This is a genomic window from Mycoplasmoides alvi ATCC 29626 (genome assembly GCF_000701785.1).
GTDB classification, from domain to species: Bacteria; Bacillota_I; Bacilli_A; order Mycoplasmatales; family Mycoplasmoidaceae; genus Mycoplasmoides; species Mycoplasmoides alvi.
In genome coordinates this window covers 1-57,671 of record NZ_JNJU01000001.1, presented here as the reverse complement: position 1 = coordinate 57,671, position 57,671 = coordinate 1, and the positions used below count along the sequence as shown (strand labels likewise).

The following is a 57,671-nucleotide window of genomic DNA, read 5'->3' as shown; positions in this document are numbered from 1 at the left end:
GTAAATCAGTAGTTTGTATTCATTGATCATTAATGTTATCAAAAACTACAAGTGAGCTTTCAAAAGCATATTTAAAAATAATAATACCTAAAAACATTATAATTACTTCAGCAACACTTGAAAGTAATACATTTTGAATTACTAACTTAATTGTTTGATATACTCTACGACCATTACTTATTGAAGCAACAATTGTTTTAAAATTATCATCCATAATGATCATATCAGCAGCTTCTTTTGCGACATCTGTGCCTGTAATTCCCATTGCGCAACCAATATCAGCGGCTTTTAATGATGGAGCATCATTTACTCCGTCACCTGTCATAGCAACTACTTGGTCATTTGCTTGTCAAGCTTTAACAATTCGCAATTTATCAGCTGGTGTAACACGGGCATAAACACTATAATTTAAAACATTTGTTTCTAATTCTTGATCACTTAGTTTGTTTAATTCCTCTCCAGAAATCGCTTCACTATCTGAATTTAAAATACCAATTTCTTTGCCAATAGATTTAGCTGCATCTAAATTATCCCCTGTAATCATTACTGTTTTAATTCCGGCCCTAATACATTCTTGAATTGTAGATTTAACCTCTAGTCTTGGAGGATCATACATTGCGAATAATCCTAAAAAAATAAGTTTATTCTCTATATTAGATTCATTATATGGTTCTTTCAAATTTGTAACATCTTTAAAAGCTAATCCTAAAACACGATAAGAATTAGATGTAAAAATCTTTAATTGTTCTTTAATATCATCTAAATTAGCATTAGAACATTTTTGAATTAAAATGTCTGGTGCGCCTTTAATGATTGCATATTTTTTATTTCCAATAAGATTAATTGAGGTCATTAATTTTCTATCAGAATCAAATGCGATTGAAAAAATTTGAGGATATTTTTTATCTAACTCTAATTTTTCTAAATTAAATTGTTTAGCATATCTAATGATAGCTAATTCTGTTGGATCACCAACTTCAATTTCTTTTCCATCTTTAATTGATAAATAACTATTTGAACACAAAATAAAAGTTTCTAATAACTTTAAATAATTTTTATTAGTATCAACATTTTTATCAACTTCAAAAATAAATTTAGATTGATAATCTCAAATAGTTTTTAATGTCATTTTATTTAAAGTTAAAGTTCCAGTTTTATCAGTACAAATAACTGAAGTACTACCTAAAGTTTCAACTGAAGATACTTTTTTTATTAAAGCATTCTGTGATGCCATTTTTTTAATGCCAATAGATAAAATAATTGTAGTAAATGCGCCTAAACCTTCAGGAATCGCTGCGATTGCTAATGAAATAGAAGTTGTTAAAGCAGTATTTCATGTACTACTAATGTTATTAATTCCTAAAATAAAAATTTGAATTAAAAATACTAAAAGAAATAATACCAATCCTGAATAACCAAAAATATGACCTAATCGATTTAACTTTAATTGTAAAGGAGTCATAAAAATTTTTTGATTATCAATTAAATTAGCAATTTTGCCAATTTGAGTTTGAGTTCCAGTTGCAATTACTTTACAACGTGCTTGTCCATTTATAACTGTACAACTAGAAAATACTTTATTTAGTTGTTCTCCTAAATATGCATTATCCTTAATGATTGCTTGTGCTTTCTTACTAACTGGTAATGATTCACCTGTAAGAACTGATTCATTACAAACTAAATTAAAAGACTCTAACAAAATAGCATCAGCACTAATCCGGTCGCCTGCTTCAATCAACATTAAGTCTCCAGGAACCAATTGTTCTGAATTAATTTTAAAAACTTTCTTATCACGAATAACCGTTGCATATGTTGTTGACATCTTTTTTAAAGCATTGACTGCTTTTAAAGATTGTAGTTCTTGCACACCACCTAAGATAACATACATGGAAATGACTGCTAAAATAATAAAAGGTTCAATTAATGCAATAACTAAATTTTTATCATTAAAATTTCAGTTAAATCTAACACCAGTAACAATAAAAATTATAAATGAAGCAATTGTGGCAATTAATAGTAAAAAAATCATAACATCTTTTAATTGTTTTATAAAAATGAAAAAGATGCTTTTTTTCTTCTTTTCAGCTAATTTGTTTGGTCCATATTTTTTTAAAGCAACTTCTGCTTCTGCACTTGTTAAACCTTCATATTTAGAATTAAAATCTGAAGTTATCAAACTAGTTTTATCTTTAGTCTTTTTTAAAGCACTTGTATATCAACATCATCATTAACAACAATTTGATTTAAAATGTCATCTGATTTAGCTTTTTCTAACAATTCTTCATTAACATGAATTAATGAAAATTTATTATCAGTTGTATCTTCTTCATTAGTTATAGATTTTATGTCTATTTTCACTTCTTTCTTTTTAAAGTTTTCCAAAATAAAAACTCCTTGATTCTCATGGATTATAACAAACCATTAAAAATCAAGAAGTTATGTGCTATTTTATTTTTAATTAGTTTTATTTTTTAGGTTTAGTTACTCAAGTATCAGTTAAAGCATCATAAATACGTTTGTCACCAACAGTATAGCGACTAAAGTCTGAACCTGCAGGTTTTTTATTGTTATTAATTAAATCATTTGTTGCTAAATTCTGAACAATAGTATTAGATGCTTGTAAACCAACAATAGCTAAGAATGTATCTAAATCTAAACCCAAGCGTTTAGCACTTGCTGAAGTTGGATTATCAGTAACTCATCCTTGCCCACCTAAATTATTAACATCTTCATAATTAATCTGCATAGCATAAGCTGCTACCCGAGTAGACTTACCATTTTCAACAACCGGATCTGACTCTTGGATTTTAGTTTTTCAATCATTACCATTAGAACCATATAAATCAACTGCAACTTTTTTATTACCAATAAAGCCACTAAATTTCTTGTAATAATTTTCACCTGTTTTAGTTCCGGTAGTAGCTGATCCTGGTGGAATTTTAGATTTTACTAATTCTTTCTTTTGATCGAAAGTTAAAATGAAATTACCATTTTGATCTTTTTGATGGTAAGCAGATAAATCAATTTTTGCTCTTGTTTCAAGCATTGTTACAAGTTTATCTAATTCAGTTAATGATTGAATTCTTTCTAAATAAGCTAATAAGTTAGTTTGTGAACCAAATGAACTAAGTGATCCTTCAACTCCAGTACTACCAAAATTGCCAAATAATTGATTAGTTACATTACTATCAATTGAAGAATCATTTTCTAAAACAATACCATTGAATCCATAAAGTTTGTTTGGCGTTGTCCCATTAGCCACTGTTGTAACTGCTGAACTAGAACCACTAGAAGTACTACCATTAGCGATTGTTGTGTATGTATTTGTGTAGTAATAAGGGTTAGCAGTGTCATTAAATGGATCTGGTTTTGGTGGAGTAGAAGTTGTTGTATCTGCAGCAGCTGCTTGTTTTTGTGTGCCACTTGCTTGTGTATTTGAAGATACAGCATTGTATCAGTTGCTAGATGAACCCTGTAAAAAATTAGGATTTGCTGCAAATTGAGTAAATGGATTCTCTGTACCTAATTTTGATGGATCCATATTCATAGTTCAAGTAATTGCAGCATTTGTGCCTTCAAAAATTGATTGATTTAATATAAATTTTAAGTTAACTAAATCATCACGTAATAACCAATCTAATGTGTACAAGAAAGTGTAATAGCTGATTGCTGAATCAGATGTTGGATTAACAGTTATTGATTGTAAATTTTTAACTGTACTAATAATCTTATCTAATCCTGTTTGATCTTGATAACCACCATAACTATAACGGCTACTAGAACCATATCAGAATGGCATCCAATAGTATGTGTTAACAATTTGTTCTAATTTTTCTTTAGCAATTCCATATACTTGTTTTATAGAACCATCATCAAAATTGTACAAATTATTTAAATTAGAATTATTTTTAAAATATGAATACTTAATAGTGTTAGTAACTGCTGTTGTATTGGCAGTTGTTTGCAAAACACTATTGAATGCTAAATCATATAAACCACTACTTGTTTTAACAAACAAAACTTGGGCATATGGTGTGTCAGAACTATTAGCAATTGATAAACCCATTTTATCAACCATTGATTCTGTAGAAGTTTTTAATGCTTTATAAGTGTTATCAATATTAGTGCGCATTGCATCAGCTATACTTTTATATGGATCGGTTGCTTGTGCATTTGCATCTTTTTGAGTAGAACTAGTTGAATCAATACTTAAAGCACCATTTGTGTAGTAACGACTTAAACCTGCATAGACACCATCGTTTTGTCTAACATAAGGTAAACGAGCAGCCATTCCAATTTTTTCAGGTGTTGATGCTGATTCAAAATCAGAATATGTTTTGGCACGTGCATTTAATTTTTCTGATATTGTGTTTACATTGCTTTGTAATTTAGAAGCTTTTGCATAAGCATCATATTTAGTTACATAATCACTAATATCAGTTTTAAGTTGAGTAAATTCATTTTTAAATGCTTGATTGGCATTTAAATCAAAAAAGTTTTTAGTAGGAGTTTTTGCTTGGTTATTAGTTGCTTGTGTGTCAGCAAAAGCATTTTTATGATCAATTGCATCACTTAAAACACTAAATATTAATCGAGTTTTATTGTCATTAAATCATTTAGATAATAAATCTTTAAGATTAAAATCATAAGATTGATCTGAAGGTAAATTACCTCAAGTTAATAATGCAGATCGATACTTTAAAAAATTTTCTTGCTTAACTAAATCACGTCCTTGAGTAACTGTTTTTGATTGACCATTTGTTCCATTATTCATACTAGACAAATAATAAGAACCACCATCAATTCCCATTAAATGAACACCATCATTAGAACGAATTAAAATAAAATTTTTATTTTTATCTGTTGCATTAGTGTCTGTTGCTGCAACACTAGATGTACCAGTGCTAGTAGTAGACTTAGGTTTAATTACATTAAAAATACCATGAGTTGTTGTATTTTTAGGGTTATCTTTAGTAGTTGCATCTCCATTAGTAGTAGCTAATTTTTTATAAGCATCATAAAAAGTGTTAGTAAAACTATTTTTAGCATTTGTAAACTTAGGATCAACTTTAGTATAAGCAGTTTCAGGAGTAGTTGTTTCTTGAGTTGTGCTTGCTGTTGCATCTGCTTTAGCAACTGTTTTACTAGTAGATGATGTAATATCACGGATAAAATTACCCATGACATTGTATTTATCCTCTGTGTCAGCTTGTGCCACTGCACTATTAGATGTACCACTAGTATTTGTTCCTAACAAATCAACTTCTGGACCGATATTATCTTTATTTGGGTCATTAATCATTGATAAATATTGTTGAATAAAACCAGCTGGAATTGTTACATCATCACCACTAAACATGTTGTTAGCAGTCATAATTACTTTTGTACTTGTGCCTTGAGTTAAATTCAAAGAAAAATCAATTTTACCATTATCACCAACATATTTACTTAAGCCTTCAGTAACAATTTTTTTATAAGCTGAAGCGCCTTTAGTAGTAGTTAAATCACTTAAATTATTTTCCATTACTTGGAAAGCATAAGAAGCAGTTAAAGTTTCAGCACCAATTACATCTTTATTAAATAACAAATCTAAACCATTATTTCTTGGTGTTCCATTAGTAAATAAAACACTAGATAACAAATTAGGATTTTCTTCATTAACTCAAGTTTTAAAAAGATCACCTTGGATTTGGGCAAAGGTTTCATTAACATTGTTTATATTTGATTCATCATTAAAATCATAAGCGCCTGTTACAGGATTAGTAAACTTTAACTTACTTCAATTACTTTCATTATCTAAATCAGTTCTAGATGGGGTAACTGGTTTATTGTTAGTATCAAGATATGATAAATACAAAGTTGAAAATAAACTATTTGAAAAATCTTCTAAAACTTTTTCATTAATTTTAGTTTGTTTATAAGTTGCTTCTGTGCCACCATTTTGATCTAAATAAGTTTTTTGCAATTCAACTAAATAATCATTACCATGACTTTTCTTTAAATCATTAATTAAATTTTTTCAATCATTATCAACAACAGCAACAAAATTTTGGTATTTTGTGCGCATTGATGAATTAGCATTATTTTTATATCAAGTTCCTAAAACGTCTGATAACTTAACTTTTAAAAATGAATCAAAACCAGTTGAGGTCATTAATGATTTTGTAACAAGGTCTTTTGTTGAAACATCAGGAGCATTAACAAATCCATTAGAACTAGAGGTTGGAAATAAATTATTAATTACTTGAGCACTTGGTCCACAGCTAGTAACAGCAATGCTAGTAGCTAATAAAACAGCTAGACCTGAAGTTAATGTAATTAGTTTAATTTTTTTAGACTTGTTAAGTTTCATAAGTAAAATTCCTTGTTAAAATCATCATTATTTTTTAGGTTGATTGATTGCTGCAGCTCATCTTGACGTTAATGCATCGAGCAAGCGTTTATCACCAACTAAGGTTGGCCCTGAATCAGTATCAGTGCGCATATTTGAATTAATTAAATTTGTTAATGCACTAGATTGAGTTCCTGAATCTAAGGCTTGAATAGCAACAATAGATAAAAATTCATCTAAATTTAATCCTAAGCGATGATCATTACTTGCATTTTGCTGATTAGCTATACTTGTAGTAGAAGGAGCTGCTAACCAACCTTTACCTAATTTTTGAATATCACTATTATTAACTTGTTTAATGTATGTTGGTAATAATTGACTGCCATCAGCAGAAATAATTGGTTTGGATTCAGATAATTTATCTGCTTTAGAAGTACCAATATAACCCATATAACAACTAAAAGCATTGTCAGGAATTTCTGTTGTAGTTGTTTTATTTCCAGAAGTTGTTGGAGTTTTTTGAACTAAACTAATTAAAGCAGCTTTTTTTGTATCCACATTTAAATTACTTGTGCTTAAATTTGGATCAGTAATACTAATCCCTACATTTTGAATTAAAAAGTTAATAAAATTATTTAAATCTTGATTAGTTGATAAATTCATTTGAATGTAATTGACCACTTCATCACGACTTGAACCAAATGCATACAAAGCACCAGTTGAAACATTTTCATTAGTTTTCTTTGAATGTCCAAAATTAGCAAACAATGCTTGGTTTAAAGCAGTATCGATCTTAGTACTACCTTCAGTAATCAAACTAGTAAAACCATAACCAATATTTGAATATGTAATTGTTGAATTTTTTGAAGCACCACTAGCAATTTCAAAAGTTGCTCGATAAGGTAACTCTAATTTATTTGATTTATCAGCTTTTCCAGGGGCATTAACTGAATTCATTCAATTAGAATTTGAACCCCAATAATAATTTGGATTAGTTGGGAAAGTAGTAAGTGGATTTTTGCTATCTAATTCTGTTGTTGGTGTGTCAGCAGCAATCGGAACAGTTCATGCTACCATTGAACTAGTTCCTGCTGGAATTGATGCATTCAAAATAGTTTTTAAATTTTGTAAATCATTCCGAATTAATCATTCAAATGTATAAAGATAAGTGAAATAATTAATTGCATCTTCGCTAGAAGAATCTTTAATAAAATTCTTACTATCTAAAACATTTTGCAAAACACCCTTGTAACTTACAAAACCTGAATCATTAGTTTTTAAATCTTTTGATGATCCTTGATTGGCGGCAATACTATCAGTTTTTGGAACGCCATATGAAAATTTAGATACTGATGAAGTGTTTAAAATTTTTTCAGCATAATAATAATTTGCTATTTCTTTAATTCTAGTGGCGATTAAAGGATCTGCATTGGTATCAGTTGATTTAAAAATAATATTTCCTGTTGTAAAATCATAAAAATTTTTAAATGATGAATTATTTTTAAAGTAATTTGCTTTTACAGCATTTGTTACATTTGGATTTGCAATCCCTTTGCTTAAAGCTAAATTAATTGCTAATGTATAAAAATCATTACCATTAGCTTTTAAAAAAATTACTTGGGAATAAGTTGGACTAGGTTCAATTGTTAAGTTTAATGATGCAACAAAAGCATTAACAACAGTGTTTACATCATCATTAACTTTGTTATGTAAATCAACAAAAAACTTTTTGACACCTTCAGTTGTAATGTTAGAAACATCTGTTGTTGAATTAACAATACCATTTTCAGCAGCTAGTTTTTGATAATAATATTCTAAAGTGGGAATAGATCCATCTATTGCTTGTTGATTAGGAATTGATCCAGCAATTCCATTTTTAGCACTTGCATTATCAAGATCATTTTTAACATATGTGTCTGCTTTAGATAAAAATTTATCTTGAACTGTTTTTATGGCAGTTTCAATTTTATTTAACAAACTTTTTTTAAATAATGCTTGAACACATGCATCAATAGTGTCATGGGCTTTTTGAAAACTATCTTTTAATTTGGCATTTGAAGATAAGTACAAGAAACTAGATTTATCATTTAAAGCAGTACTAAAAGCTTGGTATAAATATAGAGAAGGACTTTTATTGAATAAATTTTGAATTTGAGTAGTTGCATCAAAAGTATAATCATAATCAGTTTTTGCATACCCTAATTGTTTGTATAAAGTTCTAAACAATAAAAATGCTTTTTGTTTGTTAATATCACGTGTTTTAGTACCATTAGTACCACTAATGTAATAACTACCACCATCAATTCCTATAACATGGATTCCATCAGCACCACGAGACAACATAAATTGATTATTTGTTGTTCCATTAGCTGCATTAACTACATCACCATCTTTAGAGCTAGTTGTTGGCATTTTTTGAAAACCAATATCAAAAATACTTGTTCGATTTGATGTATTATTTTCAGTTTGTTGTGTTGCCTTTATGCTAGGAGTAGTAGTTTGAGTTGAATTATCTGCTTCTAAATCAACATAATTTTTATAAGCGCCATTAGCAATTGTTGCAGCATTAGTAGCAAAAAGCTTACGTGAATCACCAGATTCTTTTTGATTAACATAATCTAAAGTACGTGCACCTTTTTCACCGCTAGGGTCAGTTTTGCGAATAAACACATTCATAATGTTATCAGTTGGCTTAATCTCATGTGCATTTGGTAAATAATTAGTTGCATAAGAACTATCTAGTAAATTAAGATATTGATTAACATATGCTGCTGAAAATAAAGCATCATAAGTATTAAACATGTCATAAGCTGACATTAAAAGTTTACCACCAGCATCTGATGATAAATGGCTTGGAATGTCAATTGTACCATTATCATTTAAATACTTATTTAATCCTTTAGTACCTTCAACTAATTCCTTTCATGAATTAGCAGGTGTTTTACTGATATCTAATTCATTGTAAGGATTAAATACTTGAAATTCATATGATGCTGAAATAGAAGAATTTAAATCACTATTAAAAATTGAGTTAAAACCAACTTTAGGAGTTTCATTAGTTAAAACAACGCGTGACAATAAGTTAGGATTTTCTTCTTTCACTCATTGAGTTGCCATGAAATCTTGAATGTCAGCATACATTTGTTCATTATTATTTGTGTTAGTTAAAGTATCAGTTGAATTATCAACATATTTAACTTTGTTATGTTGATTAGTGTACTTGATCTTAGTTCAATTTGCTTGCGTAGTTAAAACAGTCTCATCAGGTTTAGTAATTACATCACCATTTTCATCTGTATAATTTAAATAAGTTTTTGCAAAAACTGAACTCTTAAATTCTTCTAAAGCTTTTTTATTAAATTCATTTTGTTTTCAAGCAGCTTCAGTACCACCATTAGAGTCCAATGGACCAATTTGTAAGTTTAACAAATAATTATTACGATATTGATCTTTCATGGTTTGAATTTGATCATTCCACATTTTATCAACATCATTTTTTCAACTATCATATTTGTCTTTTAAAGATTTAATAGGATTATTTTCGTAAAAAGATAATAAAACATTTCCCATTACAGTATCTAAAAAAGTATTAAATGCATCAGTTTGACTTAAAACATTGGTTACTAATGAGTTGACTGACAAACCCATTTTGTCATCACCAAATCGATTACTAGGTTTAAACAAATTATCAACACTTGAAGTTGCGGGTTGAGCCGCACAACTAGAAGCTAAAACAGCAGCACCAGAAATTGCTGTTAAACCAAGAATAAGTAATGATTTCTTATGTTTTAAAAATTTATAAGTTTTCAATTTAAAGTCCTTATTTATTTACATAGAATTATACAACATTTTACACTAAACTTAAAACAAAAATGGCATCTTCTAAGCATGCCATTTTTGTTCGTGATTTTTATTGTTAAAACTTAAAATTAAAACTTAGTGTCATATTCTTCATCAAAGAAGTTAGTCAAGTCAGATGTTCTATCAGGTTTTAAAGATTCAAAATCATTATCAAATCACTTGTTAGAACTACTAAATCTAGATGATGAAGGTGATCTTAAGAAATCATCATTCATTAATGAAGAATTATTAGAGCCATAAATACTATCAAATTCATTAAAACTATTTAGATCAGAAATGTTATTTTTTGAATAACTTGATTGAGTTGGTATTAAACCATTTGATCTATTTTTTAATGGATCATATTCAAATGAATCAAATTCATTAAACATATTTTGGTATTTATAATGATCTTCACGCATTGAATTAAAACTTGATTCTAATAAACCAACATTAGATTGTGTACTTGCACTTAAACTAGATACTAAACGTTGCATCTTAGAAAAATCATTACTAATACGAGCAATACCTTTTTCATAATGACGTCTAACATTAGATAAATTAGTTTGTAAAACTTGTAAACGTTTTTCATTATCACGAATTAATAATAACAATTGCTTGTTGTAATCTTCAAGATTTTGCAACTTATCAAAATCTCTACCATTTGCTTGTTGACGGTATTCATTAGCAAAATTTGATGTTACAACTGATAAAGCTCTAATTAACTCATTACGCTTCATTGAAATTTGTTTTTCATTGTCACGGTATTCAACTTTAGATCTTTCTAATAGACGAATAACATTAACAATTTCTTGTTTTAATTCTTGAGATATGCGCTTATAAGTGGCACTTGATTTTTGACGTGATTTAGTTAAGAAATCAAAAATTTTGGACAATGATAACTTAATAGTTTCATCATAATTTTGTAAACCAAATAAATCTTCTTCACTTAAATCAATTGGGTTGATTCCAGACAAAATATTGCTTGCTGTAATATCAAATTTTTCATGATCATTATTTGACAATAAAGTTTTCTTAGGAACTTCTTCTTGTTCTAACTTCATAGACTCATAATTAAAGTCATTCATTCTACATGAAGAAGCATCATCGCAATTATTTTCAAGATCTAAGTTAGAAAATGGTAATTCTACATTCATATTGTTTATCATAATTTTCTCCTCTGATGGAATAGCAAAATCTTGTCTATTGACATTATCATTTATAGATTTCTTATTGTGGTTAAATCCTTGTGCATAATCTTTGCTTGACATAACTGGTGGTTTTACTTTCTTAGCAGCTTGACTTCGGCATTCACTGCAACAAGAATCAAATGAAGAAGGTTTTGGTTTCATATTGCTCTTAGTGTTAAAAATACCTTTGTTTTTGTTACTATCTTCTTCAAGAATAACCTTTGTATCAACTACATTATCTTTCTCTTCTGAATCAACAACAAGATCAACTTTAGGAATAACATTATCTTGATGCATTAAAGGTTTAAAAGTATTATTATCCATCATAGGTTTTACATCAAATTTAGGAGTAACAATTGCTTCTTCAACTTGTTTAACTTCTGGAGTGACATATTCAATTGGAATTGTAATTAATTCAGGTTCATCTTGAACTTGAATTGCTTCTTTAATATGTATCTTTTCTTCAATAGGACTTTCTTTAACTCCAATAGATGATTCTTTAATAACAACTACTTCTTCATTTTTGTAGGTGTTAACTTTTGGTTCATCTTTTGGAATAGATAAAAATACATCAGATGGATATTGAATGCCAAGTTCTAAGTTTTGTTCTATTGTAATAGGTTCTGGTTTTTCTTCTTTTACTAAAGGAACATTTTGAACTATTGGCATTTGTTGTTGATTAACTTCAGAAAATACTAAGTTTAATTTTGGTTCTGAGAATGTTTCTGGAACATTTTCTTGTTGAACTAAACTTGGTTGTTGATATGTTGAATTTTCTGAAACATTATCATTTGCCAACGACAAAGTATTAGAAAGTTCATCAAAATCACCAATAATAGCAGTAGTCGCATCATTAGGCATAATTTCAAATTTTTGATTTTGGAGAACAACTGGTTGAACTTCAATCATTTGTTCATCATCAATTTTTTGAATAGGTTGTTCTGCCACAATATTATCAACCACTTCTTCTTGGATTGGTTCTTCTAGTTGTGCTTCAATTGGTTGTTCAACCATATCTTCAGCAACTAATTCTTCTTGTGAAGCATCATCAAAATTAACTTCTTCTTCAGATGGTTGTTCTACTACTTCATCAATGATTGGTTCATCTGATGTCACTTCTTCTTGAACTGGTTCTTCTAGTTGTGCTTCAATTGGTTGTTCAGTTAATTCTTCAACAATTGACTCTGCTTCAATTTCTGGTTCAACTATTGGTTCTTGCGCTACAACTTCTTCTTGAACTGGTTCTTCTAGTTGTGCTTCAGTTGGTTGTTCAACTATATCTTCAACAACTAATTCTTCTTGTGAAGCATCATCAAAATGAACTTCTTCTTCAGATGGTTGTTCTACTACTTCATCAATGACTGGTTCATCTGATGTCACTTCTTCTTGAACTGGTTCTTCTAGTTGTGCTTCAATTGGTTGTTCAGTTAATTCTTCAGCAACTAATTCTTCTTGTGAAGCATCATCAAAATTAACTTCTTCTTCAGATGGTTGTTCTAATACTTCTTCAACAATTGGTTCATCTGATGTCACTTCTTCTTGAACTGGTTCTTCCAAAGATTCTTCATCACTTTTTTCATCATATGAATGTCATTGTTTGTCATCATCAAAATAACCTGATCATTGCCACTCATTATTATCATCATAGTGACCATAACCATCTACACCAACAAATTGTTCTCAATATTCGCCACTAGAAGAGTTATTATCAACAAATGAAAATGGATTACCATCTGCATCATACAAATTGGAAATATCAATTGGCTCATTACTATATGGGTCAAAATAACTATCATCCTCATTGTTATGTGAGACATAATAACCATTACCATCTGCATCATATGCAATTTTTATTGAACCATCACTTGGTAATTCTTGATCATCATTGCTAATGTTACTAGCACTAGAAGTTGAATCTAAACCAATATCACCAAAAATATCTTCGGGCGCTGCTGATGCATTAGTATCTTCAAAGATCTCATCATCTTTGTTTTTTTTAGGTTTATCTTTGCTTTTCTTCTTAAATCATGTCACTTTACAAAACCAACCTATTTCAAAAAATTAAATTAAGCATGGATTAATGGATTATAACCTTAAAACTTTACTAATTATACACTAATTTACTAGAAATTAAGGAACAATTTGATGAACTTATCCCACTGAACCTGTCATATCCATTGCAATTAATTTGTTTAATTCAATTGCATATTCCATTGGTAGTTCTTTGGCAAATGGTTCTAAAAATCCCATAACAATTAAGTTCTCAGCAATATCTTTTGGAATACCTCTAGACATCATATAAAATAATTGTTCTTCACTTATGTTAGAAACTTTTGCTTCATGTTCTAATCGAGAACTATTGTTCATAATAATTTCTGTCGGTAAAGTGTCAGTTCTTGATATTTTATCCATTAATAGAGTGTCACATTCAACTTTACTTGATGAATGCAATGCATGAGCACCAATTTCTACAATTCCACGATAACAAGTATTACCACCATTTAGTGACAATGACTTAGAAATAATTTTAGATCTAGTATGAGGAGCAAGGTGAATCATTTTTGCGCCAGCATCCTGAATAATACCTTTGTTATTAGCAACTGCAATAGAAATACATTCAGAAGTTGCATATTTACCTCTTAAAATAGATGAAGGGTATTTCATGTTAATTTTAGAACCAATGTTGCCATCAATTCAAGACATCTTGGCATTTTCATCAACAACAGCTCTTTTTGTAACTAAATTTAAAACATTATTTGATCAATTTTGAATTGTTGTATAACGGACAATTGAATTTTTATGAGCATAAACCTCAACCACAGCACAATGAAGATTATCTTCCATGTATACTGGAGCAGTACATCCTTCCACATAATGACATTTAGCTCCTTCTTCAACAATAATCATTGTTCGTTCAAATTGACCAACCCTTCTACCATTAATACGAAAATAAGCTTGCAAGGGTTTTTGAATAACAACATTTTTAGGAACATAAACAAATGAACCACCAGATCAAAAAGCAGTATTTAAAGCAGCAAACTTGTTATCATTCATTGGCACTAATTTACAAAAATATTTTCTAAATAGATCTGGGTATTTTTGTAAAGCAGTATCAGTATCTGTAAAAATAACACCTAAATCACTTAATTCTCTTTGAATTTGATGATAAACAGTTTCAGAATCATATTGAGTTGAAACTCCATTTAAAAATTTAGCTTCAGCTTCAGGAATCCCTAATTTCTTGAACGTTTGTTTAATTTTTAAAGGGACTTTTTTTCATGAATTATTGTTTCGATCAACACTAGGTTTTGAATACATAATAGCTTCATGATATTTGATAAATGATAAATCTGGTCCAAAAGATGGATTAGGTTTTTCATTAAAAATTTTTAAAGCTTTTAAACGTAAATCTAACATTCATTCAGGTTCATTTTTTATTTTGGATATTTCTCTAACAATTTTTTCAGAAATTCCTTTTTTAACTTTAAAAATAGAAATATCGCCATCATTGAATCCATATTGATATTTCTTTTTCAAAGTTTTTTTATTAATTGACATTTTTATTTCAATCCTTCAAGATGATTTAAAATTTTTTGAGCTACATTTGATGCGCAAATAATTCGATTAGATTGCTTATAAATTTGATCAAAAATCATTAGATTTTCTGGAAAATCTTTTTCACTAATTTTTCCATTAAAAACTAAATCTAAATATTTTTTGAGTAATTTAACAATATAAGGAACTGATTTATTAATAATCTCTTCTAATATTAAATCACTGCTTGTTAGTGAAATAACACAACCCTCGCCAACAAAACAAGCATCTATTACTTTATTATTTTCAATTTTTAAATAAACATCAAAATTATCAGTACATGTAGAAGAACTAGCTTGCAACATAACATAATTTTGTTGAAATTTTATAACCTGAGCTTCATTAACTAGAAATTGAGGATTTTTGAAACGATCCACCAAAATCATTCTTCGGTAATTTTCATCCTTATATCAAACCGACAAGAGCATCACCTATATCAAATTTTTTTAACACCATAATTAACTGATCAATTTCATTAATATTATTATAAATTGATAAAGTTACTCTTACATAACCACTAGCATTTTTTTTACGATGCTTTAACATATTCACACAAGAAACACCTGAACGTACAATAATATTGTTTAATGATAAATAGTGAGCAACATCTTGAGGATTAGTGTTTTTAATGTTAAAAGAAACAACATTTGAATCAACTTTTTTATTAGCTAATTCAATATTAGATATTTTTTTAAGATGCTTAAGTAAATAATCAGTTAATTCAGATTCATATTTATGAATATTTTCAATTCCTATTTGATTAACAAAATCAATTGCAGCTTTAGTTCCTAAAATTCCTGCTACATTAGGTGTGCCCGCTTCATATTTAGTAGGGCAAGATAATAAATCAACACTTAAATTTTTAGGATCATAGTCCAAATACATTCCGCCACCATACTTTAATGGCTGTAAAATATTTTGCATTTTTTTAGAAACATATGCAATTCCAACCCCTGTTGGACCAAAAATTTTATGAATAGAAAATGCTAATAAATCAATTTCTAAATTTTGAAGATCAATTTTTTTATGTTGAACTTCTTGTGTTGCATCAATAATAACAATAACATTTGGGTTAATTTTTTTTATTTTTTTAATCAATATTTTTGTATCAATACTAAAACCAAATAAATTTGAAATACTAGATAAACTAACAATTTTAGTTTGATAATTAATTTTATTTAATAAATTTTTAACTCAATTATTATTGTTATCTTCATGAATATGAACAAGTTTAGCACCAGTTTTTTTTGCCACAATAATCCATGGTAACAAATTAGAAGCATGCTCTAAATCAGGAACAACAATTTCATCATTTGCTGTTAATAAATGCATTAAACCAAAAGCAAATAAGTTTAAGGATTCAGTTGCACCAGATGTAAAAACAATACTATCTTTGTGACAGTTTAAAAAATTGGCAATTGTTTGTCTTGAAGTTTCAATTTTTTCATGTAAACCTTGAGCAAATGACGTATCTGTATTATGAGGATTAACAGAATAAATTTCATAATATTCTTTAATTGAGTCAATTACGATATTTGGTTTTAATGCAGTTGCTCCACTATCAAAATAAATTAAATTGGGATTATTCTTAAACCAAATAAATTCGTTACGAATTTTTTTTCAATCAATCAAATTATCTTTCCTTAAATAAATTTTGTATTTTTTTTAAATAATTAAGCATTAACTTTTCATCATTAATAATTTTTAAAGTAGTTTTAAAAAAACCCATTAAGATCAATTGAATTGCTTGGCTTTTTTTAATTCCACGTGACATTAAGTAAAAAATTTGTTTTGGATCAATTTGACCAACAGCCATTGCATGTTTAGCTTTTACATTATTGTCATCAATAATAAGTTGTGGTTCGCCATGAATAGTTGAACTATTAGATAATAATACACCTTTAATTTTTTGTGAAGTTTTATTATTAGTAGTTTTGGGTTTAATAATACTTACAATTTTTACATTAATACTAGCTAAGTGAGTTGCAACTAAATAACTATCAAAAGAACTTTCCGCATCATCTTCTAAATGTTCAAAATTAAAATTAAAAAATTTATTTAATTTAGGTTTTGCAAATGATGATAACAAAACATTTACTTGCGCACCTTTTTTTAACTTAATATTAATTTCATTTTTAGTGTTTGCATTAAAAATATCTAATACATGCAAAATTAATCTATTATTTGAATTAACAGTATAATTTATTAAATTTTTAGTTTTGGTTAAATCCAAAAAAATTTCTTTATTTTCCATATTTTTTGCCTAATGGATCTTCAAGAATAAAATCTTTCTCACTGGCAGTAATTTCATGTTTGAAATTAATTTTTAAATCTTTCTTAATTCAATCATAACCTTCACGATCAATTTTGTTAACAAGATCATAACCACCTTCTTTAACAATGGTTCCATTAATGATAAGGAAAACCTTGTTTGGTTTTAAATATTTAAATAAACGTTCATAATGTGAGACGATCACTAGTGTTCGCTTGGAATCTTCTTTTATTCAAGTTGATAATTCTTTAGTGATAATTTTTAAAGCATCAATATCTAACCCTGAATCAATTTCATCTAATAATGCACATTTAGGATTGATAACACGTAGTTGTAAAATTTCATTTTTCTTTTTCTCGCCGCCAGAAAAACCTTCGTTTACTGAACGCTTTAAAAGTTCAGGTGACATTTTTAAGTTATTTAAGTTACTTTGAATTTTTTTAAACATTTCAGCTAAACCAACTGGTTTTTTGCTTCGCGCATTTAAAGCAGCTTTTAAAAAATCTAAATTACTTACACCAGGAATTTCTTCAGGACTTTGAGTAGCCAGAAATAAACCTAAACGTGCAATTTCATCTGTTTCTAATTTACTAATTAATTGATTTTTAAATTTAATTGATCCACGAGTAATTTTGATGGAATAATGCTTCATGATTGCTTTTAATAATGTTGACTTTCCATGTCCATTAGGACCCATAATTGCAACAATATCACCTTCATCAATAGAAGCATTAATTTTGGTTAAAATTTTTTTATTACCAATGCTTACACTAAGATTATTAATGTTTAGTAACATAATTAATACTCAGATTCATAAGCCTCTTGACCTAAACTAATAATATCTTCAGAACTTAAAAAACCAGTTCCAGCAGGAATTAAATTACCTAAAATTACATTTTCTTTTAATCCAACTAAGTAATCAATTTGACTACGAACTGCTGCATCAGTTAAAATTTTCTTTGTATCTTGGAAAGATGCAGCTGATAAGAATGAACCTGTTTTGCTTGGAGCATCTTCTAGACCAAAAACTTGACTAATAGCAATTGCTGGTTGTTTACCGCTTGCAATTAACTTCGTATTAGTTTCTCTTAAAACATTAATGTCAATTAGCTCACCAACAAAATATGAAGAATTTCCTGGATCAGTAATTTGCATTTTGCTAGTTAATTGACGAATAATGGTTTCAACATATTTATCTGAAATCTCAATTCCTTGAATTCGATAAACTTTTTGAACTTCACGAATCATATAATTACGAACTGCATCAATTCCTGCAACCCGTAATAAGGTTTTAATATCAATTGATCCCTCAGTTAATTTATCTCCAGGATTCACTTTGTCACCAACTTTTACTCGGATAACTGCATCTAATGGTGCTGAATAAACATGAGAATCATATTTATTTTCAATTGTAATATCTTTATTATTCTGAGATAACACAATTGATTTAACTACACCAAAATTTTCAGCAATAAGACAACGTTCTCATTCTTTTGGAGTAACAACATCAAAAATTTGTTTTAAACGTTCAAATCCTTGTGCTAAATTAGTTTCTGTTGAAACACCACCAGTATGGAAAGTTCTCATTGTCAATTGAGTTCCAGGTTCACCAATTGACTGAGCAGCAATTACACCAATAGCTGTTCCTAAACTAACAACTTCATTTGTAGTTAGGTCATTACCAAAACATTTTTGACATAACCCCCTAACAGTTTCACAATAAATTGGGGAGCGAACATAAGCCTCTTCAATACCTGCTTCTAAAACTTTATTTGCAAGATCAGGTGTAATCATTGTATCTGCAGGAACAATAACTTTTTTAGTTTTAGGATGTAAAATCGGGTCAATTGAAAAACGATGTACAATTCTATCAGCAATTGATTCATATAATCCTTTAGTTTGAGTTTCAATAATTGGACTAACATGAATTCCACGTGAAGTTTTACAATCATTATCATTAATTATTACTTCTTGAGTAGCATCAACTAATTTTCTAGTCATATAACCAGATTTTGAAGTTTTCATAGCTGTATCAGTCATCCCTTTACGGGCACCATAAGATGAATTGAAGTATTCATTAATTGTTAGTCCTTCAATGAAAGAGTGTTTAATTGGAACTTCAATCGTATCACGAGTAATCTTACTTTGTTGTTTTTGGTCATAATTATAAGATTTACTCATTAAACCACGCATCCCAAACAATTGTGTAAAGTTAGAAATATTACCTCGAGCACCAGAATCTGCCATAACAACAATTGAGTTGTCTCGGAAACGTTCTTCTTCAATTAATGTTTTAATATCGCTAGAAACACGGTCTTTAACCTTAGTTCATAAGCTAACAACACGTACATAACGTTCATCATCAGTTAATAAACCTTTTTGATATTGATATTTTAATTCATTAATTTGTTTATCAGCTTCAGTGAAATATTCTCATTTTTTATCATATGAAGGAATATCAAAGACCGAAACAGTAGTTGAGGATAAAGTTGAATATTTAAAACCTAAACTCTTAATTTTATCCAAAGTTGGAGCAACCATTGATAGAGCATAGTCTTTATAAATTAGATCAATAATTTTAGATAATGCTTTTTTATCAAATGCTTTGTACAATTTACGTTCTTTAATCGCTTTTCTTGGGTCTTCACCTGGTAAAATGATATTATTTGAATCAATAGAATTAAAATTCATTGGGTTATCTAAATAAATCATTTCTTCTGGCAAAATGGCATTGAGAATAACTTTACCAACTGTTGTGATTAAAATTCCTTCTGCTGAAAATGATTTTTTAGGAAATGCTTTGGTTGAAATTCCAATAATAGAATGAACATGAACTAAATCATTATCATAAGCATTTAATAACTCACGAATTGAACCAAAAATCATACCTTCATTTTTTTGATTATGATTTTCAGTTGTTAAGTAATAAATACCTAAAACCATGTCTTGTGTTGGAGTTACAACTGGTTTACCATCTTTTGGACCTAAAATATGTCAAGATGCTAACATAATAGAACGTGCTTCAGCCACTGCTTCTTTACTAATTGGAACATGCACAGCCATTTGGTCACCATCAAAGTCAGCGTTGAATGCAGTTGTTACTAATGGATGTAAACGAATAGCTTTCCCTTCAATAATTTTTGGTTCAAAAGCTTGAATTCCTAATCTATGTAAAGTTGGTGCCCGATTTAATAAAACAGGGCGTTCTTTAATAACCCGATTAACAATATCTCAAATATAATCATTTTGGTCTTTAATCATTTGCTCAGCAATTTTAATATTTGAGGCAATTGGTTTAATTTCTATACCATTTTCATCATAACGTTTAATTAATTCACGAATAATGAATGGTTTAAAAAGTTTTAAGATCATGATTGCTGGAATTCCAACTTCATACATCTTTAATTCAGGACCAACAATAATAACTGAACGACCAGAATAATCTACCCGTTTACCCAATAAATTTTGACGGAATAAACCTTGTTTTCCTTTTAAGCGATCTGTTAATGATTTCAAAGGACGTTTATCTTTAGCTGTAATTGGTTTTTTTCTTGATGAATTATCAAATAAAGCATCAACTACTTCTTGTAACATTCGCTTTTCATTATTTAAAATAATTGAAGGAGCTTTTAAAGCAATAACTTTCTTTAAACGTTCATTTCGAATAATAATACGACGATAAAAATTATTGATATCACTAGTTGTAAAACGAGCTCCATCTAATTGAATAATTGGTCGAGTATCAGGTGGGGTTACTGGAATCACTTTTAAAATCATATTTTTTGGATGATTACCAGATTCTTTAAATCATTTAATAGTTTCTAAACGACGTAAAATCTTCTTAACCCGTTGTGGATTATTAGTATTATCTTGTTTCTTAAGTTCATTGTTATTTTTAGTATATTCAGAATTTAAATCAATTTTTTCCAATAATTCTAATATCGCTTCAGCACCAATTCCCAAACGAATACCTGTATATTTATGAATTAATGAACTAACTTCATCAATAGAAAATGGTAGATTAGAATCATATAAACGTTCATAATACATCTTAGCCCGTTTATAATCAAGTGAATCTTTTTTAACTAAACTAAAAATTTCACGCAAAACTTTACGTAATTTACCCCGAGCTGTTTTTGAACCTTTTCCAGATAAGTCAACTACTTCTTTAAATTTAAAAGTTTTGCTTTGACCTGGATCCAAAACAATGTAATTGATAAAATAAATAACTTGTTCTACTTCTTTATACGAAATATCTAAAATCAAAGAAATCTTAGATGGTGAAGGTAACTCTTTAACCATTCAAATATGAGCAATTGGACTAGCAAGTTCAATGTGTCCCATGCGCTCACGGCGAACAATTGACTCAGTTATTTCAACATTACATTTTTCACAAACCTTGCCACGGTGTTTAATTTTCTTGTATTTACCACAAGCACACTCATAATCTTTAACTGGACCAAAAATAGCCTCATCAAATAATCCCTTTGGTTCTGGTTTTAAAGATTTATAATTTATTGTTTCGGGTTTTGTAACTTCTCCATGAGATCATTCTCGAATAACTTCAGGTGATGCTACACAAATTTGTAATCCTTTAATACGTTTTACTTTTGCTTGAGCTTTATTATTGTTGATATTTAAATTTTTAGAATTTTTTGTCATCTTGATTCACTAACCTAATTTATTAATATTTGTCATCTTGATCATCAAGTGTAAAACTATCAGTCATTGAACGATTAAATACTTCATCTTCTTCATCTTCATCTATATCGTTAACAACTGTATATGAATTAATGTCATCTTTAGTGTTATCATCATAAATAATATTAACAGCTAAACCTAACCCTTGTAATTCTTTAGTTAATAATTTAAATGATTCAGGTATTCCTGGTGTAGGAATTTCTTTTCCTTTAATGATAGCATTATATGTTTGATTTCTTCCTCTAACATCATCTGATTTAATTGTCAACAATTCCCGTAAATTGTGGGCAGCCCCATATGCTTGTAAGGCTCAAACTTCCATTTCACCAAAACGTTGACCACCATTTTGAGATTTACCCCCCAATGGTTGTTGAGTAATTTTTGAATATGGACCAACAGCTCGTGAATGAATTTTATCATCTACCATATGATGTAATTTCAACATGTACATTACACCAATAGTAATTGGTTTTTCAAATGGTTCACCAGTACGACCATCAATTAATTTGAACTTGCCAAAATTCTTTGAAGTATCAATATTAGCTTCTTTCATGATTTCTTTTAAATCACCCATATTAACTCCTTCAAATACTGGAGTTGCAATCTTATAAGCTAAATCATCATAACTTAAACCCATTTGTCTCAAAGTGATATCTATATCAATAGTTTTTACTTGTTTTTTTGCATCTTCTAGGTTGGTAATTTTACGTTCTTTCAAATTAGTTTTAAAAGTATTAATTAATGATTTAGCTATTGGTAAATTTAAACCAAATAAATCAGAAATGTACTTATCTCCATTAGGAACAAAAACTGATTCAATTAATTCTTTTTTAGCTAGTTCTCTAGCAGCAAGTCCTAAGTGAATTTCAAAAATTTGACCAATATTCATCCGACTTGGAACACCAAGTGGATTTAACATAATATCAACTGGAGTTCCATCTTCTAAATGTGGCATATCTTCAATTGGGACAATTTTAGAAACAATACCTTTGTTACCATGACGACCTGCAACTTTATCACCAATTTGGATTTTACGTTTTTGAGCAATATAAACTTTTACAAGTTCAATTACATCATCATCTAATTCATCATTTTTAGCAATGTTAAATCTACGAACAGCAGCTACAGTTCCTTCACCACCATTTGGAACTTTCAAAGATGATTCACGAATATTTTTAGTTTTTTCACCAAAAATTGCTTGTAATAATTTTTCTTCTGCACTTAAATCCACTTGACCTTTTGGTGATATTTTACCGACCAAAATATCACCTTCTTTTACTTCGGCACCAACCATGATAATTCCATCTTCATCTAAGTAACGTTTTGCAGATTCGCTAACATTAGGAATATCACGAGTAATTTCTTCATCACCATTACGGGTACGAACACATTGTACAGTGTATTCATTAATCGTTATAGAAGTGTAAACATCCTCACGAAACAAGCGTTCAGATACAATAATTGCATCTTCATAATTGTATCCTCTTCATGTTGTGAAAGCTACTAAAACATTTTGTCCTAATGCTAGTTCACCATTTTTCATTGAAGGACCATCAGCTAAAACTTCTCCTGCTTTAATGTTTTGATTAATAGATACAATAGGTGAATGGTTATAACATGTATTTTGATTAGACTTTTCAAATTTTGTTAAAGCATATGTTTGAAGTTTACCATCATTATTTTGCACAACAACCTTATCATTGGAAACATTAACAATCTTACCATCATTATTTGCAATAATTGCCATTCCAGAATCGTGGGCAATCTTATATTCTACTCCAGTTCCGACAGTTGGTGCATATGGTTTTAATAATGGTGTTGCTTGCCGTTGCATGTTAGCACCCATTAAAGCACGTGCAGAGTCATCATTTTCTAAAAAAGGTATTAAACTTGCAGCAATTGAAACAACTTGACGTGGCGCAACATCAATATAATCAATTCGTTTTGGTTCATACAACTCTTGTGAAGAACGATATCTTGCAATAACTTCTTTTTCATTTATTAATCCGTCAGCATGAATCTTCATTGATGCAGATGATTCTGCAATAATGTACTCATCTTCTCGCAATGCAGTTAGATATTCAACTTCATCAGTAATTTTGCCATTTTTAACTTTTCGGTATGGAGACATTAAAAAACCATTGCTGTCAATAGTTGCATAAAAAGCTAAAGACATAATTAATCCAATATTCATACCTTCTGGAGTTTCAATTGGACAAATTCTTCCATAATGAGAGTAATGAACATCACGAATATCTAAATTAGGGTCTTCTCGGGAAATTCCTCCAGGACCCATAGCAGATATTCTTCTTTTATTAGTTAATTCAGATAATGGATTTTGTTGATCTAAAAATTGTGTTAATTGATGAGTATTAAAAAAATCACGGATAACTATTTGAAAAGGTTTGGAATTAACAACAGATTTAATTGTCAAACGTGTTTTTTGTTTATCAGTTTCAACTAATTCACCTGTTTCTTCATTAATTTCAACATTTTTATTTGAACCATCTGCAATAGCTAACTTTTCTCGGATATAACGTTCCATTCTAGCCATTCCAGTTTGAACACGACCATATAGAAGTTCATTAATTAATTTTAAACGTTTGTTTCCTAAGTGGTCAATATCATCATAATTACCAACATTGTGTGGTAAATTTATGATATAAGAAATTACTGATAGTAAGTCAATTAGTGTCAAAGTTTCAACTGTATTATCTGAACCATCAATACCAATTATTGGGGTAACGTTTTCCCTTAATTCATTATTTGTAAACACAGAAATAATTTCATAATTAGTTTCTTGTTTAATTGAACCTTGATTAATCTCAGGGTTAACAATTGACAAAGTTTTAATTGTTTTTAATTTTTTTTCTTTTGATAAAGTTTTAATTTTGTCAATTTCGGGTTTTAAAATTAATGTTCCTTTTGAGAACACAAGATTATTGTTAATATCAAACAAATCTTCTGAAAGAGTTCTTTGATATAAACGTTCAGAAATTCTCAATTTCCTTACGAATTTATAACGACCAGGTAGGCTTAAATCATAATGTCGTTTTTGAAAAAAATGTTGTCACAATAATAATTGATAACTTGGTTTCCAAGAATTCTTATTAGAAGTATCCAAAGTTTTAACAGAAATTGATAATTCGTGAACAACATTTTTAGCAGCTCTTTCACAAATGATTCTTTCTATTAATGTATCAATATCTTCTTTCTTCTTATTGTATTCAGAAAGATATTCAGCTTTAATCTTACTAACATTGATTCTGTTTGTTTCAATAAATTCTTCTAAATCTTTATTCTTTAAATAATATTCATGTACCAATTCCTTAAGGTATAGATCAATTGGCAATCCTCTAGAAGTTTTAATATCTTCTTTTTCAAGAGAAAATTCTTTTAGAATAGAAAGAATTTCATTATCTCTAAAAATATACTTAGCATTATAATTTTCAGATTCTAAAGTGCGAACAATATATTCATCATTATTAAAAATACGTAAAATTTCTGAATGAGTTAAACCAAATGCTTTTAAAATTGTTGTAATCGAAAATACTTTTGCTGATTCACCAGAAACATCACGAATAACAGCTTGTACAAAATTTTTGTTTTCTGCAATATAAACCAGCATAAAGGTTCCTTTTGCAGGAAGAATTTCACAAACATAACCCTCTTGATTTCGCTTACGACTATTTGATAATTTAACTTGTGATTTACCTAAAATGTAAGCTCCTGGAGAACGAGCAATTTGTGCAATAACAAATTTATCAATTCCATTTACTAAAAAAGTTCCTTTTTCTGTCATTAGAGGTATTTTTGCAAAAAAAACACCTTCTTCAGAAACATCCTTGGATTTAGATTTGGATTTTTTACTACTTTTCTTTTTTACTGTACCTGTTTCACGATCAATCAACATTAGGTCAGCATACAAACTTGCTTCATAACTTTTAGATTCAATTCGTGCTTGCTTCTCTGTTAGTTCTGGACTTGAAAAAGAAATACCACTAAATTCAACTGAAAATTTTCCATTTGGTGAAACAATTGGAAAAAATGAAGAAATAATTTTTTCTAATTCAACTTCTAAAAATTTTTTATAAGCATTAACTTGCAACGATGGTAAATTTGGCGGTACAAAATTGCTTTGAACTTTCGTATAATCACGACGAATAACTTTTGGAGAATATTCATGCATTTTAAAGTTATTTTTTGCCACTTGAAAACTCCGAGAAAACCATAAATAAAGCAAAAATTAACCTGTAATTCACTAAAAATTACAGGAATTTTATACTAATATTTCAAAGTATAATCTAATACATAATGTTACACAATTATATAGCAAATATGCTATAAATTTACACTTACTTTGATTTTTTTTTAAAAATTCAATTTTTTTAAAATTAAAAATTATTTAAATTTCTTTAAAACTTGTTTATATTTTACTCTTATTTGAGATTGTGAAATTATGTGTGAATTCATTTTATCATGTAAGTCACCAATAAAAAAAGGTTGCTTTAAATTTAAATTTTCAATATCTAAAGCATATATAGTAAATGTATAAAAATGATCAGAATTTGGCGGACAAGGCCCAACATATAAACTATTTTTTAAATTAGATATATACTTTTCATCATCTACTAAATCAAAATTCTTATAAATTCCATTAGTACAACTATTGACTCCCTGTAAAATATCTTTATTTTTCAAAGATGCATTTAATTCAAGTTTTGTGGTATGAATATTAGCTACAACTCAATGAACAAAAATTAAACCACATGCAGAAGCTGAATCATAATCAATACATTCAAGAGCATATGATTTTGCACCTTCTACTGGGTCTCAAGATATTTCTGGAGATAAATGTGATAATCCATCTATTAAAATTTCTTTTTTTGCATTTCCTCCATAATCATCAAATAAAAAATTATCATTATCTACATGAGGAATAGTTACTTTAAATTTATTCATAATAAAATTATCCAAATTTTTAAATTTTTCAATTAAAAAATAATATTATAAATTTAATGTAATTAACAAATAAATAAGTTTATGATAAATTTTTGAAATAATTTAGAAACCATTGAAGACATTGTTCCCTCCCCTATAGGTACAATTTTTTATGTTCATAGTTTTATGGGCAATTTTCAAATGAAAAAATCATTGAGGAATTATTATAGACTTTACAATTTTTATGCAATAAATTTACCCGGTCATGGAAAAAGTCCTATTAGAAGCAAAGAAGAAATTAAAGTTCCATATTGTATTAATTTAATTAAAGAATATATTGAGTATAAAAAAATTGATAATTTAATAATGATTGGCCATTCTTTGGGCGGCGGAATTATTGCCGCATTAAACAATATTATTCCAAATAAAATTAAATTAAATATTTTTGAAGCTCCAGCAAATGGAGTAATGTTAGATAATATTAAAATTGTAAAAAAACTTATTTCAGATGAAATAAATGATATTGAATTTATTTTTAGGCAATTGTACTATGATCCTCAAAAAATGTTTGGATGTCGATTAAATTGAATAATTCAACAAGAATATGAAAAAAATAAAAAATTTAAAATTTTTAAAGAAAATTTTGAGTTAGAAACAGTTATTAAAAATACTCAAATTTTTGATCTAGGTTTTAAAAACATTAAAAAACCTAGTTTAATAATTATCGGAGAAAAAGATGGCATTTTGCCAATGGATTTAATGATAAATAATATTAAACAAATAAATAATTCTTATTTACAATTAAAAATTATAAAAAATACAGCTCATGCAATTTATGCTGAACAAAAAAATATATTTTTAAATATGATGGATGATTTTTTACAAGCTCATGACAATAAAAAATAAAAAAATAAAATTTCCTAGTTGATTGATAAGAATTTTTTATGGTTTATTAATGGGTTTAAGTGATATTATTCCAGGTTATAGTGGTGGAACAACATTAACACTTTTAAATTTTTATGATCCTTTAATTCAAAATGGAAAAGGCATTTTTAAGTCTACTAATAATAAAAGACATCAACATTTGATTTGATTATTACCTTTTTTAGTTTTTTGAATTATTTCATTTATTCTGTTAAGTTTTGCCGTAAAAGCAATTAAAAACATAGGTTATGAAGATGTTTTAGTTGTTACATTTGCAAGCTTTGCATTTTGTTGCATTCCAATATTTTGAATTGCTAATAAAACAAAAATAATCTATAAATCTAAAGTAGTTCCTATAATTTCATTTCTAATTGGATTTTGTCTAATTCTCGCTACAGCCCTTTTAATTTATTTTCTTAAATTAAATCAAGAAAAAACAATACCTAATGGAACTGAAATAATAAATATTTTTAAACAAGATCCTACACAAATTTTTTTGTTTTTTGTTTGTGCACTAATCGCTGGTTTTTTTATGATTATTCCAGGTATAAGTGGAAGTATGATTACATATTTATTTAATCAATATTGAACCATAAATTACCTAGTAACAGATTCTATTAATAATTTATTTGCAAATTTAAATATTGTATTTTTAATATTATTTTTATTCATAGCTTGCATTGGAGTAATATTAAGTATTTTATTTTGCGCATGAATTATGAAAAAATACAATAATATTTTTTATTCATTTGCTTTTGGAATGGTTTGTAGTTCATTTATTGCAATTTTACTTATTGCTCCTGAAACTATATGACAATGAAATGATAGTCAATTAACTATTCATATTGTTTTATTATGTTTTGCATTTTTAATCGGCGTTGTTATAAATGTATTGTTTGTATTTTTATGTAAGAAAAAAAATAATGTCAATTTTAAAGATATGTTTTTTAATTCTTCTGAAATTGTAATATCAAAAATTGAAGTATAAGTTTATAGTAAAGTTTTGGTTCCTCAGAATGAGGTGAATGACCTGATTTCTCTAAAATATGTACAATTAAATTTTCTGCATATTTACTAATATAATTAATTGATTCTTTTGGAGGAATAACTAAATCATTTTTGCCAAACAACAATAAAACAGGTTTATTTTTAATTTGTTTATAAGCATCATCAACACTATGTAAAGTTTTAGATGAAGTTAAATCTTTAAACAAGTATTTATAGTTATCTTTTTTTTGTAACATTTGATTAAATCATTTAAACAAACCAGAACTATTATTTTCACTTTTTTTGTGAGCAATAATTGTTTTTATTACTCTTTTTGGATTAATAGAAAATGCTTCTTTATTTAATGGTGCTTCTAGAATCAGACAAGTAATTTTCTCGCTAATAATCGCATTAATCATGACAGCAATAGCTCCACCCATAGAATGTCCAATTAATGCAATATTTTTTAATTTATTTTTATTAATAAAATTAACAATTAAATTAGTATATTTAGAAACTTGCATTTCAGTTTCATTTTCTGACAAATTGTCACCATGACCAGGAAGGTTAAATGAATAATATTTATATCCACTTTTCCTTAACTTAGAAAAAACTCGCTTATGTGTTTCATGTCTACTAGAAAATCCATGAATAAAAATAATAATGGGCTTTTTACGTCAACTTCATCGATAAAAATGTTTAATACCAATTGATTTATCATTAGCATTTGCACTTATATCTGTCATGAAAATTTTGCCTAATTGTAATTATTTTTTATTTAAACTAGCTTGTCTTTTTACTTCTTTAGCTTTCAGTTTAATTAATTCTTCAGATGATAAGTTAGTATCATCTCGTTTTTTATTAGAATTAACTACTAAACGTGCATGTCTTAGTTTAATTTTTGGTTTTTCTTCAATTACTTCTTTTTTAGATTCATTTTGAACATTTTTATTTGAAGTATCTTCAGAGATATTAGTGAAAGGATTAAAATTAATTAGCGATAATGGAGAAGATTCAATTGTTGTTGGAAAACTTTGAGTCTTATCATCTAATTCCAAGTCTTTTGTTAAACTTTCAATATCTAAACTAATTTGAGAAGTTTTTTCCTTATTTTGATTTAATATATTTACAATATCGTTATTTTCAAATGATTCAAGTCCCAAATCATCAAACAAATCAAAGTCATACATTTTAGTTGAAAAATTAGCATTTTTTGAATATGTTCTATTTGATAATTCAGGAACCTTATTACTAGAATGTAATTTAATTGAACTATCACTATTGCCATCTAAATTAGATGTAGCATATTCTTCATCATCACTATCAGAATTTAAATCAATTGCTGGTATAGTAGTATTCAAACCTACAGCATCATTTGTTAATAATGACATTTCTTTTAAAATTTCTTGTTTAATTTCTTCTTTAACTTTATCTCTTTCATAGGCTAAACGTTTTTCATCAAAATCAAAGTCATTGTTTTTATGACTATTCTTTAATGCTCTACGCATAACATCAACATCATTTTTCAACTCAGCAGTTGGTTGTTGTTGAACATTTTCATTAAACTTACTTATAAATTGATTATTATCTTTAATTTTTATTGTTTTTGTAAATTCCAAAGGAATTGTTGGTACTGGAATAATTTCTTCATCATTAAAATCATCTACCTCAATTGAATCAATAATTTTTTCTGTATATGAACGATTTTCATCTATAGCCTCCATATCAGATCAACTATTTTCATCATTTTTGGATTCCAAATTTTGGCTTGTTTCAAATTTATCTAAAGTCATCAAAGTTTCATCAGTTAAATCATTATTATCAGTATTTCTAAAACTATCTTCTAAATTTAATTTATCCTGATAAACATTAGTATCATTTGATAAATTATTTTTAATTTGAATATCTAAACGAGCATCTTGTATCAAACGTTCAGTTTCTTTTTTTGCAGCATCCAAAAGAGCTTGGCGTTGTTGTTCAATAAAATTTTTATCTTGTTTTATTTGGTTGCCTAAAGCAATTAATTTTTCACGTTCATTTTCGATTTCTTCACGTTCTAAATTAATTTGATTTTGAGCTTCCAATAATATTTTTTCTTTGATTTGTTCAGCATCATCAATAATTTTTTGACGTTCTGCAATTAACTCTTGCTGAGCATTTTCATACATTTTAACTTGATTATCCAAAATTATTTTTTGCTCATTTAATTCTTCTTCTGTTATTCGATCAAGTTTTTGCGTTTCTTGAAATCTAGCAATTTCTTCTTGCACTTGTTCTCGTACAAGTTCTTTTACTTTTTCTTCAGAAATTGAGTTAGTGTTTTCATCTATTTTTGAAGTATCTTTATCATTTTCATCTTTTATATCATAAAGAGAAGTAAAATTTGGAGAATATTTCTTAGAGTTAATTGTATTATCTATAAAGAAAAAATTATCATCTTTGTTTTTAAAATTCATTTGATAATGTGAGTCGATTTTAACATCTTCATTATCAATGAAGTTACTGTCATAATTTTTAACAGTATTAACCAAATTAGTATCAATTACTAAATCAACATCATCGCTAACAATATCCCTACTAACATGGTTTTCTTTTTTAAGATTGTCATCGCTCTTAAGGTCTTGGGTTACATGTTGGGCACTTTGTATGACAAAATCATCTTCTTGATGCTTTTTCACATCATCCAAAGCAATTTGGATTGATTTATGTAATTCATTTTGATTTGCATAAGCATCTTTTAAAGTTGCCTTAATTGAATTAATTTTTTCATCATCTCTATTATTGTCAAACAAATTATCATCAACATGCTTTGTAGAAACAAAATCATCTAACTCAGAATTATTTAAAAAATGTTGGCTATTTTCGATAGTATCAGATGAAATATCATCAGTAAAATTCAATAATTTTGGAGAATCTATATTTAAATCATCTTTTTTAATAGAAGGACTTCCAAAAGATTCTTCATATGATTCGATAACATCCTTAACAAAAACATCATCATTCTTAAGATCAACACGCAAAATCTCATCAGTTAAATCTACTTTTAAATTATTTTTTTTATTTAAATTATTTTGATATGAAATGACTTCATCAAATATCTTGTGAGTTTTTTCATCATCTGTTGGTATATAAAAAGAATCTAAAATATTCATATCATCATTTTTTTGATCTTCTTTAAAATTTGTATCATGGATAACTGAAAATATATTTGTTGAATTATTACGTTTCTCAGAGTAAAAATCAGATGGTTCTAAAAAGTCAACCATTCTTTTGTTATTATTAGAATTATGATTCGATTTCATAAAATACCCAAACAATTAAAAAATATTAAAATCAGAAATCAAAATAATGTTTAATTCTGTATTTCTCATAACATGCCATTACTACAATTATATAATATAACTTATTGTTGTAATTGTGTATATTAATAAATTGATTTTTAAATAATTAAAAGTCATCACACACAATGGCAAATGCTTAATGCTGCTCCATTTCTGGCCTGACATGGTTCGCAACCACTGTTGTGATGACAAATAAATTTTACAAAAAAAATAAAAATTACTCAATATTCATTAATTTATCAATTGATAAATCAGGATCATCTTGATTAGATAAATCATCCTCAATATCATCAACCATTGGTTTATAATCTACTTCTTTATCAACTTCAAAATAAGTTTTATCATCATCATAATTTTCATTTAAATTATATTCATCATTAGTTTCTTCATCATTAGTTTCATTATTTTGGTTTAATTCAAAATCAATAAAATTATCATTTTCTTTTATTTTTGAAAAATCTTCATTAAGACTAACATTACTACTACTACTACTATCATCATCATTATTATTATTGTTGTTGTTGGAAACTCTATTGTCCAATTTATCTACTTGAGTTTTTTCAACACTATCTTTTAGTTCATTAGGTTGGTTAGTTTGTTCAAAAATTTGTTTATTCAAATAATTAGTTTTTAAGTTATTTCTATCATCTTCAGGAACAATAAATTCATTTAAAGATTTAATTTCTTCTAATTTATTATTTGAGTTGTAAGTTTTTTGAATAAATTCGTTTTGAATTAAATTTACTTGTTCATTACTAGTAATCGGTTTATTGTTGTTTAGTAAATTAAGTAATTTTTTTTGATTTTCAATTAATTTGGACATATCAACAGTGAGTTTTTCATTAGTAGACTCAAAAAATTGAGAATCATTATACTTTTTTACTAATAAATTATTTAACTTGCTTAAATCCAAATTTTCGGACCTTAATTTAGTAATCATTTGCATTAAATCATTATTTTGGTTTTTTAAAGCTTCAACTGATTTTGTTAAAGATTTATTTCTAATAGTTAATTCATCATTTTTATTTTCAAATTCTTTTAGTTTAACATTATCAATAGATCATAATTTTTCTAATTCTTTAGCATTTTCTTTTATTAAATCATGTTCTTTTTGCTTTTCTGCAAAAAGTTTTTCCATTTCATCTTGTTTATTTTTAAAATCTAACTCAATTTGATTGCGACGAGTTTCAAATTCTAACTCAATTTGGTTACGACGAGTTTCAAAATCAGATTCTATTCGATTGCGTCGAGATTCATATTCTGATTCAATTTTATTTCTTCGATCTTCAAAATTAGCCAATAAATTTTTTTCTTTTTCTAGCAAAATTAAATTAACTGCATTATTTTGTTCTTTTAATCTTTCATCTAATTGATGCTCAACATTTTCTCTAATGATGGATGGTTGATTTGCTCTAAAATAATCAATGGCTTTGTTTCTTTTTTCAATTTCTGATTTTAAAAAATCAATTTGACTTTCTTGGTGTTTTAAACCATTAATTAACTGGTTAATTCGTAATTTTAAATCATAACTTTCATTATTTTTAGTATTTAATTCTTCTCGCATTTGAATACTAAAGTTTTGTAAATTTATGTATTTTTGCTTAAACATTTCATAAAATTGACTTCATTGCTTATATCTACTATCAAACTCCGAATGAAGTCTTGAAACCTCAGAATTGATAACATTTTGCATGTTACCTGATTGTTCTAATTTAATCTTATTCAATTCATCATAGTAATGTTTTTCAATATCTTTTTTTATTGTTTCTAATTTATCTACTGTAGTTAAATTGGGATAAATTGATGATTTACCATTTTTTGACAAATTATTTTGTTCAATTAAAAAATCTATTTTATCTTTTTCTAATTTAGCTTTTTCTTTAATGATTTTAGTTTGTTCTATTTGCATCTGAACCATTTTTTGATTTAACATTAATTTTTCTAGTTCATGTTGTAAAGGAACAACTAATTTAAATGTAGAAATATGCTTTTCTAATTTCTGTAATCATTGCTCATCAGTTAAGTTTTTTCTTTTGGCTCTAACATATGAACGACGTGCTCTGCCAATAAAATCAATAATTTCATGATCCTTACATTCTGGATGTTTTTCTAAAAACATATTGATAGCAACATCCAATTTTTCAGTATCAAAAATATTAGCATTTACCTTATCTTCATTTTCATTACTTACTTCACTTGAATCTTCAAAATTAGCTTCATCTTCAAAAACATTAGTTTGTGTTTCATTTTGAAAATTCATAATTAAGTTTTCCTCTAAAAAGTATTAAGACCTAAATCTATATTATGTTGTTTAATTACTAAATTGTTAACTTGCATATTACATTATATAATTTAAAGTCAAATAAGCAAAGTTACAAATAAGTAATTAATCTAAAGTATGAATCAATTTGACATAATTATTGTTGGTGCAGGACCAAGTGGAATTTATACAGCTACTTATGCTGCACTAAAGGGCATGAATGTTCTAGTTGTAGAAAGCAATGATATCATTGGCGGGCAACCAATACACTTATATAGTCATAAAAGTGTTTATGATTTTCCTGGACATTTAGAAACAAATGGACAAGAAATAATTAATAATTTGCTAATTCAACAAAAAGGTCTTGATAAACATATTCAATACAAATTAAAAACATCTATTATTGAATGAAAAAGATTAAAAAATGAATTATTTTCAATCAAACTAAGTAACAAAGAAAAAATTCAAGCTAAAGCAATAATTATTGCCACAGGCAATGGTTCACTTGTTCCAAATGAAATAGATTCAAATTTGTTAAGTAAAAATGTAAATAAATCTAAATTGTCATATTATGTAGATCAAATCAATGAATACAAAAATAAAAATATTGTTTTATTGGGCGGGGGAGATAGTGCCGTTGAATGAGCTGGTCAAATTGCCAGTGCAAAAAAAGCAAAAAGTGTAAGTATTATTCATCGAAAACCAAATTATCGGGCACATCAAAAATATATAAATGCATTGGCAAGAAACAATGTAATACAGTATCTTAATTATGAAATAAAAGAAATTAATAATAAAGCAATTGTTGTTCAATGTAATGAAAATAAAAAAATAAAAACAATTTCATATGACAAAATTATTATTCAATATGGATTAAAACAACAAAAATGTCCTTTTAATAATTGAGAAAAATTAAAAATGAAAGGAAACAAATTTATTACTGATAGAAATCAACAAACAAACGAAAAAAATATTTATGCGATTGGCCTTTCGACATATTATGAAGGTAGACCTAATCTACTTGTAATAGGAATTGCTGAAGGAGTAATTGCAATCAAGCATATTTATGACAAAATAAATCCTTACAATCTTGATTACATAATCAAATAATATTTTCTGTTTTAAAAATTACATAATGTCTTTAAAAATTTGATCAATTGGTTGCAAATTAATTTTATTTGTTTTAAATCCAAAACCTTCTCCAGAAGCATATTTAGGAATTATATGAACATGAAAGTGAAAAACTTCTTGTCCAGCAATATTGCCTTCATTTGATAAATAATTAATTCCTCAAGGATCTAATTTAGAATTTTTTATTTTTTTTGCCACTGTCTTTACTAAACTAAAAACTTCTTGCAAATCTTGACTATCTGTACTAGATAAATCCTTAAAATGTTTTTTAGGAATTACTAATGTGTGTCCATTTGCAGTTGGATTAACATCTAAAAAAGCAATTGCATGCTCATTTTCTGATAAAATACTAGCAGATATTTCTTTATTTACGATTTTACAAAAAACACAATCTTTATTCATAATATTAACCTCAGTCATTGCTATAAGAACAGCATTAAACATATAAAATGTCAAAATAAATTAAATTGTTATATTATTTATACTATAAAATTATGAATAATTCATTACGTGAAGGTGGTACATTTTACGAAAAAATTACCACTAATAACCCCAAAAAAAGAAGTTTAAAAGAAGATAATGAACCAAAAAAATACAAATATCCTAATGGTTCCCTTCCTTTTTGTTTTCTAATTTTTATAGAAATAATCATATTATTAATTGCTTTTTTAGTAACTAAGATGAAATGATATGATGCCATTTTAGTTACATTTGCAATTTCATTTTGTTTTAATTGCATTTGATTAATAGCTAGACAAAACTTTGCTACAACAACAAAATATAATATTGTTAAACACAAAAATAAACTGACTAATAAAATTTTTTCTTCAAGAAGAAATTTTGATTATTTTTATAAATATGCATCTAACAATGTAACTTCTTTAGAAGAATATATTGCCTTTCAAAAGATAAGAAAACAGAAAAGTAAACTAATGTTTTGAATTTCTTTTGGTATTCAAGGATCATTATTAACAATTGCAATTATCATTCAAATTGTTGTTGCTCAAAATTAAATAAATTACATTTAATTAATATTTATTTGAGATATATAATTGAATTATGTTATATGAATAAAATTCTAATTGAAGCAAACTTATAGAGGATTTATAAAATGTTATTAAAAACAATGATAACTTCAATTGTTGCCAAAAAAATGCGTAAAAGACTAGAAATGCAAACAATTGAAGAAGAAGATATTACAGAAGTTCTTAAAGAAATAAGAATTACTTTATTGGATGCTGATGTTAATTTGCAAGTTGTTAAAAATTTTATTAAATCAATTAGAGAAAAGACTGTTGGTCATATTGTTGATGTTGGTCAAGATCCACAACAAATTTTTTTAAAAATTATTAAAGACGAATTAATTAATATTCTTGGAAAACAAAATAGTTCTATAAATTTAAATAAACATCCATTAAAAATTATGTTTGTTGGTCTACAAGGGTCTGGTAAAACAACAACTGTTGGTAAATTAGCACAATTTTTAAAAACTAAGCATAACAAAAAACCCATTATGGTTGCTTTAGATATCTATAGACCTGCTGCAATTGACCAATTAAAAACATTATCAAATGAAGTAAATTGTTTGTTCTATGAAAAAGGAAACCAAAATCCTGCTAAAACAGCAAGTGAATCATTAGAAATGGCTAAAGAACATAATGCTGACTGTATTTTATTTGATACTGCTGGTAGATTACAGACTAATGAAGAGTTAATGAATGAATTAGTTGAAATTAAAAAAAATACTAATCCAGATGAAATTATTTTAGTAGTTGATGCAATGTCAGGGCAAGAAATTATTAATGTAGCTAATGAATTTAATAATTATTTAAAACTAACTGGAATTATTATTACTAAATTAGACTCGGAAGCACGCGCAGGTGCTGCATTATCTATCACTAGTCTTTTAGATGTTCCAATTAAGTTTACTGGTGTTGGTGAAAGATTAGGTTCATTAGATATTTTTTATCCAGAAAGAATGGCTGATAGAATATTAGGATTAGGAGATGTTATGTCTTTAGCTGAGAAAGCTATAGATAACATTGATCAAAAAGACACAACTAAAACTTTGCAAAAAATGCTATCAGGTAAAATGGATTTAGAAGACTTAATTCGTCAAATGGATGCAATGAATCGTATGGGTAGTTTGAGTTCTATTATGAAAATGATGCCAGGTTCATTAAACATAGGTTCAAACAAATTGGATGAAATTGAAGAAAAAATGAAAATTTGAAAAATTTTAATTTCTTCAATGACTTTAAAAGAAAGAAGACATCCTAAAATTTTGCAAAAAGAAACTTCTAGAAAAGTAAGAATCATTAAAGGATCAGGTCGTAAACCTGATGAATTAAATAAATTATTAAAAAAATGAGAAGAATCGCAAAAGCAAATGGAGGCAATGGGCAAAATCATAAAAAAAGGCAAAAATCCTTTCTTAGACTTTATGAAATAAATCATTTATTAATAAAATTTATTTAAAAGTAAATTATTTTTATTATTCGGCTTCGAATAAATTATTTTCTAAAATAACTTCAACATTAGCATTCATTCTATTAATGGTTTTGAATATATAATCTTGATCTTCTTTTGATAATCAAAAATAATCCATTAATTAACAATCAAGTGCGTCACACTTTTCAAAGTTATTTTTAATTTTTTGCACTCTATTAAAATTTTAAAAAGTTTATAAAATAACATGTAAAATTATTATCTTTTCAAAAGATCCAATAATCAATTTAATAAGAATTAAAAATAAATAAGTTTTAAATGCTCAATAATTTATATTTAATTTCTAAATATTTGTATCATGAATAAATTACAAAAAATTATTTAAGAAAATAATTTAATTGAATCATCTTCAGGTAAATTACTTAGAATATTTAAAGTACGTAATTCATTGATATGTGTTTTAGTTAATTTAGTTCTACTTGCTAAATCTAATATTGAAGTAAACATTTTTTCATTTCTTGCATTAACAATTGATTCTGCTGCAACATCTCCCAAACCATGAATTGTGGTAAATGGTGGAATAATTTGATTGTCAATAACTACAAATTTAGTTGCTAATGATTTATCAATTAATATTGGACTCATTTTAAAACCACGTAATAACATTTCTAAATAAGATTCATATGTTGTAATTAATTCAATTTCTTTTTTACTAACATCTTTTTTAGTTCTAGGATTATTTAATCTTTTTTGAATACTTTGTAATTGGAGTCTAACCTGTTCTTTTCCAAGTACACAAGTTGGAATATCATGTTCAGTTAGTTTAATAGAATATAAAGTTGCATAATATTCTAATGGATGATTAATTTTAAATCATGCAATTCTTCATGCCATTAAAACATATGCAGCTGCATGTGCCTTTGGAAACATATATTTAATTTTTTTACAAGAGTCAATATATCAATTAGGTACATTATGTTCTTTCATTAAATTAATTAATTTAATAGATAATGATTTACCTTTTCTAACAAGCTCCATAATGTTAAATGCATCATTAGCTGTTAAACCACATTTTTTTAAATAAGTCATAATATCATCACGGCAAGCAATAACTTCATTTAGTTGCAAATTATTTTTTTGAATCAATGTTTGTGCATTATTGGCTCAAACATCTGTTCCATGTGATAAACCTGAAATTCGAATTAAATCAGCAAATGATTTAGGATTAGCATCAACTAACATTCTTCTTACAAAATCAGTACCAAATTCAGGGATTCCAATAACTCCTGTTTGTTCTCCTAGTAAATCATTAGAATTTATTTTTAAACTTTTCAAACCTGAAAAAAGTTGCATAACATCATGATCATAATGAGGAATTTCTATTGGATTAATTCCTGTAATATCTCAAAGCATTTTTAACATTGTTGGATCATCATGACCTAAAATATCTAATTTCAGTAAAGAATCGTGTAAAAATTCAAAAGCAAAATGTGTTGTTTTCCATTCGCTAGTTGTATCATCAGCAGGATAATTATAAGGAGTAAAATCTGTAATATCATATTCTTTAGGAAATACCATGATACCTCCAGGGTGCTGACCTGTAGTTCTTTTAATTCCTAATAAAACTTTTGCATAACGTTCAATTTCTGTTTGTTTTTTATTATTAATCTGATCACTAAAATCTAAAAAATAATTTCTAACATACCCAAAGGTAGTCTTTTCTGCTGCTGTTGATATTGTTCCCGCTCTTAATGTATGAGAATCACCAAATAAAGTTCTTACATGGTTATGAGCTTCACCTTGATATTCACCAGAAAAATTTAAATCAATATCAGGTACTTTGTTACCTTCTAATCCCATAAAAGTTTCAAAAGGGATATCATGACCATCACCAATCATTTCACCGTCGCAATTATCACATTTTTTATTAGGTAAATCAAAACCATCATCAACTGAATTATCAAATTGAACTTTTTTACATTTTAAACAAGTGTAATGGGGAGGTAAAGGATTAATTTCTGAAATACCTGATAATGTTGCTACTAAAGAAGAACCAACAGAGCCCCGACTACCAACTAAATAACCCTGTTCATTAGATCGCTTAACTAATAAATGAGCAATTCAATAAATAATTCCGTAACCATTGTTAATTATTGAATTCATTTCCATATCAATACGATCTTTAATAATTAAAGGAATATTTTTTCCATATCTTTTGAGTAAATTTATTTCCACTAATTCTTTTAAATTATCATTGGAACCATGTAATGAAGGTGGATATAATCCTTTTTTTATAGGTTCAATTAATTGAAAATTAAATAAATTTAAAACCTTGTGGCCATTTTCAACTACAATTTCATTAATAATTTTTTTACTTTTTAAAAAACTAAATTCTTCAATCATTTCGTCTGTTGTACGCAAATGTGCTGATGGAACAAATTGATCAATATTATTGTTTTTTCTAAAAAAACGATGATATTGATTATTTAATGTTTTAGTACAAGTAATTATTTTATAGTAACTTTGCTCTCATGGATTAATATAATATGCATCACTAGTTGCAACCACTAATTTTTGATTATTTTTAGATAATTTTATTATCCTATTCAAAATATCACATACTGAATCAAATTTTAAATCATTCGCATTAATAAGATGATCATTTCAATGTGGTGGACTAATTAAAATAAAATCATATTTAGAAATTTTATGAGATAAAAAATCATCATTATTATATAAAGCACTTTTAAAAATTTCACCCTCATTTGGATTACAAGATATAACTATATTATCTCTATATGGTTCTAAATCTTGTCAATATAATTTAGGTCTAAGTGTAAAATTTGTTGTTAACGATTTTGATACCAATTCATAAATAGCTTTGCATCCTTTTTGATTTTTTGCATAAATCAATGCTCTATATCCATGAGCACGCTTTCTTAATGAAGAATTTTGTAACTTATTATTGAGATCATTAACATTAAAAATTTTGTTAGCAAGCAACTGATTTTTAAATATTTTAAATATTTCATAAAGAATTTCTGCATCCACATCAGCTCTATGTGTTGCTGTTTCATCATATTTAATTTTTAATTTTCTAGCAATAGAACCTAAAGAATGATAAGCATATTGTTCATTAAGTGATCATGAAATCCTTAAGGTATCAATCATTACATTATTTAAAAATTTCATGTTGTTTTGTAATAATTTTGTTTGTAAAAATTGAAAGTCAAAATCAATACCATTATGAGCCACAAGAACGCTATCACCAATTCAATCAGCAATTTTAATTAAACCATCTTTAATACTTAAACCTTTTTCTTGTAACATTTCATTGGTTATTTTGGTCAAACTAGAAATTTTATTTGAAATTTTAAATCCTGGATTAATAAAAAAATTAATTTTATCAACAACAATTCCATTTTGAATCTTAATGCCGCCAAATTCAATAATTTCATCATAAAATGGATAAAGACCAGATGTTTCTAAATCAAAAATTACATAAGATGCATCATCTAATAAAATATTTTTAGGATTGAGAACAATAGGAATTAAATTATCTAAAAGTTCACAATCTAAACCATATATTACTTGTACATTATTAGCATTTGTAGCTGCTTCTGGATATGATTGAACATTGTTAATATCCGTTATAGCAGCATGAGATCAGTTAAGATTATTGGCAAATTTTAAATATTCAGATACATCATTAATTCCATCAAAAGCAGACATTTTTGTATGAAAGCTAAATTCAATTTTTTTCTTAGGTGCATTTTCAATTCTTGTATATTTAGTAGGTACATCAATAGACACAATTTTTTTTATTTTTCCGCAAATCTCATTAGAACGATATTTATTTTCAAAAATTTCACATTCAACTTTTATTCAATCATTTACCTTAAATGTTTTTAAATAGTTTTCATCTAAGTTAGAATTGTCCTTTGTGTATGCTATCAAAAACAATGAATCTGTATAATCAGTAATTTTGAATTCAAAAATTTTTGTATCTTTGATTAATCTTTCATTAATATCAAAAATTTTTCCATTAATGACAATAAGTTTGTCATTTTCTGTAATATCAGATAAGTTTTTGCTTGTTTGCTTAGCTATATTGTTTCATTCAATAATTTTTTCTAAAGTAATTTTGGTTTTAACTAACATTTTGTCAATAATTAAATTATGGGTATTGTTGTCTTTATTAAAATCTATAAAAGTATTTGTTTTTTCGTTAGCCACCTTAAAAGTAAAATTTTCATTTTTTTCAAAAAAACAATTAATTTGTAAATTTTTAGAAAAACCATAATTTACTAAAAAATTTAAAAAATCATTTTTGTAATTTAAATAATGTTTATATTCTAATTCATTTGTAAATGTTAACGATATCGTATTATTGTCAATTAAATTGAAACTAAATTTTTTAGAAATTTCAGATATTTTTAAATTATTTTTTTTAACTATAAAAAAATAATTTCAATAATTTATAAATACATTTTTATTTATGTCTTTTTTTACATTAAAAATAAAATTAATTTTTATATCTTTTATTTTGGTTACATTACTAATAAGTTTATCCATTAAATATGGATCCAAAAAATCACTAATATCTAAAGTTAAATTTAACAAATCAAATTTGTGTAAATAAGTAGGATAAAAATTAATAATTTTTTCTTTTAATAATTTTCAATCTGACTTATTTAAAATGTGAAAATTTAAAATAATTTGCTCAATTTTAGAAAACATATTTGGTTTTTATTTACACAAAAGAATTTATAATACTTCCTATTGTAATCCATAAAAGTACAATAACACCAAATAATGACAAAAATGTTTGAATTTTATTTGGTAGATCTTTTTTTAATATTTTTTCAATAAATAAACTAATAAATTTTCAACCATCTAATGGAGGAATTGGAATTAAATTTAAAAGCCCTATTCCTAAATTAATTGAAATTAAATATCTTAAAAGAAAATCACCATTAGGTATTGAATTTAAAATCGAAGGTACTTCTTGTGAACTACTATTTTGACCTGATCATAAGTTGTATAGTACAAAAGATTTTCCAATTCCAATAAAAAAATTTTCAATAAATTTATTAAGTTGCAAAAATAAATTAGGATTAATAAAACTTCATATTCCTCAAAAAATGAAAAAAAATAAAAAATTAAAAGATATCCCAGCAAAAATAATTATTATTTTTTTTCATAAATTTAGTTCATCAAAAAGAAATGTTTTATATGGTTTGGGATACAAATAAAAGTGATAATTTTTTAAATTTGGAAAATCTAGATATGATTTTCGTAATGCTTTCGAATCCATCATTACATATGCACCAATTGGCAATAATCTAATAGAAATTTTTAATAATTTGCTTTTGGTATATCAAGATCAAATTACAGGACCAAAACCTATTGAAAATTCTTTTACATTTACTTTAAATATTTTGGCAAAAATAAAATGACCAAGTTCATGAATAGTTAAACCAATTAAAATACTAAAAAGAATTATTAATAAAATTAAAAATACATTAATTGGATTCACTTACAAATAATCCTTTCATGTTAAATTTAATTGATTTAATAAAGAGTTTATTAATTCATAAACAGATACTATTCCTGATATTTTTTTGTGTTTATATCTATAGTAAAAATTTGTTATAAATTTAGTAATTTCAAAAAAATTAATTTGTTTCTGCATAAATAAATTAACAGCAAAATCATTAACAACGTTAAAAACAGCGCCTCTTGTACTAGCTGGTTTATCAATAACATCTTTTGCAATTTTTAATAATGGATAATTATTTTCATCTATTGCTTCAAAAGATAAATCCAAATTAATTAAATTAAGAGGTTTTACTAGAGAATCGTTACTATTTTTGTATTTATCCAGACACATTTGAATTGCTAATCTCATATCTGGAATCGAACCCCCAAAAATATATGAATTATTTTTTAACTGCAATGCAGCATGAATAATAGATTGTTTATGTCTAATCGGAATAATATTTTTACTATTAAAAAAATAAAAAGCTTCTATAATTTCGAATGCCTTATTTGCTAATGTTGCAGAATCAATAGAAATTTTGGCTCCCATTTTTCATGTTGGGTGATTTAATGTTTGATTTAAAGTTACTAATTTAAGTTTGTTTTCGCTAAATCCTCAAAATGGCCCCCCGCTTGCAGTTATTAAATAATTTTTAACAGCATTTTTATTTATTAAATTTAGCAATTGCTTAAATGTAGAATGCTCACTATCAATTGGATAAATAGTAACTTTATTTTTGTTTGCGATTTGTTTTAATCAGTGACCAGCAATTACCATTGATTCTTTATTTGCTAAACCTAAATCAATTTTATGATTAAGAACTAAAGAACTAACATTTAATCCATGATAACCACTAATAGCATTAACAACCATTTGTGGTTTTGTATTTAAAATTAAATCATGCAAATCTTTCACATTACTTTTAGTTGAATCATTATGACAAAAATAGTAAGGAATTTTCAATTGATCAATAATTTGTTTAGCTTTATTGTGTTGAGAATTAAAAGTTATACCAACAATTTCATGATTAAATTTTTTAGCAACATCTAATGTTTGCTGTCCAATATTACCAGTTACACCACAAATAATAATTTTCATATTTACTATTAAAAATTAAATTCAATATTAGAAACATAAGAATTTGGTTCTAATAAAGAACGACCAGAAATAATAAACACTAACAATAAATAAACCATGTAAGAAAATAAAATCATTGCCATGGAATCATAACGATCCAAAAAACCTCCATGTTTACCTAAAATATGTCCATAATCTTTAATAGAATATTTGCGCTTAATGTAACTAAATATTAAATCACCAATAATTGAAATAATTGATAAAAATAAAACAATCATAATTGTTGCAATTCATCAATATACTTTAAATGTTGAACCTGAAATTATAAAACTAATTATAAAAAGATTGGTTATTAAATTATTTGGATCATATTTTTGAGGTGCTAAATCATATGCAAGGGGAGGGGTTATCATATTAATTTTTGGGGTTGATTGAAATGTTGGTATTGCATACAATAATAAAATTAAAATAACTGAGCCAGTAGTAAAAACAACTCCATAAATTGCTCCTGCTCAAGTTTTATTGGGACTAATATTCGCAATTAATTGATTGCGACCAAATTTTTTTCCGAAAAAATATGAATACGTATCAGTAAAAACAGAAATAGAACATATAAACAGCAAGGTTGTTCATCCACGAATAATTAATATGTAAGATCCTGTTAACAAACCAAACATTGTAATTAGATGTATTATTAAAATAGAGAAACAATTTTTTTTATTAAAAAGACGATAGTAATATAACATTAACAAATCAACAATTAATATTAATAATAAGCCAAATAAAGAAGATACTAATAAGCCAAATAAAGCAAATGTTTTTCCATCATAAATTTGTAAAAAACCAAAAGAAAATGATGGAATATTTATATTTCTATCATTGCCTAAAAATAAAGAATATCGTGGAGATCCACCATTATTGAATGAACTAAAATCATCAAAGGAAATATAGCTATTAAAAAAATATATTGGCACCATGTAAAAAAGTGAAATAAAGAAAAAAACAAAAATAAAAAGACTTAACATGATATAGAAAGTTAATTTTTTATGCTTAAAAATTAAGCCATTTAATTCTTTTGCAAAAAAATAACATAAAAATGAAAGTAAAAAAATAACAATAAATGACATTGCAAATCTAATAGATGCATGCTCATATGTATCTAGGAAAGATATACTAGTTGTTGAAAGTTCATTGGATACAAAATAAGCTGGATCTGAAGTGTTAACTGTTGGAGATCATGGAGATCAATGATTAAAACTATCACCTAAAGCAGAAAAAACTAGTAAAAAAATAAAATATAATATTAGAAATATTGAAATAATTAAACGCGATTGTGGTCTTGATTTAATGAGATTCATTTTCATTTAAACCTCCAAAGCGTCGTTGCCTTTTGTTAAAAATATCTATACATTTAATTAAATGTTCAATAGTAAAATCAGGTCAATTTAGCTCATAAAAAATTAACTCTGCATAACTAATTTGCCAAAGCATAAAGTTACTAATTCTTTGTTCACCACTAGTTCTAATTAACAAATCAACATCAGGTATTCCTGAAGTTAGCAATTTACTATTAAAAGTATTTTCAGAAATTTTTTCATTACGAGTAAAAGATTTTGCTGCATTAATAATATCAGCTCTACCACTATAATTCATAAATAAATTAATTGATGTTCTAGTATTTTTAGATGTTAATTCCATGGTTTCTAATAAGATTTTACTTATGTTTTTTGGTATTGCATTATCTAAAAAACCAATTCATCTAAATCTAACATTATTATCCATAAGCCATTGAATTGATTTTTTAGTTAAAACTTTTTTTACTGCATTTCAAATAAAATAAACCTCGGCTTTAGGACGTTTTCAATTATCAAGACCAAAAGCAAAAAAAGAAATATGTTTAAAATTGTTTTTTACTGCAAATTCAATAATTTCTCTTAAACGTTTTGCCCCTTCAGAGTGACCTGCTGTTCGTTCTTTATTTCTAGATTTTGCTCATCTACCATTACCATCCATGATAAATGCAATGTGATCAGGTGCCATTAAAATAACATTAATACCTAAATTGTTGTAAGTTCTTTTTCTTTAGCTTGAAGAATTGAATCTAATTCATTATTAAATTTTTTTGTAAATTTTTCCACTTCTTCTTCTAAAAATCTAACAAAATCTTCATCTTCATGTTTGTCTTGCTTAATTTTTTGCAAAACATCTCGACGAACTAAGCGAATTTCTTGTTTAGCTTTTTCTCCAATTTGTTTAGCATGCTTAACATATTCTTTTCGATTTTCTTCTGTGAGTTGTGGTAACTTGATACGAATCTTATCTCCATCAATTTGTGAATTTAAGTGCAATTCTGGTTTATTTAAAGCTGTTTGAATTGAATTAATACTACTTCGATCATATGGTTTTATAATTATTTCTCTTGGTTCAGGAATTTGAATTTGGGCCATTTGATTTATAGGAGTCATTTCACCATAATATTCAGCTTTAATATTATCAAACATATTTGGCATTGCTCTACCTGAACGAATTTTTTGTAACTCAGATTTTAATCAATCAATCTTTTTAGATGCTAAATCATTGAACATTAATTCATATTTTTTTAATTCCATAAGATCTCATTTCTTTACTTAGATGAAACAACTGAACATTTAATTTTGCCATCAATAGCATTAACAATTGCATTAGGTTTTTCAATATTAAAAATTATTAATTTTATATCATTTTCTTGGCACATTGTAAAAGAAGTTAAATCCATAATTGATAATTTTTGATCAATAGCTTCTTTAAATGTTAATTTGGAATAAAATTTAGCTTTTGGATTTTTTTTAGGATCAGAATCATACACACCATCTACGCCATCTTTACCAACTAAAATTATTTTAGCTCCAATTTCAATAGCCCGTAATGCAGCACCTGTGTCAGTTGTAAAAAATGGTGAACCAATTCCACCAGCAAAAATAACAACTTTATCATTTTCAAATGCTTGATCAATATTGGTAGGTGTTATTAAATCTGCTAAATGAGGGCAAGGAATTGCTGATAGCACACAACTTTTGACATTATAAGCATTTAGTTGAGTATCAATTAATGAAGCATTAATAATTGTAGCAAGCATTCCAACATAATCTGAACGTCTTTGGTCCATCTTCATATCCTTAGAAACCCTGCCTCTTCAAATATTGCCACCACCAACAACAATTCCAATTTCATACTGAGAATGCAATGTTTTTACTTGCTTACATAAATTAGTTAACTTATCTAAAGAAAATGCATCAGTATTTTGCTGATTTTGCAAAGAACTTCCACTAATTTTTATCAAAATGCGAATTTTTTTTGTCTTATTCATAATTTAGATCTGCAAAACAATTTATTTATGTAAAAACATTATTTCATTTGAGATTGTACTTCTTCAGCAAAATTACTAATTTTTTTATCAATTCCTTCGCCAACTTCAAAACGAACAAATTTTTTTACAGATAAATTCAACTCTTTTAAAATTTCACCAACTTTTTTAGAACTATCAATTAAATATGGTTGTGATTCCAAACAGGATTCAACTAAAAGTTTGTTAACTCTACCTTCAATAATTGTTTTTAATAAATCATGTTTTTTATTTTCAGGAGCTTTATTAATTTTTTCTTTTACTGCATCATCTGCTTGAACTTGTGTTTCTATTAACTCTTTTTCACTTTGAAGTCAAATTGAATCAACATTATCTTTGTTTATAAATTTAGGATTATTAGCTGCGATATGCATTGCTAAATGCTTAATAACATCATTATTTTCACTCTTAGATGTTACGATAATTACCCCAATTCTTTTATTAGCATGTAAATAAGTTCCAATAGATTCATTGGTAGAATTCACGCTAATATTTTCAATTCTACGTAAAGAAATCTTTTCGCCAATAGTTGCTGTTAATTCAACTTGTGTTTCATCAATAGTTTTACCTGTTTTTAATTTTAAAGATTTTGCTTCTTTAACATCACTTGAACTAGTAGCAAATAGAGAGTCAGTTAAATTATTAACATATTCTAAAAACAATTCATTTTTAGATACAAAATCTGTTTGTGAGTTAATTTCAACCATTAATGCTTTTTCATCGTTAGCGTGAATAGCAATAATACCTTCTGCAGCAACACTATCAACTTTTTTAGCTGCTTTTGCTATTCCATTTTCGCGTAATCATTTAACTGCTAAATCTAAATCATTATTTGTGTTATCTAGAGCTTTTTTGCAATCCATGAATCCGGCTTGAGTCATTACCCTTAATTGCTTTATCAAATCAGTTTGGCTAGCCATATTTAAAAATTTCCTAGAAATATCATTTTAAATTTGTGTTTATGATGTAAAAACTATGTGTTATTATATCACCATTTAAATAAAATACATTTAAAGTATCTCTTAAAAACAAAAAAACACATAACCAAATTAAGTTTTGGCGATTGCGTTTCAAAAATTTTTATACATTTAATATTTGCTTAAAATAAAAAAATTATTTACAAAAATTTTAGTTTATTTTCTAACAACATAATGATTAATTTTTTTTGATTCATCAAATATATTTGCAAAATTTTTACAAGATGATTTGATAGATTTTTTTAATATTTTAAACTATTTTTAAAAATGCTTAAATTCTTGTTTTCCGCTTTATCGGATTGACTGAAACTTTTTTTGAAAAAATACAAATAATACTTATAGGAACATAAGTAAACATAAAAAAAGGATACATAAAAGCATATATAATTCCTTTATACAATTTGCAATCAATTCGTTTTTTTTCTTGAATAACAACCGCTAATGCAAATACTAGAAATGTTAAATATAAACCTGAAAAAATAGCAATTGGTGTGTAAATTCAAAACATTCATGGAATAATAATCAATTTACATAATTCATTATTTGAAACACATGATAATAAAATTGAGATTAAAACATATAAAAATAGACTAGTTAAAAACAAAAATACTTGTGGAAAAATTAAGGCTAAATTAGCATAAATAGATTTAATATTTTTATTTTCTTTTTTTCAAAACAAAAATAATTGTTTAACTTCTTTAAAAGAATATAACTTAAATACTTGAAAAAAACCTTTAGATCAACGTAATCTTTGAGCATATGAATCTTTAAATTTAATTGGTTGTTCATCATAAATAATTGCATCATTTGCATAACCGCATTTAATATTATTAATAGATAAAAATTGAGTAAATTCAATGTCATGTGACAGAGTATTAAAGTCTCAATCATTTGACATTTGTAAAACCTTTTCACTAAAACAAAAACCAGTTCCATTAATTCAACTAGTCATATTAAATCTATTCCTAGAAGCATTTATATAATTTGACTCTTTGATAAATTGAATTGCATAACTTGCACTAATTCAATTATCTTTAAAATTAATAGAATTACGATATGAAGTAACTACATCATATCCTTTATTTAACTGCAAAACAACTTCTTTTAATCAATGTTTATCAACAATATTATCAGAATCAAAATAACAATAAGCATCATAAATATTAATAAATTTTCTAATATATTTAATTGCATATTGAATTGCAAAATTTGCTCCCCTATATTTGTCATTAAATCTTTCCAAAACTGTAATACGATTTGGAAATTTTTTAGCAATCTTTTGAACTATTTTTGCAGTATTATCAGTACAATTATCAGCAACAAGATATATGTGAAAAAAATTTTTATTATAAGTTTGATTTAAAAGTGAATTAACAATATCTTTAATTACATTTTCTTCATTTCTAGCAGCAATTAAAACAGCAATTTTTTTATTAGGCAAGAAATCGATTTTTCTTAATGAAATAGCTCTTTTTTTAAAAATTCCTATTAAAGCTAAAAAATATTCAAAAAAATTAAAGACAAAAGAAAGAAGAGAAAAAACAATTGATATTATAAATAATGTGTTTATTGTATTTGTCAAAATATAAAACCTAAAAAGAATCTAGATTAATATTTAACAAATTTAGGTTTATTTAAATTTTTATAATTTACTTGATTATGAAACTAAAACACAAAAAATCATAAAAACATTTATTTACCATTATTAAATAATAAATCTAATAATTCTAAAGAACTAATTTGACCAAAATAATCACTTAAATTTGTTGAATTAAAAATTTCTTTAACTTCACTTAGTTCGTATTTGTGATTTTTTAACTGATCTTGCAACTCAGATACATCTTTAATACTTAAAAAATCACCAATAAATTTAATATCTTCAATAAAGCCATTTTTAATTTTTAAATAAATTTCAACAGTTCCACTAGAAAAACGTTTTTTGTTTAAAAATGTAGACTCATCAATGTTACCATAATTTCATTCCCAAGTTGCAAAATGATTTTTTGCGCGATCAAATATAAATTGTTTAGCTTCATCATCTAATTCAATCAATTTGGCTTGATCTTTTTGAATAAACCAATTTGTACATTCTTTAACAAATCTATCAATTGATCACTCATTTTTGTTAGGTAAATGTTCGTAAATATTCGTTATTCTTTTGCGAACAGAATCAATTCCTTTAGCTTCAATTTTGGCTAAATCTACATTTAAGTACTTTGCTAATTTATTTGAATTTAATTGAAATAACAAAGTTCCATGATGCAATAACTTATCTTGATAAAGATATTGTGCATTACCACTAATTTTTTTGCCATCAATTTCTAAATCATTACGGCCTTTAAACTCAGCTTTAACCCCAATTGAATTTAAAAAATTAATTATAGGTTGAACCAATTTAAAATAATTATTTGGCTGATTAATACTTGTTTTATGTATAAAAGTATAATTTAAATTACCTAAATCATGATAAACAGTGCCGCCTCCAGAAAAGCGGCGAAATAAATTAACTTTATCGTTTTGAACTAATCCTAAATTAATTTCTTTCAAAGGGTTTTGATTACGACCAATTACAATAGTATTGTCATTTCTTCATAAATAAATAATTAATTCATCATGTGAATCAAATTTTTTTAATAAATATTCTTCAGTAGCTGCATTAACATATGGGTCAGTTGAGTCAGTTGTCAAAATTCATGACATAATATACTATCTTAAGTTACTTGTTAAAGTTTTTATAAATTAAATGTTTAGCAGCTTCAGACACCATTTCAGCAACTGTAGGATGTGGATGAATAGCATTAGCTAAATCAAAAACAGTTAACTCACTATTCATTGCTAAAGCCAATTCACTAATAATATCACTTGCAGTTGAACCAATAATATGGGCGCCTAAGATTTCACCATATTCCTTACCAACCAACAATTTAACAAACCCAATTGTTTCACTATCTGCAATTGCTTTGCCACAAGCAGCCATTGGTAATGATACTTTAACATAATTAATGTTTTTGTTTTTTAATTGCTCTTCAGTATATCCAACAGTTGCAATTTCTGGTTGAATATAAATACATCCAGGTGTTTTTAACGGATCAACTGGTTCTGGATTACGATTCAAAATATGATCAACAACAAAAATTGCATGATGATAAGCATAGTGTGCTAACATTACTTGACTTGCTGCATCACCAATTACATAAACATTAGGAACTGAAGTTTGTAAATTTTTATTTAAAACAACATTACCACGTTCATTACGTTGAACATTCAATGAATTTAAAATTTCATCATTTGCTTTTCGACCAACACTTTGCAAAATATAATCACTTGTAATTGATTGAGCATTGCCATTTAATTCAAAATTTAAAGTATTATTATTTGCACTAGTTATTTTTGCATTGGTAATAATTTTAATGCCTCGTTCATTTAAAATTTTAGTGACAGCATTGCTGACATCAATATCTAAAATTTCTAAAATACGATCTAATCCTTGAACAATTGTAACATCTGTGCCAAAACTACGATAAACAATTGCCATTTCCACTCCAATTACACCACCACCAATAACAGTTAAACTTCTTGGTATAGATGGTAAAGAAAGTGCAATACTTGAATCAATCATATAACCAGTATGCATTGATTCTTCAAATCCAGGTAAAGGCAGTGATCTTGGTCGAGAACCAGTAGCAACAACAATATATTTTGTTTTAAACATTTGGTCATTAACAGCAACTGTATTAGGGTCCACAATAACTGCTTCACCAACAATTGTATCAACCTTAGCTGATTTCAAAATAGATTTAACTCCACTAACTAGAGTATTAATGATTTGTTGTTTACGTGATTGAATAGTATTTCAATTAATTGAAAATTCTGTATTTAAAGGGACATCTACACCATAAGCACTGGCATGTTGAATATAATTAATTACTTTAGAACATTTTAAAAGTGCTTTGGTAGGAATACAACCAACATTCAAGCAAACACCACCATAAGTTCCTTTTTCAATAACTAAACACTTTAAACCATTTTTAGATGCATGTTCAGCAGCAACATAACCACCAGGGCCAGCACCAATAACAATAATGTCATAATTATTCATAATTACTTAATTTCTAAACCTTCTAATGTTTCTATATGATGTGCAATAACCTTCATGAATCTACCAATATCTGCTCCATCAATTCAACGATGATCAGCAGCAATTGTAAATGGCATAAATTGTTTAACAACAATTTGATTTTTATCATTACGTAATAAGCGCTCTTCAATGTTTCCTGGAGCAACAATAGCAACTTCAGGGTAATTAATAATTGGCGTGCCTCAAGCAGCACCAATGGAACCAAAATTAGTTAAACTAATAGTACCACCTTTAATTTCACTTAAACTTAGTTGTTTGTTTCTTGCCTTAGTTGCTAATTCAATAACTTTTTGTCCTAATTGAATAATAGATAGTTGGTTAGCATCCTTGATGTTAGGTACCATCAATCCATTTTCAGTGTCAACAGCAATTCCAAAGTTAATTGAATTTTTAAGATGCAATTTATTAGTTTCTTTTATGTAACTTGAATTAAAAATAGGATATTTTTGAACTGCATAAATTACAGCCTTAATGATAAAAGGCAAATAACTTAATTTTAATCCATACATTTCTTGAACTTTATTTTTAACTTGATTGCGATAATTAACAAGAGCAGTAACATCAACAAAAAATGTTAAAACAGTTGCAGGAATCTCATTTTTAGCAGTTACCATTGCTTTAGCAATTGCATTGCGAATTGTACTAATCTCAAGCATTTGATCCTGATTCTCATTTTTATTTTGATTATTACTATTCATGCTATTAATAATATCTTTACTCATGATTTTTCCTTTTAAACCTGTTCCTTGAATATTTTGAAAATCTAAGTTATGAGCTTTGGCAATTGCTAAAGCAAAAGAACTAATTGATTTGCTCATAAATCTAAATTAATTTTTGACTACCAAAAAGAGGTAATATTTTATTAGAAACTTTCACTTCACCAACAACTGAAGCACTTTCATTAGATTGAGAAGGTTTTTCACTAGTAGTTGTTGATGACAAAGAAAAATTGTTAGTAGATTGTAATGATGAATTAGAAACAGGAGTAAATGTTGGTTTAAATGTGGGAATTGGAGCGGGTTCTGAAGTAAATGTTGAAACAACCTTTGGTGCTTCAACAATCGGAGTAATAGATGAATTATTGACATCTAAAATCTTTTTTTCAGGAGCAAAAGTATTGTTGGTGCTTTCAGTATCAATATATGCAAGTGTTTGACCTACATGAATATCTTCACCATTGCTAACTAAAATCTTAGTGATAATACCACTAACAGGTGCAGGAATATCAGTAGTAACCTTATCAGTTTCCACACTAAATAATGAATCACCTTCATTAATAGCTTGACCTTCAGAAACTAGAATACTAGCCACTTTACCTTCTTCTAAGCCTTCACCTATATCTGCAAATTTAAATTCAAACATTTTTATAACCTCAACTAATCTTTAATAACAAACTTATTTCATTTGATTTAATGCATCTTTAATTCGTTGATCTAATGAAAATTGAATATGTTCACCTTTTGCTAATGGAACAGTAATATCAAAACCTGTCACACGCTTAGGTGCGGTTTTAAGATAACTAAATATTTTATCATTAACAGTTGCAATAATTTCAGCACCTATTCCAAATGATTTAGCAGCTTCATGAACAACAATTAATCTACCAGTTTTGCAAACTGAATTTAAAACCATATTTTGATCTCATGGTTTAATTGTTCTTAAATCAATTAATTCAATTGAATATTTATTTGCAATTTCAGGTGAATTAATTAAATTTCAGCAATCAATTACATTTGGTCCATAAGTAACCATTGTAATGTCACTACCAGGTTGAATAATATTAGCTTCACCAATTTTAACAGTATAACTAACTTCAGGAATTTCTTGTCTATATGCCCGATAAACACGTTTTGGTTCAAAGAAAATTACTGGATCAGGATCATTAATAGCAGCCAAAAATAATCCTTTGACATCATATGGAGTAGCTGGCATTACTACTTTCAAACCCGGAATGTGTGAATATAATGTTTCTAAAGTTTCACTATGATGTTCAAGTGCTCTTACACCACCACCCATTGGCATTCTTACAACAATTGGAACATTGCGCATTCCTCTTGTACGATTACGATATCTTGCAGCATGTGTAAATAATTGCATCATTCCTGGAAAACTAAATCCTGAAAATTGAATTTCAACAATTGGCTTTAAACCAGCAAGTGAAGCTCCAATTGCTGAACCAACAATAGAAGCCTCTGCAATTGGTGCATCTCAAACACGAGTTTCTCCATATTTAGCTTGTAAACCTTTAGTAGCGCGGAAAACACCGCCCTCAAAACCTGTATCTTGACCATAAAGTACAACACTTGAATCATTAGCTAGTGCAAGGTCCATTGCATTATTCAATGCTTCAATATTATTAACTGTAATTGTTTTACTCATATTTATACCTTAATAACACACTTTCTTACTTATTACCAAAATAATGTTTTGCAATCATTTTTTGTTCATTCAAGTCATCATACATTTCTCCATATTGATGGTCAAAAACATCATCAACAGTAGAATGCATATTTTCTTGTGCAATAGCAAACTCTGATTCAATTAAATTTTGAATTTTATTTTTCATTTCACTTTCTTTTTGTTCATCTCAATGATTATTGTTAACTAATCATTTATGAACACGATCAATTGGGTCGTATTGAAGTGCTTCATCCACTTCTTGTTGACTTCGATAAATAGTTGGATCATCAGATGTAGTGTGTGGTCCTTGTCTGAAAGTTACAAATTCAATTAAAACTGGACCAAAACCATTACGAACATAAGTCAAAGCATCAAGTGCTGCATCATATGAAGCAAATAGATCATTACCATCAACACGAACACGAGGAATATCAAATGCAATTGCTTTTAATGATAAATCTTTTACTGCAGATTCATTTTTTGTTCTTGTGGAAATAGCAAATTGATTGTTATTTATGCAAAATAAAGAATTTCATTTATGAATTGCAGCCATATTAATTGCTTCATAAAATTCACCCTCAGCTGTTCCACCATCACCTATAAATGTTACAGCTGCATTTTTTAAACCTTTTGTTTTTAAAGCATAACCAATACCAGCTGCATGAGAAATTTGTGCACCAATTGTTATGTTTACTGGAAGAATATTTAAACTAGTATCAAATGCACTGCCTTTTTCATTCCCAGACCAATATAGGAAGATTTTATGTAATGGAACATTTCTATGCGCTAACATACAATCAGAACGAAAAGCTGGCAACAACCAATCTCCTTGTCGCATAGCCAAAGATGTTCCCATTTGCAACGCTTCTTCTCCCATGCATGGAGCAAATGTTAACATCTTACCTGTACGTTGCCAAAGAAGCATTTTTTTATCACGCTCACGACTAACATTCATTCAATAATATGCTTCAATTACTTTATCAACACTTAATTGAGATTTATAATTAGGATCAATAAAATTACCATTTTTATCTAAAACCTGAAACAACATTTCAGGAAATTTACTTTTTACAAGAATCGACATAGGCTCTTCCTTAAAATCATAAAACAAATGCAATCAAGTAAATTATAAAAGAAAAAAAATAAAATTATATTTGAATAAGTTTAAATTATTTTTAATAATTTTAACTTTAGTCAATATAGTTTAAAGTTTTTAAATGTTTAAATAAAAATTAAAGTACAAATGATCTAAAATTATCCTAATTGCTAAATATAAGTTTGTTTATAATTTAGAAAAAACTATTTAATTTTATTTTTTATTGTTAATTGATTTAAATTTTGATCAAGAAGAAAACAATTTATTATTGAATTTTTTTTGATTCCAATTGCTTTTTTTTATTTGAATTCATATCACTATTATTATTATTATTGTGAATAGTAGTAACATTTCATTTAATGATGAAATTAGAATTATTGGCAGATTTAATAGTTGGTCCTTTAATTATTTCTTTGTTCTTCTCTAAAAATTTTAAGTTTGGACTATTATGTCTTATAAAATTAAGTTGAGTTTCATTGGCTTTTCTTCTCTTTTTAAGAATTAGAAAAATCGCTTGGAACATGCCAACAATTAATATGAATGTTGACACAACAATTGTTAATATTATACTAACATCTAAATTAGTTAACTCAATGCCAATATCACCTTTAGAAGTAGGTGCTGATTTGATAGATACAGAAAATGAAGGTTTAACACTTGTTGAAGGATTTTCAACAGCAACATCATCAAAATTATCGATTTCTAAATCATTTATTGTATTAAAAAGTAAAGTTTGGATTTCAGAATTAAAAACACTTGAAAAGTTAGTCATAAAATAATTTGCTAATGAAGTTCTAAATTTGTCATGAATTTGTTTATAAATACTGTTGTTAATTGAAGAATTCATAAACAAGCAATTAATTAAGGATTTATCAACATTGGTTAAATCAAATTGAATTTCTAAATCTAATTTTCTAATTATCTTTGATTCATCTTTAGGATCATTAATAAGATTTTTATTTTTAATTAGAACTTTAAAAGGAATAATTTGTGAAAAAGATTGTTTTGTATTTTGATTGTTCATGACAACATTAATAGCAGAACTTGGAGATGTTGTACTTTCAACATTGATTAAAACAATATTATTTTTAACATCAGA

General features: G+C 26.7%; 38 protein-coding genes and 1 other RNA gene (1 of these 39 running past the window's edge). 5 read left to right on the top strand and 34 right to left on the bottom strand.

Going from position 1 to position 57,671, the window contains the following annotated elements; translation table 4 throughout:
* The 13 genes from T383_RS0100185 to T383_RS0100125 form a co-directional block, all read right to left on the bottom strand.
* Positions 1-2,176 carry the 5' portion of a cation-translocating P-type ATPase gene (locus T383_RS0100185; protein ID WP_052663872.1) on the bottom strand. It extends 722 nt beyond the left edge of the window, so the window shows 2,176 of its 2,898 coding nt (coding positions 1-2,176); the start codon lies at positions 2,174-2,176; its stop codon lies off the left edge, out of view.
* A gap of 23 nt (positions 2,177-2,199) precedes the next feature.
* On the bottom strand, positions 2,200-2,382 hold the full coding sequence (locus T383_RS0100180) for a hypothetical protein (protein WP_033159672.1): 183 nt from the start codon (positions 2,380-2,382) through the stop codon (positions 2,200-2,202).
* Between the two features lie 82 nt (positions 2,383-2,464).
* Entirely contained in the window at positions 2,465-6,352 is a 3,888-nt protein-coding gene (locus tag T383_RS0100175; RefSeq protein ID WP_033159671.1) for a DUF3713 domain-containing protein, read from the bottom strand.
* A gap of 27 nt (positions 6,353-6,379) precedes the next feature.
* Positions 6,380-10,141 carry a DUF3713 domain-containing protein gene (locus T383_RS0100170; RefSeq protein WP_033159670.1) on the bottom strand — a complete coding sequence of 1,254 codons (3,762 nt, stop codon included), beginning with the start codon at positions 10,139-10,141 and terminating at the stop codon, positions 6,380-6,382.
* A 119-nt stretch (positions 10,142-10,260) separates the two neighbouring features.
* Positions 10,261-13,395 (bottom strand): hypothetical protein, encoded by a 3,135-nt coding sequence (locus tag T383_RS0100165; RefSeq protein WP_033159669.1) that lies wholly within the window; start codon positions 13,393-13,395, stop codon positions 10,261-10,263.
* A gap of 117 nt (positions 13,396-13,512) precedes the next feature.
* Positions 13,513-14,919 (bottom strand): Fe-S cluster assembly protein SufB, encoded by a 1,407-nt coding sequence (gene sufB / locus T383_RS0100160; RefSeq protein WP_033159668.1) that lies wholly within the window; start codon positions 14,917-14,919, stop codon positions 13,513-13,515.
* Positions 14,920-14,921: 2 nt separating this feature from the next.
* A complete protein-coding gene (locus tag T383_RS0100155) occupies positions 14,922-15,383 on the bottom strand; it encodes an iron-sulfur cluster assembly scaffold protein (protein WP_084268987.1) in 462 nt (153 codons plus the stop codon).
* Entirely contained in the window at positions 15,361-16,587 is a 1,227-nt protein-coding gene (locus T383_RS0100150; protein WP_033159666.1) for an aminotransferase class V-fold PLP-dependent enzyme, read from the bottom strand. The genes T383_RS0100155 and T383_RS0100150 overlap by 23 nt, the downstream gene beginning before the upstream one ends.
* A gap of 1 nt (position 16,588) precedes the next feature.
* Complete coding sequence (locus tag T383_RS0100145) at positions 16,589-17,209, bottom strand: SufD family Fe-S cluster assembly protein (RefSeq protein ID WP_033159665.1); 621 nt, start codon at positions 17,207-17,209, stop codon at positions 16,589-16,591.
* Positions 17,199-18,023, bottom strand: coding sequence for a Fe-S cluster assembly ATPase SufC (gene sufC / locus T383_RS0100140; RefSeq protein WP_033159664.1), 825 nt, complete (start codon positions 18,021-18,023; stop codon positions 17,199-17,201). Before sufC ends, T383_RS0100145 begins: the two co-directional genes overlap by 11 nt.
* A 2-nt stretch (positions 18,024-18,025) precedes the next feature.
* Complete coding sequence (gene rpoC, locus T383_RS0100135) at positions 18,026-21,889, bottom strand: DNA-directed RNA polymerase subunit beta' (protein WP_033159663.1); 3,864 nt, start codon at positions 21,887-21,889, stop codon at positions 18,026-18,028.
* A gap of 22 nt (positions 21,890-21,911) precedes the next feature.
* Positions 21,912-26,117: a DNA-directed RNA polymerase subunit beta gene (gene rpoB, locus T383_RS0100130; protein WP_033159802.1), complete on the bottom strand. Its 4,206-nt coding sequence runs from the start codon at positions 26,115-26,117 to the stop codon at positions 21,912-21,914.
* A 212-nt stretch (positions 26,118-26,329) separates the two neighbouring features.
* Positions 26,330-26,890, bottom strand: coding sequence for a YbhB/YbcL family Raf kinase inhibitor-like protein (locus tag T383_RS0100125; RefSeq protein WP_033159662.1), 561 nt, complete (start codon positions 26,888-26,890; stop codon positions 26,330-26,332).
* Between the two features lie 81 nt (positions 26,891-26,971).
* Here T383_RS0100125 and T383_RS0100120 point away from each other — a divergent pair, with 81 nt between their 5' ends.
* Both T383_RS0100120 and T383_RS0100115 read left to right on the top strand, forming a co-directional pair.
* Positions 26,972-27,775, top strand: a complete 804-nt coding sequence (locus tag T383_RS0100120) for an alpha/beta fold hydrolase (RefSeq protein ID WP_033159661.1) — start codon at positions 26,972-26,974, stop codon at positions 27,773-27,775.
* Positions 27,759-28,781: an undecaprenyl phosphate translocase family protein gene (locus T383_RS0100115; protein WP_033159660.1), complete on the top strand. Its 1,023-nt coding sequence runs from the start codon at positions 27,759-27,761 to the stop codon at positions 28,779-28,781. Before T383_RS0100120 ends, T383_RS0100115 begins: the two co-directional genes overlap by 17 nt.
* Here T383_RS0100115 and T383_RS0100110 read toward each other — a convergent pair.
* From T383_RS0100110 to T383_RS0100100, 4 genes are all read right to left on the bottom strand, one after another.
* Positions 28,741-29,526, bottom strand: coding sequence for an alpha/beta fold hydrolase (locus tag T383_RS0100110; protein WP_033159659.1), 786 nt, complete (start codon positions 29,524-29,526; stop codon positions 28,741-28,743). The genes T383_RS0100115 and T383_RS0100110 overlap by 41 nt on opposite strands.
* A 21-nt stretch (positions 29,527-29,547) precedes the next feature.
* Positions 29,548-32,082 carry a hypothetical protein gene (locus T383_RS0100105; protein WP_033159658.1) on the bottom strand — a complete coding sequence of 845 codons (2,535 nt, stop codon included), beginning with the start codon at positions 32,080-32,082 and terminating at the stop codon, positions 29,548-29,550.
* Between the two features lie 139 nt (positions 32,083-32,221).
* Positions 32,222-32,318, bottom strand: an RNA gene (gene ffs / locus T383_RS03820) — signal recognition particle sRNA small type.
* A gap of 20 nt (positions 32,319-32,338) precedes the next feature.
* Entirely contained in the window at positions 32,339-34,381 is a 2,043-nt protein-coding gene (locus tag T383_RS0100100) for a coiled-coil domain-containing protein (RefSeq protein ID WP_033159657.1), read from the bottom strand.
* A gap of 138 nt (positions 34,382-34,519) precedes the next feature.
* Here T383_RS0100100 and T383_RS0100095 point away from each other — a divergent pair, with 138 nt between their 5' ends.
* The gene (locus T383_RS0100095) at positions 34,520-35,491 is read left to right on the top strand and encodes an NAD(P)/FAD-dependent oxidoreductase (protein ID WP_033159656.1); all 972 of its coding nucleotides are present in this window, start codon (positions 34,520-34,522) and stop codon (positions 35,489-35,491) included.
* An 18-nt stretch (positions 35,492-35,509) separates the two neighbouring features.
* Here the strand turns inward: T383_RS0100095 and T383_RS0100090 are convergent, their stop codons facing one another.
* Positions 35,510-35,914, bottom strand: a complete 405-nt coding sequence (locus T383_RS0100090) for an HIT family protein (protein ID WP_033159655.1) — start codon at positions 35,912-35,914, stop codon at positions 35,510-35,512.
* A 92-nt stretch (positions 35,915-36,006) separates the two neighbouring features.
* Between T383_RS0100090 and T383_RS0100085 the strand changes: the two genes are divergently transcribed.
* Both T383_RS0100085 and ffh read left to right on the top strand, forming a co-directional pair.
* Entirely contained in the window at positions 36,007-36,525 is a 519-nt protein-coding gene (locus T383_RS0100085) for a hypothetical protein (RefSeq protein WP_033159654.1), read from the top strand.
* Positions 36,526-36,626: 101 nt separating this feature from the next.
* Positions 36,627-37,964: a signal recognition particle protein gene (gene ffh / locus T383_RS0100080; protein ID WP_033159801.1), complete on the top strand. Its 1,338-nt coding sequence runs from the start codon at positions 36,627-36,629 to the stop codon at positions 37,962-37,964.
* A 377-nt stretch (positions 37,965-38,341) separates the two neighbouring features.
* Here the strand turns inward: ffh and T383_RS0100075 are convergent, their stop codons facing one another.
* From T383_RS0100075 to T383_RS03915, 16 genes are all read right to left on the bottom strand, one after another.
* A complete protein-coding gene (locus T383_RS0100075; RefSeq protein ID WP_033159653.1) occupies positions 38,342-42,700 on the bottom strand; it encodes a PolC-type DNA polymerase III in 4,359 nt (1,452 codons plus the stop codon).
* A 13-nt stretch (positions 42,701-42,713) separates the two neighbouring features.
* On the bottom strand, positions 42,714-43,499 hold the full coding sequence (locus T383_RS03945) for a site-2 protease family protein (RefSeq protein ID WP_033159652.1): 786 nt from the start codon (positions 43,497-43,499) through the stop codon (positions 42,714-42,716).
* Positions 43,500-44,600, bottom strand: coding sequence for a hypothetical protein (locus T383_RS0100065; RefSeq protein ID WP_033159651.1), 1,101 nt, complete (start codon positions 44,598-44,600; stop codon positions 43,500-43,502).
* A gap of 8 nt (positions 44,601-44,608) precedes the next feature.
* Positions 44,609-45,937, bottom strand: a complete 1,329-nt coding sequence (locus T383_RS03665; RefSeq protein ID WP_169735579.1) for a phosphatidate cytidylyltransferase — start codon at positions 45,935-45,937, stop codon at positions 44,609-44,611.
* Positions 45,924-46,619, bottom strand: a complete 696-nt coding sequence (uppS, locus tag T383_RS0100055; RefSeq protein ID WP_033159650.1) for a polyprenyl diphosphate synthase — start codon at positions 46,617-46,619, stop codon at positions 45,924-45,926. The genes T383_RS03665 and uppS overlap by 14 nt, the downstream gene beginning before the upstream one ends.
* A gap of 17 nt (positions 46,620-46,636) precedes the next feature.
* Positions 46,637-47,188, bottom strand: a complete 552-nt coding sequence (gene frr / locus T383_RS0100050) for a ribosome recycling factor (protein ID WP_052663868.1) — start codon at positions 47,186-47,188, stop codon at positions 46,637-46,639.
* A 14-nt stretch (positions 47,189-47,202) separates the two neighbouring features.
* Entirely contained in the window at positions 47,203-47,925 is a 723-nt protein-coding gene (gene pyrH, locus T383_RS0100045; RefSeq protein WP_033159649.1) for a UMP kinase, read from the bottom strand.
* 38 nt (positions 47,926-47,963) lie between these two features.
* On the bottom strand, positions 47,964-48,881 hold the full coding sequence (gene tsf, locus T383_RS0100040; protein WP_033159648.1) for a translation elongation factor Ts: 918 nt from the start codon (positions 48,879-48,881) through the stop codon (positions 47,964-47,966).
* A gap of 328 nt (positions 48,882-49,209) precedes the next feature.
* Positions 49,210-50,520 (bottom strand): glycosyltransferase family 2 protein, encoded by a 1,311-nt coding sequence (locus tag T383_RS0100035; RefSeq protein ID WP_052663867.1) that lies wholly within the window; start codon positions 50,518-50,520, stop codon positions 49,210-49,212.
* Positions 50,521-50,630: 110 nt separating this feature from the next.
* Entirely contained in the window at positions 50,631-51,638 is a 1,008-nt protein-coding gene (locus T383_RS0100030; protein ID WP_033159646.1) for a lipoate--protein ligase, read from the bottom strand.
* A gap of 16 nt (positions 51,639-51,654) precedes the next feature.
* The gene (gene lpdA / locus T383_RS0100025) at positions 51,655-53,037 is read right to left on the bottom strand and encodes a dihydrolipoyl dehydrogenase (RefSeq protein ID WP_033159645.1); all 1,383 of its coding nucleotides are present in this window, start codon (positions 53,035-53,037) and stop codon (positions 51,655-51,657) included.
* Between the two features lie 2 nt (positions 53,038-53,039).
* Complete coding sequence (locus T383_RS03940) at positions 53,040-53,894, bottom strand: dihydrolipoamide acetyltransferase family protein (protein ID WP_052663864.1); 855 nt, start codon at positions 53,892-53,894, stop codon at positions 53,040-53,042.
* A 4-nt stretch (positions 53,895-53,898) separates the two neighbouring features.
* Positions 53,899-54,438: a biotin/lipoyl-containing protein gene (locus tag T383_RS03980; protein WP_211246828.1), complete on the bottom strand. Its 540-nt coding sequence runs from the start codon at positions 54,436-54,438 to the stop codon at positions 53,899-53,901.
* A 33-nt stretch (positions 54,439-54,471) separates the two neighbouring features.
* Entirely contained in the window at positions 54,472-55,455 is a 984-nt protein-coding gene (locus T383_RS0100015; protein ID WP_033159644.1) for an alpha-ketoacid dehydrogenase subunit beta, read from the bottom strand.
* Positions 55,456-55,480: 25 nt separating this feature from the next.
* Positions 55,481-56,560, bottom strand: coding sequence for a pyruvate dehydrogenase (acetyl-transferring) E1 component subunit alpha (gene pdhA / locus T383_RS0100010; protein WP_033159643.1), 1,080 nt, complete (start codon positions 56,558-56,560; stop codon positions 55,481-55,483).
* Positions 56,561-56,837: 277 nt separating this feature from the next.
* Positions 56,838-57,671 (bottom strand): hypothetical protein (locus T383_RS03915; protein ID WP_033159642.1); only part of this gene is annotated, 834 nt, incomplete at its 5' end.